Origin of the sequence: Desulfobacter curvatus DSM 3379, from assembly GCF_000373985.1 — a bacterium.
Taxonomy (GTDB): Bacteria; Desulfobacterota; Desulfobacteria; order Desulfobacterales; family Desulfobacteraceae; genus Desulfobacter; species Desulfobacter curvatus.
Genome location: NZ_KB893112.1, coordinates 1 through 57,671, shown reverse-complemented (window position 1 = coordinate 57,671; position 57,671 = coordinate 1). Strand labels below are relative to the sequence as shown.

50 protein-coding genes (1 of these 50 running past the window's edge) are annotated in these 57,671 nt (G+C 49.0%); 20 read left to right on the top strand and 30 right to left on the bottom strand.

Translation table 11 applies throughout. The features are described 5' to 3' along the window. The 3 genes from B147_RS0124315 to B147_RS0124300 form a co-directional block, all read left to right on the top strand. Positions 1-2,147 carry the 3' portion of an AAA family ATPase gene (locus B147_RS0124315; protein WP_020589810.1) on the top strand. 1,171 nt of this gene lie to the left of the window's left edge, so the window shows 2,147 of its 3,318 coding nt (coding positions 1,172-3,318); the start codon falls outside the window, past its left edge; the stop codon is at positions 2,145-2,147. 174 nt (positions 2,148-2,321) lie between these two features. Continuing rightward, entirely contained in the window at positions 2,322-2,732 is a 411-nt protein-coding gene (locus B147_RS0124310; RefSeq protein WP_020589809.1) for a MarR family winged helix-turn-helix transcriptional regulator, read from the top strand. 105 nt (positions 2,733-2,837) lie between these two features. Beyond that, on the top strand, positions 2,838-3,305 hold the full coding sequence (locus B147_RS0124300; RefSeq protein ID WP_157238019.1) for a molybdopterin dinucleotide binding domain-containing protein: 468 nt from the start codon (positions 2,838-2,840) through the stop codon (positions 3,303-3,305). Here the strand turns inward: B147_RS0124300 and B147_RS0124295 are convergent. From B147_RS0124295 to B147_RS0124285, 3 genes are read right to left on the bottom strand one after another with little or no spacing between them, the layout of a single operon-like run. Continuing rightward, a complete protein-coding gene (locus tag B147_RS0124295) occupies positions 3,300-4,727 on the bottom strand; it encodes an efflux transporter outer membrane subunit (RefSeq protein ID WP_020589806.1) in 1,428 nt (475 codons plus the stop codon). The two genes, B147_RS0124300 and B147_RS0124295, sit on opposite strands and share 6 nt — an antisense overlap. Before the next feature lies 1 nt (position 4,728). After that, positions 4,729-7,908, bottom strand: coding sequence for an efflux RND transporter permease subunit (locus B147_RS0124290; RefSeq protein WP_020589805.1), 3,180 nt, complete (start codon positions 7,906-7,908; stop codon positions 4,729-4,731). Further along, complete coding sequence (locus B147_RS0124285) at positions 7,908-9,251, bottom strand: efflux RND transporter periplasmic adaptor subunit (protein WP_020589804.1); 1,344 nt, start codon at positions 9,249-9,251, stop codon at positions 7,908-7,910. Before B147_RS0124285 ends, B147_RS0124290 begins: the two co-directional genes overlap by 1 nt. Before the next feature lie 311 nt (positions 9,252-9,562). Between B147_RS0124285 and B147_RS29415 the strand changes: the two genes are divergently transcribed. Together B147_RS29415 and B147_RS0124270 are read left to right on the top strand one after the other, a co-directional pair. After that, positions 9,563-10,228, top strand: coding sequence for a TetR/AcrR family transcriptional regulator (locus B147_RS29415; protein WP_020589802.1), 666 nt, complete (start codon positions 9,563-9,565; stop codon positions 10,226-10,228). A 137-nt stretch (positions 10,229-10,365) separates the two neighbouring features. Further along, positions 10,366-11,709 carry a M48 family metalloprotease gene (locus B147_RS0124270; protein WP_020589801.1) on the top strand — a complete coding sequence of 448 codons (1,344 nt, stop codon included), beginning with the start codon at positions 10,366-10,368 and terminating at the stop codon, positions 11,707-11,709. 14 nt (positions 11,710-11,723) lie between these two features. On the opposite strand, the gene gspE is transcribed toward B147_RS0124270, so the two are convergent. From gspE to gspG, 9 genes are all read right to left on the bottom strand, one after another. Next, positions 11,724-13,424, bottom strand: a complete 1,701-nt coding sequence (gene gspE, locus B147_RS0124265) for a type II secretion system ATPase GspE (protein WP_020589800.1) — start codon at positions 13,422-13,424, stop codon at positions 11,724-11,726. Position 13,425: 1 nt separating this feature from the next. Further along, complete coding sequence (gspD, locus tag B147_RS0124260) at positions 13,426-15,366, bottom strand: type II secretion system secretin GspD (RefSeq protein ID WP_020589799.1); 1,941 nt, start codon at positions 15,364-15,366, stop codon at positions 13,426-13,428. 64 nt (positions 15,367-15,430) lie between these two features. After that, positions 15,431-15,979, bottom strand: coding sequence for a type II secretion system protein M (locus B147_RS0124255; protein ID WP_020589798.1), 549 nt, complete (start codon positions 15,977-15,979; stop codon positions 15,431-15,433). A gap of 2 nt (positions 15,980-15,981) precedes the next feature. After that, positions 15,982-17,442 (bottom strand): PilN domain-containing protein, encoded by a 1,461-nt coding sequence (locus B147_RS0124250; protein ID WP_020589797.1) that lies wholly within the window; start codon positions 17,440-17,442, stop codon positions 15,982-15,984. A 3-nt stretch (positions 17,443-17,445) separates the two neighbouring features. After that, on the bottom strand, positions 17,446-18,558 hold the full coding sequence (locus B147_RS0124245) for a type II secretion system minor pseudopilin (protein ID WP_020589796.1): 1,113 nt from the start codon (positions 18,556-18,558) through the stop codon (positions 17,446-17,448). Continuing rightward, a complete protein-coding gene (locus tag B147_RS0124240; protein WP_026259801.1) occupies positions 18,551-19,261 on the bottom strand; it encodes a prepilin-type N-terminal cleavage/methylation domain-containing protein in 711 nt (236 codons plus the stop codon). Before B147_RS0124240 ends, B147_RS0124245 begins: the two co-directional genes overlap by 8 nt. Then, on the bottom strand, positions 19,227-19,649 hold the full coding sequence (locus B147_RS0124235) for a prepilin-type N-terminal cleavage/methylation domain-containing protein (protein WP_020589794.1): 423 nt from the start codon (positions 19,647-19,649) through the stop codon (positions 19,227-19,229). Before B147_RS0124235 ends, B147_RS0124240 begins: the two co-directional genes overlap by 35 nt. Continuing rightward, positions 19,633-20,214 carry a pilus assembly FimT family protein gene (locus B147_RS0124230; protein WP_020589793.1) on the bottom strand — a complete coding sequence of 194 codons (582 nt, stop codon included), beginning with the start codon at positions 20,212-20,214 and terminating at the stop codon, positions 19,633-19,635. Before B147_RS0124230 ends, B147_RS0124235 begins: the two co-directional genes overlap by 17 nt. Before the next feature lie 5 nt (positions 20,215-20,219). Continuing rightward, positions 20,220-20,708, bottom strand: a complete 489-nt coding sequence (gene gspG / locus B147_RS0124225) for a type II secretion system major pseudopilin GspG (protein ID WP_020589792.1) — start codon at positions 20,706-20,708, stop codon at positions 20,220-20,222. 225 nt (positions 20,709-20,933) lie between these two features. On the opposite strand from gspG, the gene dnaX reads away from it, so the two are divergent. The 4 genes from dnaX (at position 20,934) to B147_RS0124205 (ending at position 24,218) form a co-directional block, all read left to right on the top strand. After that, a complete protein-coding gene (gene dnaX / locus B147_RS0124220; RefSeq protein WP_020589791.1) occupies positions 20,934-22,703 on the top strand; it encodes a DNA polymerase III subunit gamma/tau in 1,770 nt (589 codons plus the stop codon). Between the two features lie 162 nt (positions 22,704-22,865). Next, positions 22,866-23,174, top strand: coding sequence for a YbaB/EbfC family nucleoid-associated protein (locus B147_RS0124215; protein WP_020589790.1), 309 nt, complete (start codon positions 22,866-22,868; stop codon positions 23,172-23,174). A 27-nt stretch (positions 23,175-23,201) separates the two neighbouring features. After that, positions 23,202-23,801 (top strand): recombination mediator RecR, encoded by a 600-nt coding sequence (gene recR / locus B147_RS0124210; protein ID WP_020589789.1) that lies wholly within the window; start codon positions 23,202-23,204, stop codon positions 23,799-23,801. A 3-nt stretch (positions 23,802-23,804) separates the two neighbouring features. After that, complete coding sequence (locus B147_RS0124205) at positions 23,805-24,218, top strand: YkgJ family cysteine cluster protein (protein WP_020589788.1); 414 nt, start codon at positions 23,805-23,807, stop codon at positions 24,216-24,218. Here the strand turns inward: B147_RS0124205 and B147_RS0124200 are convergent. Genes B147_RS0124200 through B147_RS0124185 form a run of 4 tightly spaced genes read right to left on the bottom strand, consistent with a single transcriptional unit; the run spans position 24,215 to position 27,772 of the window. Further along, complete coding sequence (locus B147_RS0124200; RefSeq protein ID WP_020589787.1) at positions 24,215-25,027, bottom strand: OmpA/MotB family protein; 813 nt, start codon at positions 25,025-25,027, stop codon at positions 24,215-24,217. The two genes, B147_RS0124205 and B147_RS0124200, sit on opposite strands and share 4 nt — an antisense overlap. A gap of 30 nt (positions 25,028-25,057) precedes the next feature. Next, positions 25,058-25,819, bottom strand: a complete 762-nt coding sequence (locus tag B147_RS0124195; protein WP_020589786.1) for a motility protein A — start codon at positions 25,817-25,819, stop codon at positions 25,058-25,060. Positions 25,820-25,824: 5 nt separating this feature from the next. After that, positions 25,825-27,195, bottom strand: coding sequence for an HD-GYP domain-containing protein (locus B147_RS0124190; RefSeq protein WP_020589785.1), 1,371 nt, complete (start codon positions 27,193-27,195; stop codon positions 25,825-25,827). 25 nt (positions 27,196-27,220) lie between these two features. Further along, a complete protein-coding gene (locus tag B147_RS0124185; RefSeq protein ID WP_020589784.1) occupies positions 27,221-27,772 on the bottom strand; it encodes an HD domain-containing protein in 552 nt (183 codons plus the stop codon). Positions 27,773-27,878: 106 nt separating this feature from the next. On the opposite strand from B147_RS0124185, the gene B147_RS0124180 reads away from it, so the two are divergent. Then, positions 27,879-28,883, top strand: coding sequence for a LysM peptidoglycan-binding domain-containing protein (locus B147_RS0124180; protein ID WP_020589783.1), 1,005 nt, complete (start codon positions 27,879-27,881; stop codon positions 28,881-28,883). 10 nt (positions 28,884-28,893) lie between these two features. Here B147_RS0124180 and B147_RS0124175 read toward each other — a convergent pair whose 3' ends face one another. The 4 genes from B147_RS0124175 to B147_RS0124160 form a co-directional block, all read right to left on the bottom strand. Beyond that, positions 28,894-30,711 (bottom strand): GspE/PulE family protein, encoded by a 1,818-nt coding sequence (locus B147_RS0124175; RefSeq protein ID WP_020589782.1) that lies wholly within the window; start codon positions 30,709-30,711, stop codon positions 28,894-28,896. A 168-nt stretch (positions 30,712-30,879) separates the two neighbouring features. After that, entirely contained in the window at positions 30,880-31,068 is a 189-nt protein-coding gene (locus B147_RS0124170) for a ferredoxin family protein (RefSeq protein ID WP_020589781.1), read from the bottom strand. 112 nt (positions 31,069-31,180) lie between these two features. Then, the gene (locus B147_RS0124165) at positions 31,181-32,137 is read right to left on the bottom strand and encodes a hypothetical protein (protein WP_020589780.1); all 957 of its coding nucleotides are present in this window, start codon (positions 32,135-32,137) and stop codon (positions 31,181-31,183) included. A 6-nt stretch (positions 32,138-32,143) separates the two neighbouring features. Next, a complete protein-coding gene (locus B147_RS0124160; protein WP_020589779.1) occupies positions 32,144-34,420 on the bottom strand; it encodes a cysteine synthase in 2,277 nt (758 codons plus the stop codon). A 169-nt stretch (positions 34,421-34,589) separates the two neighbouring features. Here B147_RS0124160 and B147_RS0124155 point away from each other — a divergent pair, with 169 nt between their 5' ends. The 8 genes from B147_RS0124155 (at position 34,590) to B147_RS0124120 (ending at position 46,716) form a co-directional block, all read left to right on the top strand. Next, positions 34,590-36,815 carry an LPS-assembly protein LptD gene (locus B147_RS0124155; protein ID WP_020589778.1) on the top strand — a complete coding sequence of 742 codons (2,226 nt, stop codon included), beginning with the start codon at positions 34,590-34,592 and terminating at the stop codon, positions 36,813-36,815. After that, positions 36,812-37,336 (top strand): UpxY family transcription antiterminator, encoded by a 525-nt coding sequence (locus tag B147_RS0124150; protein WP_020589777.1) that lies wholly within the window; start codon positions 36,812-36,814, stop codon positions 37,334-37,336. Before B147_RS0124155 ends, B147_RS0124150 begins: the two co-directional genes overlap by 4 nt. 75 nt (positions 37,337-37,411) lie before the next feature. Beyond that, entirely contained in the window at positions 37,412-37,687 is a 276-nt protein-coding gene (locus B147_RS0124145) for an HU family DNA-binding protein (RefSeq protein ID WP_020589776.1), read from the top strand. A 15-nt stretch (positions 37,688-37,702) separates the two neighbouring features. Further along, positions 37,703-38,728, top strand: coding sequence for a DNA polymerase III subunit delta' (gene holB, locus B147_RS0124140; RefSeq protein ID WP_020589775.1), 1,026 nt, complete (start codon positions 37,703-37,705; stop codon positions 38,726-38,728). A 14-nt stretch (positions 38,729-38,742) separates the two neighbouring features. After that, on the top strand, positions 38,743-39,540 hold the full coding sequence (locus tag B147_RS0124135; RefSeq protein WP_020589774.1) for a PSP1 domain-containing protein: 798 nt from the start codon (positions 38,743-38,745) through the stop codon (positions 39,538-39,540). 12 nt (positions 39,541-39,552) lie between these two features. Beyond that, positions 39,553-41,466 carry a methionine--tRNA ligase gene (gene metG / locus B147_RS0124130; RefSeq protein ID WP_020589773.1) on the top strand — a complete coding sequence of 638 codons (1,914 nt, stop codon included), beginning with the start codon at positions 39,553-39,555 and terminating at the stop codon, positions 41,464-41,466. A gap of 20 nt (positions 41,467-41,486) precedes the next feature. Continuing rightward, positions 41,487-42,878, top strand: a complete 1,392-nt coding sequence (locus tag B147_RS0124125) for a penicillin-binding transpeptidase domain-containing protein (protein ID WP_020589772.1) — start codon at positions 41,487-41,489, stop codon at positions 42,876-42,878. Positions 42,879-43,002: 124 nt separating this feature from the next. Then, positions 43,003-46,716, top strand: coding sequence for an SIS domain-containing protein (locus tag B147_RS0124120; protein WP_020589771.1), 3,714 nt, complete (start codon positions 43,003-43,005; stop codon positions 46,714-46,716). Between the two features lie 15 nt (positions 46,717-46,731). Here the strand turns inward: B147_RS0124120 and B147_RS0124115 are convergent, their stop codons facing one another. Genes B147_RS0124115 through B147_RS0124080 form a run of 8 tightly spaced genes read right to left on the bottom strand, consistent with a single transcriptional unit; the run spans position 46,732 to position 52,549 of the window. Next, positions 46,732-47,499 carry a ComFC family protein gene (locus B147_RS0124115; RefSeq protein WP_020589770.1) on the bottom strand — a complete coding sequence of 256 codons (768 nt, stop codon included), beginning with the start codon at positions 47,497-47,499 and terminating at the stop codon, positions 46,732-46,734. Next, complete coding sequence (rlmB, locus tag B147_RS0124110) at positions 47,499-48,326, bottom strand: 23S rRNA (guanosine(2251)-2'-O)-methyltransferase RlmB (protein WP_020589769.1); 828 nt, start codon at positions 48,324-48,326, stop codon at positions 47,499-47,501. The genes B147_RS0124115 and rlmB overlap by 1 nt, the downstream gene beginning before the upstream one ends. Continuing rightward, complete coding sequence (gmk, locus tag B147_RS0124105; RefSeq protein WP_020589768.1) at positions 48,326-48,886, bottom strand: guanylate kinase; 561 nt, start codon at positions 48,884-48,886, stop codon at positions 48,326-48,328. The genes rlmB and gmk overlap by 1 nt, the downstream gene beginning before the upstream one ends. Positions 48,887-48,889: 3 nt before the next feature. Further along, positions 48,890-49,162 (bottom strand): DUF370 domain-containing protein, encoded by a 273-nt coding sequence (locus B147_RS0124100; RefSeq protein WP_020589767.1) that lies wholly within the window; start codon positions 49,160-49,162, stop codon positions 48,890-48,892. An 18-nt stretch (positions 49,163-49,180) separates the two neighbouring features. Further along, the gene (locus tag B147_RS0124095; RefSeq protein WP_020589766.1) at positions 49,181-50,065 is read right to left on the bottom strand and encodes a YicC/YloC family endoribonuclease; all 885 of its coding nucleotides are present in this window, start codon (positions 50,063-50,065) and stop codon (positions 49,181-49,183) included. A 4-nt stretch (positions 50,066-50,069) separates the two neighbouring features. Beyond that, positions 50,070-50,603 (bottom strand): DUF4416 family protein, encoded by a 534-nt coding sequence (locus B147_RS0124090; protein ID WP_020589765.1) that lies wholly within the window; start codon positions 50,601-50,603, stop codon positions 50,070-50,072. Next, a complete protein-coding gene (locus B147_RS31410; RefSeq protein WP_020589764.1) occupies positions 50,600-50,773 on the bottom strand; it encodes a Trm112 family protein in 174 nt (57 codons plus the stop codon). Before B147_RS31410 ends, B147_RS0124090 begins: the two co-directional genes overlap by 4 nt. A 12-nt stretch (positions 50,774-50,785) precedes the next feature. Further along, positions 50,786-52,549, bottom strand: a complete 1,764-nt coding sequence (locus tag B147_RS0124080; RefSeq protein ID WP_020589763.1) for an ABC transporter ATP-binding protein — start codon at positions 52,547-52,549, stop codon at positions 50,786-50,788. Between the two features lie 66 nt (positions 52,550-52,615). Between B147_RS0124080 and B147_RS0124075 the strand changes: the two genes are divergently transcribed. Continuing rightward, positions 52,616-53,890, top strand: a complete 1,275-nt coding sequence (locus B147_RS0124075) for a 3-deoxy-D-manno-octulosonic acid transferase (RefSeq protein ID WP_033397915.1) — start codon at positions 52,616-52,618, stop codon at positions 53,888-53,890. After that, positions 53,887-56,370 (top strand): penicillin acylase family protein, encoded by a 2,484-nt coding sequence (locus B147_RS0124070; protein ID WP_020589761.1) that lies wholly within the window; start codon positions 53,887-53,889, stop codon positions 56,368-56,370. Before B147_RS0124075 ends, B147_RS0124070 begins: the two co-directional genes overlap by 4 nt. A gap of 65 nt (positions 56,371-56,435) precedes the next feature. Here the strand turns inward: B147_RS0124070 and B147_RS0124065 are convergent, their stop codons facing one another. Continuing rightward, positions 56,436-56,696 carry a Txe/YoeB family addiction module toxin gene (locus B147_RS0124065; protein ID WP_020589760.1) on the bottom strand — a complete coding sequence of 87 codons (261 nt, stop codon included), beginning with the start codon at positions 56,694-56,696 and terminating at the stop codon, positions 56,436-56,438. Beyond that, positions 56,689-56,943, bottom strand: a complete 255-nt coding sequence (locus tag B147_RS0124060; RefSeq protein ID WP_020589759.1) for a type II toxin-antitoxin system Phd/YefM family antitoxin — start codon at positions 56,941-56,943, stop codon at positions 56,689-56,691. Before B147_RS0124060 ends, B147_RS0124065 begins: the two co-directional genes overlap by 8 nt. Between the last annotated feature and the right edge of the window lie 728 nt (positions 56,944-57,671).

Here is a 57,671-nt window from a genome sequence, read left to right as displayed (position 1 = left end):
GCTACCAGATCCCCACCAAGTTTAAGCCGGACTCGAAACAACTGGATGCTGCCGCAGATAAAATCTATGCCATTTTCAAGGAGAGAAGCCTGAAAATCACCCCGGCCTACGTTAGAAAGCTCATTGAATCAATCACCTCCATACAGGGGGATTTTGTCCTGGAATTTTTAGATGATGCCGTCTTGATCCGAAAGGCCTTCCAGCTGGTGGCCAAAAATGTGTATGGGGAACTTTACGATAAGGTGGTTGACAAGATGGACCGGAATCTGAACTGGGAAAAGTATGTGGGCGATATCAAGGACAAATTCTCTGAGATGGCCAATAACTGTTTTCATTACGGGGTCAGCGAAGACAAGGGCGTGGTCCTGACAGGCCCGCCGGGATCGGGCAAAACCTATCTGGTCAGGACCTGGCTTTCCTCCAATCGCAAGGTCCATGATATTGCAACAAGCCCTTCAGCGCTCCAGGACCCGTCAAGCCCTGTGCACGGGGCCGTATCCAACCTTGAAAAAGTGTATGATATTGCAAAAATGATCGCCCCCACAGTGATATTTTTTGACGAGGGAGATGCGCTTGCTCCAAGACGAAGCGGTACCGGAGGTCATCCTTCGGACGCCCTGACCAACAAATTTTTAAATATCATTGACGGTGAAATTCCTTTGAATAAGGTATTTACCGTCTTAACCACCAACCGTCTGGACATCCTGGACCCTGCCCTGATCCGGTCCAAAAGATTGAAAACGCTTGATATATCAGGGCACATGCGGCAAAAGGATGTGTTTGAAATCATCAAAAAGCAGTTTGAAAACGTTCCCCACCCACGCCAATTCAAAGTGGAAAAAATCATAGAGACAGCCCAGGGGATTTGTAACACCCCGGCGGACTACACATCGTTTACGGAAAAGGCCATTGCCCTTTGCAGCACGGAGTTTAAAGTTTTGCTCAAACTTCGGGATCTCAAGTCCTCAACCCGGGATGAAAAATATAACTTTGTCAAACTTAATTTTAAAACCGTCCTGGGGATTCTTGATGCCCTTAAAGCCCCTCCCCTGATCAAATCCAAAATCAAAACCGACCTGAAAAATTTTGTGGAGCATTACGACAAGATCCTGGAAAATGTGGAGCATATCACCCGGGAACAGGATTATCCCATTGTTGTCGCCCACCTGGAATCCGCCAGAAGGGAGATTTCCCAAAGCCCGGTGCGCAAAGGAACCATCCAGCTCAACGAATTTTTAGAGACCGAGCTAAGCCAGGAACCCCAAGTCGGCTTCATTATTGGTGTGGGCGCCAATGACATGACCGGAATGCTGTTGCCCATTGCCACCAGCCTGACCGGCAGGGTAGAAAACACGCCAATCATCGTAACCGGCGCCGTGGCCACGCCTTCGGCCGAGACCGCCCAGATGGATATGGCCGTAAAAATGACCAATCAGTCGGCCCAGGAGGCCCTGACCATGGTGAAAAACTATATCCAGAGCCTGAGCCCGGATATCAGCATCCCCTGGTTGTTTGGGGATTTTCTCCAACGGTATTCCATCCACCACCAACTATTGTCCGCATCCTACAACGTCGGCGGCCCTTCCGCAGGGTATGCCCTGGCACTGAACACCCTGTCGGTCTTGCTTCAGATCCCCCTTTGCATTGACTTCGGCATCACCGGCGCTCCTTGGACCAAAGGGGTCAAAAAGGACCAGATCGGCGGTTCGGTGATCATCGGCGGGCACCGAAAAAAAACGGAAAAAGTGCTGCTCTATCTTCGGCGGATGTACATGCCGCTGCAGAACTACGAGGATCTTGAGCCTGAATTTCTTATCGGCTACTGGCAGCGAGACAAGGATATTATTGCCGTCACCCATTTTGCCGACCTTATGCCCGAGGTCCTGTTCCTGGATGAGGCCCATAATAAGATGCGCGAAGAGTTAATTGAAAAAAGGATAAAATACAAGACGGAACAATACTATGATGCTGAGCACACGGCTAATCTGGAAGAAGAGATTGCCCAGGTCAAAAAAAATATGAGAAAACGGGCCGAAGACGAAATTCTCAAACGGGTCAACGCCATCAGGTCCTATCTCCAGGATCCTGACCGGGAAAAATATATTTCCCATGAAAAAATATTTCAAACCTATATACAGACAAATTAACCGGAAAAAATCACAGGCTATTCAGGAACCAAGAGAAAAGATGCGACGATATCGACCTCATTTTTTCATAAAAAAATCTGTGTAACCTATACAAATCATTTGACATAAAACAAATAGTTGTGTATACAACCAAATATGGTATTTTCATATGATCATAAAATATCTTTAGGATATTTGACCGGGCTGGCCAACAGACAGTTAAGCCACACGCTTGCCGCACGCTTCAAGGCAGCGGGTATCAATATGACGGCGGAACAATGGGGCGCCATTCTCCTGCTGCTCAATGGTGATGCCCAAACCCAGGGGCAGATTGGCGCGCAGTTGTTCCTTGAGAAATCCAGTGCGAGCCGACTGTTGAACGGGCTTGAACGCCGGGGCTGGATTAACCGGACCCGGGACCCCAAAGACAGCCGGCAGAAACTGGTGACTCCCACCCCCAGGGTCCTGGAAACGGCAGAACGCTGCGCGGTCATTGCCCGGGAGGTCATAGCAGACGCCCAGCGCGGCATGACCCGGGAAGAGCAATCTGCCTGCCGGTCACTCCTTTCACGGATCATTGAAAACCTGAATGGCATGGGCAGATAGACAAAAAAAGGATTTTATAGTTGTATACACAACAAAAGGACGTTACAATGGATTTACAATCAATTATCAAAGAGACAGACGTTTTCCTGAACCATCTGGGTTTGGATGAAGAGCCGTTTGGTGTTTATTACGCCGATACGAAACCTGAAAAAGCCTTTGGCCCCAAAATACCCGTTAAACCTGATTACAGGCAGCCGGTTCATGCCCATGTATCACACGGAACACCGGCAGATCGAAAAGGCCCGCAAAAGACACCCGGATCCCCTGGTAACCATCCATCCGTCAACCGCATCTGGTTTAGGTCTTGCAGAAGGTGACTGGGCGGTCATATCCAGCCCTTTGGGGAAAATACGCCAGCGGGTCCATATTTCGGATACCATCCGGGAAGACATGGCGGACGTGGAGCACGGGTGGTGGTTTCCAGAGAGCGAAGAAAAACTGCCTAACCTTTTTAAGGTGTTTGAATCCAGTGCCAATGTGCTGTGCCCGGACGCCCCCGAGGTCTGCAGCCCGGAAACCGGAAGCTGGCCCCACTCGGCATTGTTGTGCCGTATTGAGAAGGAGGCATTATAACTTGGTGGACTGAAAGGGTCTGCCACCTCCGCCCAATACCGCATAAAGCGTTATCTGGTTTGCCGTCTTTGCCAATTGGAGGGATATCAGGGTCTGCTGCTGTGCGTAGAGCGACCGATGCGCATCCAGCACGCTGAGATAACCGTCTATCCCCAGATTGTATCGTTCATTTGAGAGGCTGTACGTCTCTGTTGTCGCGTCAACAATGGATTCCTGTGCCGCAACCTGCCGGTCTATGGTTCCCTGAACGGCAAGCGCGTCGGCTGTCTCTCTGAAGGCTGTCTGGATGGTTTTCTCATATTCGGCCAGGATGATTTTCCGGTCTGCCTTACTGACCCGCAGCGCTGCCCAGATACGGGGGTCGAAAATCGGCATGGCGATCCGGGGTGCAAAGTTCCAGGTACCAGATCCGGCACCAAACAGCCCGGATAGCTCATCACTTGCCGTTCCCATGGAAGCGGTCAGGGAGATACGGGGGAAAAAGGCTGCCCGTGCGGCACCGATAAACGCATATGCCCCTTTAAGCCGGTGTTCGGCGGCAACAATATCCGGCCGGTTCAAAAGCACCCGGGAGGATAGGCCGGCACTGATCTCACTAACGGGGGGAACACTGCCCAGGTCAACCGGCAACATCGCGTCTGGGACTTGTGTTCCGGCCAAAAGGTTTAATGCATTCCGGTCCTGGGCCGCAAGTTGTATGTAGCGCTGCACATCCCTTTGTGCGACATCTGCCTGGGTCTGCGCACGGCGCAGGTCAATCCTGGTCGCCAGCCCTATCTGATAGTTTCCCAGAATGAGATTATAAGAATCCTGCTGACTCTTAAACGTAAACCGGGCCAGATTAAGACTCTCCTTGTCTGCCGCAAGTGTCAGATAGGCCCTGGCAACCTCGGATATCAGTGCAATCTGTGCACTGCGGCAGGCCTGCTCTGTGGCCATATATTCTTCCAGTGCCTGATCTTTAAGGCTCCGGATCCGTCCGAAAAAATCGATCTCCCAGGAGGCAATTCCCAGATCAGCACTATACTGCTCCACGGTCCTGGATTCCTCAGGATCAATAAGGTCTTTTGACCGGCGCTGCTTGGTCCATGCGCCGGAGGCATCAACCGCAGGAAACAGCTCAGCCCGTCGGACACCATACTGCGCACGCGCCTTTTCCACGTTTAAAACGGCGATTCTCAGATCACGGTTATTGTCCAAAGCCGTTTCAATAATTTTTTTGAGCTTCTGGTCGGTAAAAAAGTCTTGCCAGTTCAACTCCTGGGCTGTCGGTATTCCGGATACGGCTTGGGTGTTCTCGTAAGCTTCGCCCTGGGGCCAGGTCTCTGAAATGGGTATCCCGGGTTGTTGGTATTTGGGTGCCAGGGAACAACCACCTAAGCAAACAAAGACACCCATAATTACCAGTATGTTTCTTATCATCTCAACGAACCTCCTCGGACGCGGTAGTATCCATATTCCGTTCGGAAACGGGTTCTTTTTCTTTTCTCTTGAACAATCGTGATACCAAGACAAAAAAGATGGGAATGAAAATGAGATCAATGAACGTCGCAGAGAGCATGCCGCCGCAAACGGCCGTGCCAATGGCATTCATTGCCCCGGCACCGGCACCGGTGCTGATGGCCAGCGGCAGAACGCCGAAGAAAAATGCCAGAGAGGTCATCATAACCGGTCGAAACCGTGTTTTGGCGGCGCCAAGCGTTGCATCAATGAGGCTTTCTTTGTGTGCCATACGCTCCTTGATAAACTGAATAATCAAAATGGCGTTTTTTGTCGAAAGGCCAAGTGTGGTTAAAAACCCGATCTGGAAGTAAACATCATTGTGCAGTCCGCGCATTGATGTCGCCAGTATCGCACCGAATACACCCAAAGGCAGCATCAACAGGTTAACAAAAGGAATTGACCAGCTTTCATACAGGGCTGCCACGCAAAGAAAAATTACAAAAATAGAAAAAGCATAAAGGATAGGCCCCTGTGCTGTTGCTATTCGTTCCTGATAGGACAGGCCGGTCCAGTCAAAGCCGATTCCCTGGGGCAACTTGGCAGCCAGTTCTTCCATGATCGACATGGCCTCACCGGAACTGCCCCCCGGCGCAGGGTCCCCCCAGATGTTGATGGATGGAAAAGCATTGTAACGTTCCAGCTTTGGCGATCCAAATGTCCACCGGCCCGAGGCAAATGATGAGAAGGGGACCATCTTGCCCTGGTTGTTACGCACATAAAGTTTCTCCAAGTCCTTAGGCAGCATGCGATAAGGCGCGTCTGCCTGCACAAAGACGCGTTTGACCCGCCCGGCCTGGATAAAATCATTGACATAGGCGCTGCCGAAGGCCGATGAAATCGTGTTGTGGATGGAAGTTATGGGAACCCCCATGGCTCCGGCTTTATTCCAGTCCACATCAATCCGGTACTCGGGGACATCTTCCATTCCATTGGGCCGGACCCTGGTCAACCGCTCATCCTGTGCCGCCATGCCGAGGAGCTGGTTGCGTGCCGCCATCAATTTTTCGTGGCCTAGACCGCCGCGGTCCTGCAGTTGAAAATCGAATCCGCTGGCATTTCCCAGTTCCACCACAGCGGGCGGGGAAAAGACGAATATCCGGGCTTCAATTATTTGTGACAAAGCCCCCATGGCCCTGCCGATAATCGCCTTAACCTTCAAGTCCGGCCGGTCGCGCAGTTCCCAGTCTTTGAGTTTGACGAATCCCAGGCCCACGTTCTGGGCCTGGCCGGAAAAGCTGATGCCGGCCACCGACATAAAGGACGCTGCACTCTCTTTTTCATGTGTCAAAAAATAATCCTCAATTTTTTCCATTACCCTCCGGGTCTGCTCCACGGTTGAAGCCGACGGAAGTGTGACTTGAACCAACAGAACCCCCTGATCTTCATCCGGGAGATAAGAACTGGTCATCCGTTGAAACAGAAACCCCACAGTTGCGACAATCAAAACGTAGATCACCAGATAGCGCAGTGTTCTTGTAAATGACCGGCTGACAATGCCTACATAAAAGCGCCTGACCCTGATGAAACTATTGTCGAACCACCTGAAAAAAGGACGCAGGAAGAAGACCGCATTGTCTGAAGCATGATGGCCGTGGGGTATCGGTTTAAGAAACGAAGCACAAAGTACCGGAGTCAGGATCAGGGCCACAACCACCGAAAGCAGCATGGATGCGATAATGGTAACGGAAAACTGACGATAAAGAACACCGGTGGACCCCTGGAAAAAGGCCATGGGACCAAAAACCGCCGAAAGCACCAGACCAATGCCGATCAACGCACTGGTGATCTCGTCCATGGACTTGGCCGTGGCCTCCCTTGGTGGAAGTCCCTCCTCGGCCATGATCCGTTCCACATTTTCCACGACCACAATGGCATCGTCCACCAGCAGACCAATGGATAGCACCATGGCGAACATGGTCATCATGTTGATGGAAAATCCAAAAAATCCCAGAACCGCAAAGGTTCCCAGCAACACCACCGGCACCGCAATGGTTGGGATGAGGGTAGCCCGGATATTACCCATGAAAAGATACATAATGATAAAGACCAGAAAGATGGCCTCGAACAGGGTTTTGACCACCTCGTCAATGGCCACCACGGTAAAAGGCGTGGTGTCGTAAGGATAGATCACCTTCATGCCGTGGGGAAAATACCGGCCCATCTCCTTGAGTGTCTCTTTAACGGCATTGGCGGTTTCCAGGGCATTGGCGCCGGCCTCCTGGCGGATGGCCATGGCAGCAGACGCTTTTCCATTGTATCTGGCCACAACGTCGTAGCGTTCGGTTCCCAGTTCCGTGCGGCCGATATCCTTGATGCGGACCACCGACCCATCGGTGTTGGTACGGATGGGGATGGCGGCGAACTCATCCGGGGTTTTAAGCAGATGCTGAACGACAATGGAGATATTCATTCGTTGCCCTTCCCGGGCCGGGGCTCCGCCGAACTGACCGGCGGAAACCTCTACATTGTAGTCCTGAAGTGCCAGGATAACATCTTCCATGGTCAATTGATAATTGGTCAGCTTGTCGGGATCGACCCAGACCCGAATGGCATATTGGGTGCCGAAATTCTCAACTTCGCCCACCCCCCGCACCCGGGACAAGACCTTTTCCAGATTGGACTGGGCGTAGTCCCGCAGGTCCAAGCCGTCCATGCTGCCGTCCTCGGAGATCAGCCCCACGATCATCAAGTAGTTACGGGTTGACTTGCTGACCTTGACCCCCTGCCGCTGGACCACATCGGGCAGGCTTGCCATGGCCAACTGCAGCTTGTTTTGCACCTTGGACCAGGCAAGATCCGGATCGGTCCCCGGAGTGAAGGTCAGCTCAATGCGGGATGCACCGGAAGACGAACTGGTGCCGGAAAAATAGATCATATCGCCCAAGCCGGTCATTTTCTGCTCAATGATCTGGGTCACCGTATTTTCAACGGTCTCGGCCGAGGCGCCGGGATAATATGAATCAATAGCGATGGACGGCGGGGCGATGGACGGGTTCTGGGATATGGGCAGGTTGTAAATCGCCAGCAGTCCGACGGTCATAATGATGATGGCGATAACCCAGGCAAAGACAGGCCGAGCCAAAAAAAATCGAGATAACATCAATCACCCCCATCTTTATGTGGTGCAGCCGGTATGCCGGATTCGGCCCCAGGCCCGGATACGGTTTTTGATTCACTAAAAGGGACTGTATTGACCATTGTCCCGGGGCGTAGCATCAGCATACCCTCGACAATCACCCGGTCCCCGGGAGCAAGGCCTGCCGAGACCAGCCATTTATCGTCTATGGCACGGTCAAGGGTAACCATACGCAGTACGACCTTGCCTTCGACATCGACAATCAACACAAAAGGGTTTCCTCTGTGATCTCGGGATACACATTGCTGAGGGATAAGGATGGCTTGCGGGTTAACGCCTTCGTTAATCACCGCACGGACGAACATGCCCGGCAGAAGGATACTGTCAGGATTGGGAAACACCATCCTCAAAATAACGGAGCCGGTTGTCGGATCAACAGTCACGTCACTGAATTGCAGACTGCCGTCTTGGGGATACTTTGTGTCGTCTTCCAGAATGAGTTTGACTACTTGCCGGTCTGCTCCATCCTGGTGGAGCCGACCCTCTTTCATCCGTTGCTTCAGGCGCAGTAATTCAGTGGTGGATTGCGGCACATCCACATAAATACGGTCAAGCTGTTGAATGGTGGTCATGGCTGCGGGTTGATAGGCGGTCACGATGGCGCCTTCCGTTACACTGGACCTGCCGATACGGCCGGAAATGGGTGCGGTGACTTTCGTATATCCCAGATTAATGCGGGCTGTCTTTAACGCGGCCCTGGCCTGGGCAATGCTTGCCTGGGCGACGGCCACAGCTTCACGCTGGCTTTCCACCTGAGCCTCAGCAGCCTTTAGTGTGGATTCGGCTGCCTTGGCCTCCGTCACTGCCTGGTCACGCTGGATTGTTGAAACAGCTTCTTTCTCATGCGCAGTTTCATACCGGCCTCGATTCGTTTTGGCAAGTTCCAAAGTGACCCTAAGCCGGGCCACATCGGCAACGCTTGCTTTCAACGCAGCGCGTGCCTGGTCAGCGCTTTTCAACATGGCCGAAAGATTTGCGGCGGCATTGTCGACGTCCGCCAGAAACGGTGCGGGATCAATTTGGTAAAGGACTTGGCCGGCATTGACATCGCTGCCTTCCGTAAACAGCCGTTTCTGCAGCAACCCGTTGACCTGGGGCCGAATTTCCGCAATGCGGTAAGCGGACGTACGGCCGGGCAATTCAGTTGAAAGACTGATTTTTCCGGGTTGCACGGTTATAACGGATACTCTGGGCATTGAGGAGCCGGATGGGGCTTGCTGCCGGGAATCGCAGCCCGCCGTCAGAAAGATTAGCAGCAAGGCCGGTATAATTGCAGTTATAAAAGCCTTTTGATGGATGGATTGCATGCACATTATTTCCTCTTACATAAATTGGGTTGATTATCTTAAAAAGATTTTTAAGATAATAGACTAACAACTATTAAAGATTAATCGAAATGATGTCAATGGTTGATTAAAAAAGAGAAACCCGACATCGTTTGAGCTGTTCGGACGGATACCCGGTTTTAAAAACTGAAATATCCGTTGGAGGAGTTCTGTTTCGGACTTTAAATTTGATTTTGTATATCGGTGAAGGTAGTATTGGTTCCGGCAATTTTTTTGTCCGGTTTGTTTTTTTATCAAATATGCTTTTAATTTAGTAGACCAGAGAAACACCTATGATCAAAAGAAAAGACGGCAAAAAAACCAGATTAAGCCTATTGAATGCAGCCTGTGAGGTATTTTCCCAAAAAGGATTCCGTGATGCAAGGGTATCAGAGATATGTAAACGGGCCGGGAGTAATCTTTCTTCAGTCAATTATTACTTTGGGGATAAAAAAAATTTGTATGGTGAGGCCTGGCAGCATGCGTTTGAAAAAATGGGGGCGCCGGCTTTTTGTGATCCGGTTACTGCCTCGGCCCAGGATCGTTTACGGGCCTATATCCATGCACTTATTCAAAATTTTTCCGGGGAAGGAGATGTTTCTCTGTTCAACCGGCTATATCTGATGGAATTGGTCAATCCCACCGGGCTGGTCCAAAACTCATGGCACAAAGCAATTGAGCCCACAAGGCGAATACTGCACGGCATTCTTCGGGATATTATAGGCCCCGGGGTCTCGGATCTGGACATAAGGTTTTGTGAGTTAAGTATTATCAACCAATGCCGCATTTTTGTGAACATTAAAGGCAGTGACCTTGAATATCTGCTGGGACAAACCATCAGTCCTGAACTGAGCCGGAAACTGGCCAGACATATTGCTGATTTTTCTTTAGCGGGGATACAAACGGGAGTGGCAACCAAACGTAAATCAACGGAGGAAAAGAGCCGCCCTGCGGATTAAAAAAGCCATGATATCCGGTCTTGACGAACAACGTTCCACGTAGCTATAGTATCGGCGTAACAATAAAGGCATATCAAATTTCATTATGCATATCCGGCCACAGCACGTACCGGAACTAAAAAAGACCCAGGAGGATTATGGAACAGATAAAAAACACCGGAATGACCCGGCGGGACTTTTTGAAAAGCTGTACCGCAACGGCTGTAACCCTGTCAGGGGCGGGGCTTTTCCAGGGATGCGCCATTGATCCGGTCACCGGCCAAAAACAGTTGATGTTCATGAGCCGAAATCAGGAAATTGCCATAGATCGACAACAGTCGCCCTTTCAATTTTCTTCGGACTACGGCGTAACCCAGGATAACGAATTGAACCGGTATGTTTCCGGCGTAGGCAGATCCATGTTGCCCCAGGTGCATCGGCCCGACATGCCCTATAATTTCCAGGTGGTCAATGCCACCTATATAAACGCCTATGCCTTCCCCGGCGGCTCCATCGCCGTGACCCGTGGAATTTTGCTGGAGCTTGACAATGAGGCCGAACTGGCCTCACTTCTGGGGCACGAACTGGGGCATGTCAACGCACGGCATACGGCTGAACAGCAATCCAAAGGACAGATCTCGTCCATCCTGGTGGCAGGCCTTTCAGCGGCAGTAGAGACCCAGGGTGCCGGATTAGGTGATTGGACCCAAAAGCTTGGAAGCCTGGGACAGGGGTTGTTCCTTTCCAAATACTCCCGGGATAACGAGCGTGAGGCCGATGCTTTAGGGCACCAGTACATGGCCCGATCCGGCTACAACGCCAAAGGTTTCACTGGCCTGATGGAAATGCTCAACCAAATGAACAGCACAAAACCCAGTTCAACCCAGATCCTGTTTGCCACCCATCCCATGAGCCGGGAACGGCTGGACGCCGCCAGAAACAGGGACAACGGAATATACCGGGACACCCATTCCCGAAGCCTGTACCGTGACCGGTATATGGACCACACATCGAATCTAAGGTCTCAGAAAGCCATGATCGTCAAACTCCAGGAGGCAGATAACTTTCTGGCCAAAGAGCAATATAGTCAGGCCGAAGATGCGTTGATGTCAGCACTCAAATTAAAAGACAATGATTATACGGCCCAGGTAATGACAGCTAAGTGCATGCTGATCCGGGGAAAAAATAAGAACGCCGCATACCATGCCGGCCTTGCCAAACAGATTTACCCCGGGGAAAACCAGGGACATTATATTTCAGGGCTTGCCAATCTGGCTTTAAAAAAGCCTATGCAGGCCCATGAGGATTTTACGGCATGCAGCAGGCTGTTGCCGGGAAATCCCCAGACAACTTTTTTTCAGGGTTACGCCCTGGACATGGCCGGAAAAAAACAGCCAGCAGCCCAAGCATATGCGGCTTATCTCAAAGAAATCGATTATGCGTCAAATAAGTACAGCCAGTATGCCTATAAGCGGCTTAAAGCATGGAACTATATCAAATAAAAGGGGAATAAAGCCTATTCCTGGGTGACGCGCAGCACCTCTCGAAGGGAAGTGATGCCCTGGGCCACTTTGGTCAACCCGTCGGTTCTTAGGGTTTTCATCCCTTTTTTGATTGCAGCCTCCTTGATCAGGTTGGCATCCGAGGTTTCCAGGATAAGTGATTTCAATTCCTCATCCAGGGGCAGAATCTCCATAATGGCCTGGCGTCCAAAATATCCTGTGTTAAAACATTTTGGGCAGCCTTTGGGCTTAAACACCGCCTGCCCGGGGGCAAGACCGTTTGTGCTTTGAAAACTGCTCAGATCTGCATGGGAAAGGGTAAATTGCTCCCGGCAATGAGGGCAGAGCACCCGGACAAGACGCTGGGCAATGACATGATTCACCGATGAGGTGATCAGGTAGGGTTCCACGCCTAGGTCCACCAGGCGAGTCACCGCACCGGGGGCATCATTGGTGTGAAGGGTGGAAAACACAAGATGCCCGGTCAACGCCGACTGAATGGCAATTTCAGCCGTTTCAATGTCACGGATCTCACCAATGAGAATGACGTCCGGGTCCTGGCGGACAATGGATCGAAGCCCCCGGGCAAATGTCAGGCCGGTTTTCTGGTTGACCTGGATCTGGCCCACGCCCTTCAGGTTGTACTCCACCGGGTCCTCAACCGTGATGATAGACCGGTCCGGGGTGTTGATCTCAGACAATCCTGCATACAAGGTGGTGGTTTTTCCACTGCCCGTGGGACCTGTAACCAAGACAATGCCGTGATTCTGCCGGAAAATATCATGCAGGTGCCGTTCATTGTCAGGGGACAGGCCGAATTCTAAAATCTGCATAAAATATCCGGACTTGTTCAACAACCGGATCACCAGGCGCTCGCCATAATTGGTGGGCACCGTTGAGATACGCATGTCAATTTCCTGGTTTCCCAGCCGCACCTGGGCCCGGCCGTCCTGGGGAACCCGCTTTTCGGCAATATTCATCTTGGCCATGACTTTAACCCTGGAAATCAGGCTGGACTGAAACATTTTGGGCGGGGTCATCATGGGATACAAAATACCGTCAATACGGTACCGGACAACAAGTTCATCCTGGAACGGTTCGATGTGAATATCGCTGGCACCTGCCTTAACCGACTGGGAAATCATCTGGTTGACCAGGCGGATGACCGGGGCATCACTGGTGTCATCCAAAAGATCTGCGGTCTGCTCAATGTCTTCAATGTGGAAAAATTCTTCATCTTCCATATCGTCCATAAGTTTCTGAACACTGTGCCCGTCCTGGTCAAAAATCATGTTGATGGCACTCAGAATCTGGGCTCTTGTGGCCAAGGCCAGGGTATAGTCCCCAAAGCCTGCATGCATGGCCACCTCATCCACATAGCTTAGATCCGATGGATCATTCAGCGCAATAACCGGAACTTTATTTTCAGGCTTAAGCGGAACAATAAGATTTTTTTTCAAAAACTTGCGGGTAATCTTTTCGGAAACGGCCAGATCCGGATTTAAAAAAGCGATATCTTCCAGAAATTCAATGCCATAGATCGCCCCTAATGCTTTCAGGGATTGGGATTCGGACACAAGTTTGGTGTCACAGGCCATTTCCGTCATCCGGGCCGGGTCCTTGGCACAGCCAGCCTTGATTTTTCCCCTTTGGTCATGGTCCAGGATGACAAATGTTGTAAGCCGGTCAATAAACTGCTGGATTAATTTTTCCATATCAATTCAAAAGCATGCTTTTTATGGGCGAATCTTCATCATACAATTTAATTTCTTGTTTATGAAGTTCATCCATCTCTTCCTTTTTCTCATGATAAATCTTTTTTGTCTCCAAGGTATTTTTAACGACCCTGGGGGTCAGGAAAATAAAAAGATTTGTTCTGTCGCTACCAGAGGACTGGTTTTTAAAGGCGTTTCCCAGAAGAGGTATGTCACCGAGACACGGGACCTTGCCTACTTCTTTACTCAAACTTTCGTCAATCAGCCCGCCAAGCACTACGGTATTGCCATCTTCAACGATAATGGTGGTCTCAAGCTCCCGTTTCAAGGTGGTGGGCCTGTCCGTAACGGTTGTGTTGGTTGCGGTGTCCAGTTTGGTAACCGTCTGATAGAAATCCAGCCTTACCAGCCGGTCCTGGCTGATAGACGGGGTAATTTTCAGTGTAATGCCCACGTCCTTATATTCGTATGAATTATAAGCGGTGGAGTCGGTATCGCTAGTGCCGACACCTCCCCGGGTCTGGTAGGGCACATTTTTGCCAATGGTGATGGTGGCTTCCTCGTTTTCCGTGGTCAATAGTTGGGGCGTGGACAAAATTTTCACATCTGAATCTTTCTTGTATGCCTGGATAATGGCCTCAAGGGTTCCACCGAAGACACCCATGGAAAAACCGCTGGACAGCGTCCTGTCCGCCAGAGAACCCAAATCTGCAGAATCAGAATTAGATGTGCTGAATCTGCCAAACCCGGTATTGTCGCTATGAATCGTCCCTTTAGCCTGCCATTCCATGCCAAAATCAAGGGAGCGTTCCGCATTCATCTCCATGAGCAGGCACTCAATGTAGACCATGGATCTTGGCACATCCAGTTTTTTTATGACCTCTTCCAATACCGGATAATCATCTTTATCCGCAATAATAATCAGGGAATTGGTTGCCTTGTCCGCTGTGATTTTTATATCATCAGACAAGAGCGGTGCTTTTTTCTGACCAGCCTTTTTTGAATCATTGCTGCTCTTTTCAGGAATCTCCTGGAGCACGGCAGCCAGGTCCTCTGCAGTGGCATGCTCAAGATAATAGACCCGGATCTTTTCTTCTCCTTTGGGGACCTCTTTATCTAAAGCATCCACAAGTGTGGTAATCTGAGCGCTTTCCTGTTCACTGGCCAAAAGGATAATGGAATTGGTCCGTTCATCAGCTACCATTTCCACAGAAAGATCCTCGCTATTTTTTTTCCGGCTTCTTTGATTTTTTTTTGTTTTTGCCGAATAGATCTTGGTCAAATTGGTAACCATTTTTTCGGCATCCGCATATTTGATGGGCAAAATGGTAATTTTGCGGCCCACTCCTTCCACATCAATGGTATTAATCAGCTTGAGCAGCCGGTCGATGCTGGCAAGGGTTGCAGTAGCTATGAGCATATTTGAGTCGGCATGGGATAAAAGGAGACTGCCCTTTGCAAGCATTGGGGATAAAAGGGATTTAAGCTCATCGGAACTTGCGTAAGTCAGGGGGATCAACCGGGTTACCAGCTTATCCGATGCCTGCTCGACATCCCTTGCCAGACGGGTATCCACATTGTCGCCCCTGGCATCCGCAGCAGGAATGATCTTGACGACACTTCCGGTTTCAACAGTGGCAAACCCGTAAATATCCAGAACCGATTCAAATACTTTGTACGCATCATTCACAGATATTTTTTCAGGAGAGATAATGGTAACCTTTCCCTTGACCTTGGTGTCCACCACAAAATTTTTATTCGTCAACTTGCTGATAAATTTAATGAATACACCGATATCAACATCATTGAAATCCATGGACACAAATTCTGAAGTATCCTGGTTCTGTGCCGCCTGCACCGGACAAAGCCCAACCAGGGCCAACACCACAAGGATCAGGCAGATGTGTTTCACATTCAATGAGTTGCGACGGTCCTGCAACATATTTATTCTCCTTTGGTTGTTCATCAGCATCTCTCTTTATTGCCGGTAAGGCAAACAAAAAGTCTTAAGATCCATTTCCCTTTTCTTCCTTTAACGCCAGAGTCTGGGTTTCAATTACGGCATCCAGAAACTGCCCCTTGTCACCGGACTTTGTCAGGGACAGTGAAGTAACGGACACGCCCTGGGGTGATGTTTCAATTCTGAAAAGAAAATCCACCAGCCCTTTCAAGTACACTTGCTGAAGCTTGACCGTTACCCGGGAAAGTATATAATTACTGTTGTCCATATCCTGGGAAAACGGTTTCATATAGGCAACATTTTTTTTCACAAGACTTTTGGATGACAGAGACTCCAGAAAAGAAAACAGCGTAAACTTAGGCCCCCTTTTTTCAAGGGCATCTTTTTCCAGATCAAAACTTTTTGCGTATTGTTGATATGTCATTTCAAGGGCCTGCATCCGTTTAAGATCCATGGCTTTTGAAACTACTTTTGTTTCAAGCATTGCCCGCTTGTCCACGGCCGGGAGGTAAACAAACCAGACAAGACTGAACAGCACAAGAAATACAGTGCCGGCGACTATAAATTTTTTATCCCGTTTTGACAGTTCAAACATAATCAGATCTCAATAATAAATTTAAAGTCCACCCGCTTGCCGCCCTTTCCTGCCACTGCACTGCCGATATTGACCTTTTTGAAGAACGGCGACTTTTCAATGAACCCCTTTACCTGATCAATGGTATTATAATTATCAGCAGACCCGGACAGGATCATCCGCGTTTTATCCAGCATCAGCCGGCTCACCTGAACATCTACGGTTTTCGGAACACAAAGGGATAGCTCAAGCAGGATACTGCCGGCCCGAACACGGTCTAAATTTTCAGCATCGGCATTTGCAGAGCCGCCCCGGGTCTGTTCCCCGACACTTGCCTGCATGAGCAGCAAAGGATCAATGTTTCCGATGCTTTTATTTGGAAAGGTCTTTTTATAAATGGCAGTCATGGCCTGGTTTTGCAGATCAACCTGTTTTTCAAGCCGTGAGATATCCATATGGATATTGACAATGAAAAGAATAAAAGACAACAGAGCCATGGCACAGCAACTTGCGATATATCCTGCGTAGGTCCGGACAAATGAATCGGAGTTGTATTCCCCCTGGCACATGTTCAGCATCCCGAGGTCCGGGGACATTAAAGCAATGCGCTCGGATACATCCACAAAGGCCGGTCCAGTCATGGATTCCGATAATTCCTTTTCGCTAACACCCTGGCCGGTAAAATCGGACTGAAACTTGAAAATATCTGCAAGGGTCTTTTGCATCCCCTTTTGGACGGATGTGTCAAGATCCCCACAAATATAAACATGAAAGGGATCGGTTATACCAAAACGCTGCCAGAACCCTAACAACATCTGCCTGATGGCCTGCTCCGGCAGTGAAGAAGCTGGGTTTTCGGCAAGGGTGCGGACCTGCACAATTTCTCCCTGGACCACCAGGATCAAAGCCATCTGACATCCGTCCATGTCCAGGAAAACAAAATTTTTCTTTTCTTTATTCTGTTTTAGAAACGAGGCTGCCATGGCCAGGGCTCCCGGCACAATGGCCACAGGTTTAAGGCCGGCAGCCATAAGGCTTGCATGGTAAGACTTAAGTATCTCTTCCTCAATGGACCCGGAGAACACCAAAGGAGCCGACTGTTGTGTGTGCAGTTCATACCTGAAAAAATCAGTCACCACAGGGCCCAGTTCCTTTGGAAACCGGGCGTTAAGTTCCAGGGGCAGAACCTGCCGAATTTTTGACCGGGATGTAAAGGGCAAACTGATACTTCGAAAATAAAATTGGCCGGCCGGCAAAAGCAGCATGACCTGAACAGTGTTGTCCTTTTGAATGGCCGGGTCAATGGCCTGGACAACGGCGGCCAGTCCCGCATCAAACAGGCTCTGATCTTCACCAACCGTTTCCAGATCTTCATAAACCACACGGGCCAAATCCTGAACAGATTGGGATTTGCCGTGCCTATCCACCATCCAGGCATCAATCCCCATGCAATTTTCACGGATGATCAAAATGGGGTCTGCCATGGTTTATCCTCTTTCCATTTGAAGAATCCGGCAAACCCACTTGCCTGTCAAATCTTGTTTTTCCCGTTTAATCACAGCGTGCAAGGTCACCTGAGAGCCATTTTTTTTGGCAGTACAATCTGCCGTGAACACATTGCTCGAATAGGTAATCATCTTTTCAAATGCTTTTTTTTCATCATCACCTAGTGCAATAACGTCCTCAAACCAGCCGGATTCAAGGGTATGGGTATATTCCTGGCCCAGGTTTGCCTTGTCAGACCGGTAATCGGCAAGGTCCTGGGCATTTACATCGCGCCCTTCCGGCAGCAGTGCTGCAAGCACCGCCACAGGAGCGGTATTGATATTTACCTTGCCTGAAAATGAAAACCGGTTCTCTTCGGAATCCTGGTCATCTAAAAGGCCGTATACGGTAAACATATCCTTTGTATCCACCTGGGTAGACTCATCCATCCCCTGACTGATATATGACGGGGATAAAATTGCGTCAACAACCCCTTTGACAAGAAACAATTCGCTAACATGCATAAAGGGACCATTGGCACAGGTATACGGCATATCCAGGGACTCATAATAGTTCGCCTCGGCACCTGTCAACCCTGTTATGGCATCATCGTCCTTTGAATCAAGCCAATCCTTGAGCGCATTGATAATTTCAACAGCGCTGCCGGCGTCTTCGGGCTTGTCTTCCGGAGCTGCCAGGGTTAAGAACCGTTCCAGGACCATCATCTGGGCATCATTGGGCTCGTTGCCGGGAAATTGTTTGAGTAATGCATTTAACTGTAATTTCCCCATTTCATCGGAAATTTTTAAGGATAAATCTGCCGGGTTCAGTCCCATGGCGGCCACAGCCAAGGCAATTTGTTCAGGATCCGCCCATGTTTCCTGGATGGAATCGATCTCGTTGTCAGCTGCATCAACGGCCAGCATCATCATGGACAAATGGATGCCGGACATGGCCATTTCCCGGGCCGCAAACATATCATTCTCGGTAATTGTCCCCGAAGCCGCCTGCTTTGCAAGGCGCCCGGCTTCCAACGCCACTACGCAGAGAATAGCAACCACAGCAATGGTGGCAATCAGTGCCGCACCCTTTTGATTTCTGTAAATACTAACCATCAGACTGCCTTTGTACCGGTAAAACCACGGCAGTTTCAAATGCTTTTTCTTTGTTTTCACTTTTCAGGGTCAACCCTATATTCAATGCACAAGGAACAGATGCCCCGTCACTGTCCGTATCCGCATCCCACTCCTGGTGTTCATTACGCTTTGCATCAACAAAATCAATGGTAAATCCGGTAATATTTTCCACAAGGACCGGATCTGAGCACGGCTCCGTCTCCCTGTCGCTGCCAATAGGCCGCTCAGCCCGGCAAAGATCAAACAATTCCCGGTTATTTTTTCGAACGTAATAGGTTACTCGAACGACACCGGATGGTCTGCTGCGGCCTATTTGCAGCCCTGAAAGGCTGGCAAATTCAAGGGTGGAAAATGTCTGTCCGCCTATGCTGCTCTCACTGCCGGTCATCTGAAACGTATCCACATCCTGACCATTGATGCTGTTTTGAACACTGGTTATCCTGGATTCCGGCACGTATATCTCGGTCAGATCATCCAGAATTCTTCTAAATGCATCCCTGGCCCGTTCATTATAGTCAACACCGTGTGCAATGGACTTTCCTGTGGAGATAAACGCATCGAAAGATGAAAACAGCATAACCATAACAAATGAAAAAATAACAAGGGCCACCATCAATTCCATCAAGGTGAACCCTCCGTCTGTTCGGTTAGCTTGCAGGGGCAAACCGGAATGTTTCAACATGGTAGGACCGATCCCCCTGCTTACGTGTTATTGTTAGATCAATTTTTTTCAATGTACCTGCCTCTTCGGCCAAATCCGGCATGATGTCAGAAAGGTTCGCGGCTACATCCGTCACCTCACACTGCCAGGTATATCCTTTAAACGCCTGGTCAAACTCGCCTTTCAACTCCGGGTCATTTATGGAAAGCTCAATTTGGGCAAGGGCCTTGGCGGCAAGATACCGGGCTGCTGTCTGGAAATCATCGGCCCCGGCAAGATTGATGGTCCCGGACTGCATACGAAACAATGCCGTCATAACCGTTGCAATAATGGCCATGGCCACAATCACCTCAATCAAGGTAAAGCCGGCCTGCAGCCCCTGCCGGCCGCCATCATATGCAGTCGTCATAGGACACATATCGCTCGATCAGGTGAACCGTCTTCTGAAACATGCATATTTGAATGGTCATTTCCCGGCTCTCTTCCCGAACATGAATCAGGACCCGATCTGAATACCCTTTGCTGAAAAAACAGATGCTTTTGTCATCACCAGCCCTGGTGCCGTCATCCGGGAATTCCAAATTGAGCAATTGCAGATCACCGTTCAATGATACGCCGTTATTCAAGGCAACCTGCCGGGCATCCTCATCCATGGTATCATCCGTCACATAAATTTTCTCGGAACCCGAATCCATATACAGGGTAAATTTTTTATTTTCCACCACGGCCCGAAGCTTTAAATCCTCCAGGAGAAAAATCAAACCGGACACATGATCCGAGGCATTTGAGGTCAAATGAATCTGACGAAACAATGGGATTGAAAACATAAGAACAATGGTGAAAATGCCCACCACCACCATGAGTTCAATAAAGGTAAAACCGGAATGATTTATACGAAAGCCCCAACACCCCTTTAAATTATTTTTATATTTTTGTGGCTTGAGTATAGGTATTGATGAACCGGTTCCGCCCAAGGCCGTTATTCCTGCACGTCCCAGTTGGTGATGTCCGCATTGATTCCCTCTCCTCCGGATTCTGCGTCCGCACCATATGAAATCAGGTCAAACGTACCATGGACACCGGGGCACAGGTAGACATACTCGGTTCCCCAAGGATCCTTGGGCACCCTTTTCTTTTCAAAATATCCGTTTTCGTTCCAACTGCGGGGGACGGGATCTGTGGTCGGCTTTTCGATCAAGGCCAAAAGGCCCTGTTCCGTTGTGGGGTAAAACCCATTGTCCAGTTTGTACATCTTCAGGCTGGTTTCAATGGCAGCAATGTCCACCTGGGCTTTGACAATTTTTGCCTTGTCCGCCTTATCCATATATCTTGGCACAATGGCGCCGGCCAGAATCCCCAGGATGATGACAACCACCATCAGCTCAATAAAAGAAAAACCTGCCTGGTTTCCAATCTGTCTGCCGTACTGCCTGAATATTTTTTTGCACACCTGTTTATCCATTTTCATTTATGACCGCCTTTAGTTGCTGCCTTTCAGCCAGTTTAGATACGAATTTTTAAATCACTAATTTGAATGAATTATTAAAAAAATAAAAACAAATGACAAGAAAAAACATTCTGCTAGTTTTTTGTTTCAAAACAAATTACCACTCGACATTGACCCGTAACACCCCCTCTGGTATAAAGCCTTGTACTTTTTAGCAAGAAACATCAAAGGTCTTTGGATACAACCATGTCTTATCAGGTTCTGGCATTAAAATACCGACCCCAGACATTTTCAGAAGTTGTTGGACAGGATCATGTCACCACCACCCTGACCAACGCCATTTCCGGAAACAGGGTCCCCCATGCGCTTCTGCTGGCAGGCCCCAGGGGCACCGGCAAAACCACTATTGCCCGCATCATGGCCAAAGCCATGACATGCCGGACCGGTCCGACCCCGTCGCCGTGCAACGAATGCAGAATCTGCAAAGATATTATCAACGGGCATTGTGCAGATGTTTTTGAAATTGACGGTGCCTCCAACAACAGCGTGGAGCAAATCCGTGAATTGAGGGACAATGTGGCCTACATGCCCTCTGCCGCCAGATACAAAATCTATATTATTGATGAAGTCCACATGCTTTCTGTGGCTGCCTTCAATGCCCTGCTCAAGACCCTTGAAGAGCCCCCGGACCATGTTCTTTTCATCTTTGCCACCACGGAAGTCCACAAAATTCCGGCCACTATCCTGTCCCGGTGCCAGCGCCATGACCTGTCGCGGATCGCCTTGGATAAAATCAGCAGCCACCTTGAAAATCTGTGCCGAAAAGAAGGCTATACGGTTGAAACGGAGGGGCTGGAGTTGATTGCTTTAGAGGCGGACGGTTCCATCAGGGACGGTTTAAGCCTTCTGGACAGAATTCTTTCAGCCGGACCTGAAAAAGAAATTGACCGGCAAATGATCACCCAAAGGCTTCGGGGCACGGACCGAAGAATTCTTTTTGCCATCTCTTCGGCCGTACTGGAAAGAAACGGGGCGCAACTCATCGACCTTGTCGGCAAAATCAATGACTCCGGCATGGACTTAAAAGAATTTTATTCCGGTATCATTGCCCAGTTCAGGAACCTGAACATCATCCGGCTGTGCGGAAAAGAGAGCCCTGTGCTCAATATGATTGAAACGGAAAAACTTGAGCTTGACCGGATGTGCAAAAATTTTCCGCCTGCCTATCTTGGGATGCTGCTGGATCTTCTTTTAAAAGAGGAAAGCATTGTGCGTTTTGCATCCCACACTCAGACCGCCGTGGAGATAGTATTGCTCAAAATGATTCAAATTGAGCCTGAGACCCGGCTTGATGAAATCATTACCAAGGTGGATTTATTGGCACGTCAATTAGAAAGCCGCCTTGATCAAACCGGTGTTGAGCCACATTCAACGCAAGATGATACGCCGACGCCGACATCGGCGCCGCCTAAAGAACAGAGCTCCGGTGCCGGCCCCAACGAACCACCGCCTTCAGCCCCCCCTCGGCCAACGCCGACACCGCAGCCCCCGCCCTATGAATCGAAACGGGAGCCGCCACCGTCAAATATCCCGGACTATCCGCCTGAGTCATCCAACTCACCGGAACCCGCTCCCCCCACGTTGCTGAAGGCGCAAGAAGACCCGGGACCTGCAACCTGGCCGCAGTTCATGGATGTACTTCAACGAGAGCAACCCTTTATTTTCGGTTTATTTTCCAAGGGCCAGGCAGACGCATCGGCCACGGACAAAGTGATTGTAACCCTTGCATCCTGCTCAGGATTTGAAAAATCCAGACTCGACACCAAAACCAAAGCGCTGGCGGAACTGGGCCAAAAACATTTAGGTAAATCCATTGAAATAAGCATAGAAAATAACAGCGGGCCGAAGGATGATACTATCCGGCAGCAACATTCCCTGCAAAAGGTGGAACAAGCCGCGGCAGGCCACCCCATGGTCCAGCATGCGGTACGTTTATTTGACGCGGACATCATATAACAGCCACGGGCTGACCTGACATATCAATTGATAGGCATAGCCTACAACAAAGCTTGAAAGATATGAGTAACTTACCCAGACTTTCTTATAAACGGCCAAGGCCGGCCCACAACAAGACATAAAAATAACTTACTGTGATATTGACCCAAAAGGAGATAGCCCATGAAAAATATGAACAGCATGATGAAACAGGCCCAGAAACTGCAAAAAAAAATGCTGCAGGCCCAGCAGGATCTGGCAACCAAAACCGTTGAAGCCAGTTCAGGTGGCGGCATGGTAAAAGTGGTGGCCAATGGTGTCCAAACAATTGAATCCATTGTCCTTGAAAAAGAGGTGGTTGATCCCGAAGATGTTGAAATGCTGCAGGACCTTGTACTTGCCGCAGTGAATGACGCCTTGAAAAAATCCCAGGAGATGGTCTCCGCTGAAATGGGAAAACTGACCGGCGGCATGAATATTCCTGGTCTGTAATATTTTTTAAATTAACCAGGACCCATTGTGAACCATTATCCTGAAGCCATTGTCAAGCTGATCCATTCGCTTTCCACCCTGCCGGGCATAGGAAAGAAAACAGCTGAGCGCCTGGCCCTTCATATTCTTCATGCCCCGGACCATGAGGCTGCGTCTCTGGCCGCAGATATCATTGAACTGAAAAAAACCGTCAAGTTATGCGCATCCTGTTTTGCACTCACGGACCGGGAAACCTGCCGGATCTGTTCAGACCCCGGCCGGGACCATAGCGTGATCTGTGTGGTGGAAAACCCCGCCGACATGGCGGCCATTGAAAAATCAGGGGGATTTTCAGGCGTATACCACATCCTTGGCGGTGCCCTGTCCCCCATTGACGGCATCGGCCCCAAAGACATCCGCCTGGCCGAACTGTTCAGGCGGACCCGAGGCAATAAAGTCAGGGAACTGATCCTTGCCACCCGGACCAATGTGGAAGGTGAAGCAACGGCTGCCTACATCCGGGGCAAACTGACTACAACAAAAATTAAAATCACCCGAATTGCATCGGGTATACCCATGGGTGGGGATCTCCAGTATGTGGATCCCCTGACTATGCAAAAAGCCATGGAAAAACGTTACGGGATCTAAAAAATGCTGACACCGGAAGATATTTTTGACTGTACATTATGTGGACAGTGCTGCAAAGGCTTTGGCGGCACCTATGTGGATGAAGAGGATATCAGGAAAATCTGTAATTATATCCAAGCAGATCCTGACACCTTTGTGGAAAAATATTGTGACATGTCCGGATCAAGGCCGGTGCTGACACTGGGAAAAGACGGAAGCTGTATTTTCTTTGATCCCCAAAAACAGTGCACCATCCATCCGGTCAAACCATATATGTGCCGGGCCTGGCCTTTCATAAAAGCCCTGATTCACCATCCGGAAAATTGGGATATCATGGCAAACTCCTGCCCAGGCATGAAAAAAGGTGCCCCACCCAAAGATATTTCACGCATAGCTGCCATGGAAAAAGAAAAGCTTGATCGAACTTTTAATCGTTAGCGTCCACTCTTATACATGCCTTCGAACTGGCGGGCAATACTGTCACGCTCATAAACAATTTCCACCCGCCGGTTCCTGGCCCGGCCCTGGGGCGTATCATTGGTGGCCACGGGATGATACTGGGCATAGCCTTCAGCAGAAATATAAAAAGGCGGCACCCCGTTTGCGACCAGCAGGCGTGCCACAGTAGATGCTCTGGCCGAAGACAGTTCCCAATTGGAGGGATAAATGGGTGACTTAATGGGCTCGGAATCGGTATGCCCCCGGACTTTTACATGGTATGCAAGCCGCGACAACACCGTTGCCACTTTTTCAAGGATCTCCAACCCCTTGGGCGATAACTTGGTGCCGCCTGCTGAAAAAAGCAGCAAGTCGGACATGGTAATGACCACACCAGCCTCGGTTTTAGTAACACTGACCTCCCCGCCCAGTTTATTGAAAAGGACCAGTTCCCTGACTTCAGAAACAATATCATCCATCTCCTTTTCGATCATGCCGCCGAGTTCATCAATGGACGGGCTGTCTTCTGTTTTTTCCGAAGGCACCGGATGCATGGTCAATCCTTCCCGGGTACCGGATTCAGGCACAGCCTGGGCACCCAGGGCACTTCTCAGGGATTTGACCAGTTCTTTGTAAGTCTCCTGCTGGGTGGTACTCATGGCAAACAAAAGAACAAAAAAGCACATCAAAAGCGTTACCAGATCCGCAAAGGTTGCCATCCAAGCAGGCGCACCTTCGGTGACATTGATAATCTCTTCTTTGACGACCTTTTGTTTTCCGCTACCGGATTCTTCGTCGTTTTCAGCCATGTCTTTATCCTTACAATCTGAAACCGGGAATTATTTCTTCTCTTCCTTGGCACCATCCCCCAAGTAGACTTTAAGCTTGTCTTCCATAAGTTTTGGGTGTTCGCCTTCCCGGATGGATAAAATACCCTCGTAAACAATATTCATATTGGTAATTTCTTCTTCGGTACGCCCTTTGAGTTTATCACTCATGGGAATGAAAAAAAGGTTGGCCATGATGGCCCCGTAAAATGTGGTAATCATGGCAACGGCCATTTTCGGACCAATGGTGGAAGGATCATCCAGATTGGCCAGCATCTGCACAAGGCCGATCAGCGTGCCGATCATGCCAAATGCCGGTGCATAGGCCGCCATGCTGGCGAAAATGGCCGAACCGGTATCCAGATCCTTTTTGGTCAATTCCATCTTCTTTTCCATAATCTGCCCGATATCTTCGGTCTTAACTCCATCCACGGTCATTTGCAGGGCCTGGGCCAGATAAGGATCCGAAGTACTCTGAATATCACCTTCTATGGACAGCAACCCCCCCTTTCGGGCCTTATTTGATATTTCCGTAAGATTGGCAATGATATCCTCGGCTTTTTCGATCTTGAACATGAATACCTTAATGGCGGTTTTAGCTATGCCAATAATATCACCCAGTGGGAAACCGATCATGGTTGCGGCAATGGTACCGCCGACAACAATAAGAATAGAAGGAATATTGATAAACATACCGATGGGACCGCCCATGAGAATGGTGCCCAGAATGAACCCGACACCGGAGACGCAGCCGATTATTGAAGAAATATCCATTCGTTTCAGACCTTTATATAAACAGTTTCGTCTACAGGATATGCCCTGTGATATTGTATGATCTTATCAATGGCCTGTTGGGTCAGCGTCTGCCCGGCAGGCAGCAGTTTCGTGCCGGTCCGGGTGAACAGCGTTGCGCTGAGAATCATTCCCGGTTTCAGCTGTTCCACGCCGACACCCCGGACATTGAGCGTATCTCCGCCCAAATGCAGCACCGCATACTTTTCAAGCCATCCGGCGACCTGGGGATCAAGTCGGCGGCCGATTATAGGCTCAAGCCCTGAAAGCAAATCCTGGATGCCAAAGGCCCCGTTGTTCTCCCGAAGGGTCTCCAGTTCATCCGCAGCAGCAAGAATCCGTGACGCCAAAGGAATATGGCGGCGCTTCAAGCCATCAGGATATCCTGTGCCGTCCACATTCTCGTTTAAACAGCGAATAATCGCCGCTGCCTTTTCAAATCCCCGGCAATGGCTGAGCAGTTCAGCCCCTTTAACAGGAAACTGCACCATCATAGCTTCATCATATACGCTGGAACTGATGTCTGGATCTTGATCTGCCCCTCCCAAACCGGGCATTTTTTCGCAACTATACTCCTTTGAAAGGAAAAGAAGTCCGATTTCATGAAGCATAGCAGCTTTTGCAAGATCCTCCAACTGTTTTTGAGACAAACCCATCTTCGTTGCGATAAAACAGGCAATTTTCCCCACACGCTCGCCATGGCCGCGATTAAGCTCCACCCGCTGACGGATCAAAGCATAAAGAATGTGGCCGAATCCTTCCATATCCGCAGCCATCTGTGTCTTAATCTCCAAAAGGATTTGCTTTAAGCGCCTGCGCTCCTGGGACATTTGATGAATCTGTTTTAAAGCGGTGTTCAGATTGCTTTTATCCTCAAGCAATTCATCTTTGACCGTTTTTAATTCGCGTTTAAACCGATCCAGATACCCAAAGGTTTTTTCAAGGGAAGCGGTTTTGGAAAACAGTGTCTGTTCAAGATGAAGTTTATCTATTACGCCTTTGGCCTTAACATCAATCTCCCGTGTATCCAAAGGCCAGTCCACCACCTGGTCGGCACCCGATGCCATAACACTTAATCGGACACCTTTCTTGGTTTCTTCAGGTACGATGACAAAAATTGCCGGAGAAAATTTGAAATTATGATCGCGAGACGACTCAAACCATGACCGGAACTTTTCCGGGTCAACATTGGCGTCATGGACAAAGGGATCCATCAACACAATATCCGGTCGCTGTTTCAGGAATTTTATCTCATCAGGCGTATTGACACAGGTAATGATGAAAAGATGCGGCTCTGCAGACGCAAGATCCTGGGGGCACCGGGGCCCCACATATAAAATTGTAAGGCGCAAAGCCATAAATCAAATGACACCTGTATCTTGTCTATTCCGAATATCCACGGGTCCACCATTCATCCCAGCGTGTACCAAGAATCTCCCGGGCAAGCTGTTTACCCGTATCTGTCTTTAGGCGGTCGATCACAAAGGGCAACCAGGATTCAGGGGAGGTGGCGCCAAGGTCTTTTAATTTTTTAAGCTCAAGAATAAAGGAAAGCTGATCCGCATCATTGGCCAACCGGGCTTCAATGGTTTCCCCCTGGTTGAATTCATCAATGAGTTCGGGAATATCTTTTGCCCAGTCAAGACTTTGGATCATATCTGACACCGCATGGGGTTCATCCACTGTATTATAATGTTTGTTCACGTAATTCAAATCCCCTGTCCGGGCCTCGGCTGTATCGTGCACCAGGGCCATGGAAATGAGCTTTTCAGCATCGACATCCGGTTCAAGACGGGCCATGACAAAACACAAAAAAGCTGTGGTAAAGCAGTGTTCAGCAATGCTTTCCTGCCCTGCACCTAGAAAAGCATACCCAGCTCGGTTCAGGTCTTTGAGCATCCGCACTTCAAACAAAAGATCGGCAATCCGTGTCATTTCGCATCCATTTCATGTGACTTAGGCAACAAATATTGACATTTTATAGAACATTAGCTTAAATAAAGTCAAGATTTACACGGATCCACACATCATTGGAGGCCCCATGCCGGTTCACGATAAAATGTTTTCATCCCTGGTGTTCTTGACCGTTGCTTGCACTTTTGCCTGCCTTTCCCCGCTTAGCGCCCGGGAAGAAGTGAAAAAGTTTGACACAAATCAGGATACAGGCTTTTACTACACCATTAAAGAAGGCGACACACTCTGGGATTTGTCCCAAAAATTTTATAATTCCCAATGGGACTGGCCAGGCCTGTGGGAGATAAACAAAGAAATTAAAAATCCCCACTGGATTTATCCGGGCAACACCATCAGGGTATATCTCAAACCTGAATTAAAAAAGCAGGCCCCTGAAGAATCCAACCGGATGGCGGTTGAAACCCGGTTTAATTATCCAGCCATTCACAGAACCGGATTTATAAAAAAAGAACAGGTACCGGCCCTTGGTACGGTGTTACGGGAAAAAAAGGGCAATATCATGATGGCTACCAATGACATTGTTTACATCAGGCCCTCGGGGCAAACCCCTTTTGTTACCGGGCACAGGTACCAGATTTATTCCACCTCCCGGGTGAATCAAACCATCGGCACAAGACGCTACAAAGGCATCAAGCACTTGGTCAAGGCTGACCTTGAGATAATCGAAGTCAATACACAATATGCGGCCGGCAAAATTAAAAAAGCCTACAGGGATGTTGAGTCAGGAGATCTGGTCATGGATTTTTATCCAAGACAGCCCACATTTGAGGTGGATGAACACCCTGATCCCGTGGATGCGGTTTTGCTCGGTTCCGAGGATGACAATATTCTGGTTAACGATTACCGCATCGCATTTATAAACAAAGGCGCCGAAGATAATATCCAGCCGGGCAACATTTACACCATCAAGCGCGGTAAAGAAACCGAATCGGTTTACGATGTCAAAACAGGATTGGATATCGCACCTGTAGCATCCGGCAGGCTCATTGTTCTACACACGGAACCGGCAAGTGCGACGGTCATGGTACTCTCGTCCATCCAGGATATACACCCCGGCGATATCGTGAATTAGGGACCCGGCGTTACGCCTGCTCCCAGGTCACCCTCAGGATTTCCTGGTAGGTTGTCTGTCCGTCAAGCATTTTTTTTATCCCGTTTTCCCTTAAAGGAACCAAACCTTGTTCACGGGCTGTCCGGCGCATGTCACCAAGATTTGCGTTTCGGGTTGTCAACTGCTTTAGCCCCCGGGTATAGGCAAGGATTTCATAAATCCCGGTCCGGCCGCTGTAGCCGGTATTTCTGCATTTCATACATCCCTTGCCATGCTTCAGCGTCAAGGGGCCGGCACCCGGCACCAAAAGTCCTAAATCCGATAGCTCCCGACGGTCCATTTCAAAGGGTTGGGCGCAATAGGGACAAATTTTGCGCACCAGGCGCTGGGCAACCACTCCGGTAAGGGCGGAATGAATCAAATAGGGCGGGATACCTAAATCCAAAAGCCTGAAAACCGTGGATACGGCATCATTGGTATGCAGGGTGGACAACACCAAGTGCCCTGTCAGGGCAGCCTGTACGGCAGCCTGGGCCGTTTCAAGATCGCGGATCTCTCCCACCATAATGATATCCGGATCCTGGCGCATGATATTACGGAGAACCGATCCAAACGTCACATCAATGGCCGTCTGAACCCCAATCTGGTTAAACTCCTCATGGATCATTTCAATGGGATCTTCAATGGTGGTGATATTGACTTCAGGTGATGACAGCATGCGCAATGAAGAATATAACGTGGTGGATTTCCCGGATCCTGTTGGGCCTGTGACCAGTACAATCCCAAAGGGCATGGTGATCAGTTTCTTATATTTCTTCAGATCTGCCGGTGTTAATCCTAAGCTTTCCAGATCCTGGAAAAGGATTTCAGGGTCCATGATCCGCATCACCACCTTTTCGCCAAATGCCACAGGGATCGTAGATACCCGAAGTTCCACTTCCTGTTCCTTTTTGAGCATTTTAATCCGCCCGTCCTGGGGCCGTCTTTTCTCGGCCATATCAAGGGCAGACAAATTCTTAATACGGCTGACTACAGCGTTGTGAAGTTTTTTTGGCAATTTGTACACAGTGTGCAATGCCCCGTCAATGCGCATGCGTACAAGGCAGATATCTCTTTTGGGTTCAATATGAACGTCACTGGCCTTCTGGTCAAAGGCGTAGGAAAACAGATGGTTCACGGCATTGACAATATGCTGATCCGTAGACGGCGGTTCATCCATGTTACCGAGTTTCACAAACCGTTCAAGATTGCCTAAATCCACCCCGGTGCGGGAAAATAAATTTTCCGCCGCACTAATGGAATGGTGAAACCCGAAAAATTCCTTGATGAGCTTTGCCACATCCGTTTTTGAACTGACAATGGGGGATACCTTCAGATTGGTCACCCGCTGCACATCATCAATAGCCTCATGGTTAAAGGGATTAGGGGTGGCCACCACCAGTTTGCCATCGCTCATCTTCAAAGGCAACAGCAGATGCCTTAGGGCAAAGGAGCGGGAAATGGTGCCGGTGACAAGATTAAGTTCGAGCTTTAAAGGATCAATTTTTTTATACGGAAGATGCCAGGAATCGGCCAGGGTTTTAAAAATCAGATCTTCATCAATCACTTTGTCGGGTTTGTCCAGCCGGTTCAAATTCAAATAGACCAGCACATCAATAAAAGAAAGGCGGGAAAGCGCATGTTGTCTGTCCACAGGTGCATTTCCGCCGGTTTGCCGGACAAGTTTATCTTTGATCTCCTGCTCCCGGGAAAGTAAGTCCTTGGCCTGGTCCGCAGAGATCAAGCCTCCTGAAATCAGTGCCCGGCAAATGGCCTTACTGCTGAAATATCTGTCAGAATTTAAATGCATAACGACCATATTGGAAGTAGTAAACAGCCTGATTGAAATTTTTGCCCAACGAAGTAATCGGCAAAATTTACGGCTTTCGGTCGGGCACTATGTAAACTGATAAAACAAAAATGCCGGGCTCCCTCAGAGGAAAAACCCGGCATTCATTGGATATAAGACAACGCTTGTTTAGTCTTCTTCTATGGTGATGGCGTCTTCTTCACAAACTTCTACGCAGCTTTCGCAGCCCATGCATTCTTCTGCATTAACGGGATCGGATTTGCCGTCTACCATTTCAAATACTTCTGCGGGGCATACATCAACGCATTCTTCGCAACCTACACATTTTGCCTGATCAACGATCGGGGTAAAAGCCATTTTAAACCTCCTTAAAAATTAATAATACAGTTCTATAAACTCATCTTTTCAAAAGATAATAACCTGATTCAGCACCCGCTTTTACAACAATGCTTTTGCTAAAACAAGCTTTTTATGAGTTTAGTTCCACCAGACATACGCCGATTTGTCCGCCTGGATTTTTTTTAGTTAAATTCAAATCTCCAAGTCCCGAAAAAAACCGAATTTGAATCCGCCCGGTCACGGGATCTTGGTCAGCACTGCCAAAATAGTCTTTTTCAGGATCGGGTGTCAGGCCCTGGGCCATCTGCTCCATGATTGCCTCTATTTTAAAATGCTGTTGCTCTGTGAACTCACGATCTTTTTCATGCACTTTTATGGAATCAATGTCAAGGGCATTTATCTCCTGGCCCGCACCGGTCAAAAATTCATCCATGACAGCCCTGCTGGTGGTGATCAGAACCGGCGTACCGTCTTGGTCAAAGCATTCTGCATCAACAGCCGCCTTAAGCCAGGCTTTAATTCTTTTTTCAGTCATGGCCTGACCCGGCTCAGGGGATTGGGCAGGGGTTACTGACAGGGACATGTCTCCTTCCCCTTTCAGTTCGGCAAAAAGCGCTGCGTTTTCCTGATCCAGCGTATCCAGAGCGCTCTTGATATCCTGGGATTGCCTGTCATGAATATCAGCAAGTTTAAGGAAAACAAGTGAATCGTTGCTGTCCGGAGCGGTTGCTGCATCCGGGTCATGGGAAACGGCTCCTTTACGAATACCGGCACGGATGGCAGCCACACCTGAATCATCTTTAAAAAAAATATTCTCACGAATCAAATTCCGAAAATTTCTTTCATCACCCTGATGAATGGCGGCCCAGTCCAGGTAGGCGCGGACCTTTTGTTCGGCCAGAGCAAGTTTGTCTTCATCAAGGCGAACCCGTGTTAACGTGCCTTTGGCCGCAAGATCCGCCATGGGCTCCGGCAGCACAGCGCCGTCGTGAATATCCAACACATTCAGATTGTTAAAGAAACAAAATAAAACCCTTGCCTGACGGACATCCATAAAAGTAAATGGAAAAAAATAAAGATTTATCATAGAATTTTACACCTTTTGATCATGAACCAGGACCCCCATTTCATCCAGTTGTTTTCGGATCCTGTCTGCTGTCTTAAAATCTTTTTGCTGCCGGGCCGCGTCCCGTTCAGCCATGAGTGCTGCCACCTCTGATGAATACGGTTCCTTTTTGCTGAAATCAAAAATATTGAGCACTGTATCTATATCTTTGAAACAGTTCAGCAGGCGCTCTGCACCTGCTGGCCCAACCTGACCACCAACAACCATACGGTTGATCCGCTTCACACCGGACAAAAGATCGGATATCAGGACAGGGACCTTAAGATCGTCTGCCATGGCATTCATCATGCCCTGGCGCAGATCATAGGTGATATGCTGGATCTCCTCTTCATTGGACTGACCCGACACGTGACCAAGGGAGTCAATGCACCGATTGATTCGAGAAAGAACGGTTTTGGCATCATCCAGACTTTTTCTGGATAACAGCAGCGATTTTCTGTAATGGGCGGACAGCAGCCAGAAGCGAATGGTCTTCTCGTCCCATCCCATGTCAACCAGCCGATCCAGGGTCAGTGAACTGGCATCATCGGTATTCAGCGACCCGTCATACTGCACCGGATGGCAATGCATCCACACCCTGGCAAAAGAACCGCCGGCAGCCCTTGCAATGGCAATCTCATTTTCATGGTGGGGAAACATAAGCTCCCTTGAGCCCGTGTGGATATCAAATTCTGCGCCAAGAAAGGTTGACGCAAGAGCAGCACACTGCAGATGAAGCGAGGGACGGACATTGCCCCATTCGGTTTTAACGCCCAACCCCTGTTTAAGTTCCGACAGCGTTACCCGCTTGAGCAGGGTAAAGTCCCTGGGATTGTTCTTTTCATATTCATCCAGGTCCACAGTGGCCCCCACCCGGATCTTGTTGAGATCCACCCGGGAAAGGCGGCCGTAATCCCCAACGCTTGCCAGGTCAAAGTATACGGAATGAAGCTTTTCATAGGCATGGTTGTTGACAAGCAGTTTCCGGGTCAAATCCGTCATTTCATTAAAGTGCTCGGATACTCTGGGGTAGCCTTGTGCCGGCCGCATGCCAAGCCGTGACAAATCAGCCAGAAAGGCGTCAATAAAAGGCTGGGTAAATTCCCGGGGGGTGATTTTTGCCTGCCTTGCCCCGTCAATGGTTTTATCGTCATAATCGGTGATATTAACGATATGTTTGACTTTCACATTCTGGTATTCAAGGTAGCGGACAACCAGATCCGTAAACGCGTGACGCCTGAAATGGCTGATATCCAAACGGCGGTGTACCGTGGGACCGCAGGTATAAATACCGACTTCTTTGTCCCCTTGGGGGTTTAAGGACTCTTTTTTCCCCCCCAGGGAATTGTAAACGGTAAGGTCAATATTCTTTTTTACGCTGAAAAGCTCGGTGGAAAGATAGCGTTCCCCCGAATCCGGAAAAATCACAACAATGACCCCGTTTTGAAGACGCTTGGCTTGCTCAAGGGCCACGGCCATGGCCGCACCTGAACTCATGCCCACAAAAAGTCCCTCTTTTGCGGCCAGTTGCCGGGCAGTCTCAAAAGCCGCCTCATCATCAATGTGGACGATTTCATCCAGTATGCTTTTATCAAAAATCTCAGGGGTATACGACTCTTTCATATTTTTAAGACCCTGGATGCCGTGTCCCAAATAGGGCTCGGCACAGATCACCCGGGCACGATGGTCCTGATCCCTAAAATACCGGGACAGTCCCATGAGCGTTCCCGAGGTGCCCACAGTTGCCACCACGGCATCCACCTGGCCCTTGGTCTGGGCCATGATCTCAGGGCCTGTGGTATGGTAATGGGCTTTCCAGTTGGCTTCATTATTATATTGGTCCGTGAGAAAATATTTATCCGGATATTCCCTGGCCAGGCGATAGGCCTCTTCAATGGCCCCGTCCGATCCCAGGTGCCGGGGGGTAAGAATAATCCGGGCCCCCCGGGCCTTAAGTATTTTTTTACGCTCCTCACTGGCGCTTTCGGACATGGCCAGGGCCAGTTTGTAGCCCTTGACCGCACAAATCATGGCAAGGCCGATGCCCGTATTTCCCGAAGTGGCTTCAATGACGGTCTTGTCTGGCGTCAGATCACCGTCTGCCTCAGCTTGGCTGATCATATACAAAGCAGCCCTGTCCTTAATGGACCCACCCGGGTTCATGTATTCAAGCTTGGCCAGGATGGTGACCCCCGGCACGGAATTAAGTGTCTGAATTTTTACAAGGGGGGTGTTTCCGATTGAATCAATAATGCTGGCATACATGGGTATCCTCTCTTTGCCGGGGGAAGCCGGCCACGGTTCTTCCTGACAAAAGCCAAGATTATCGGCCTAAAGCCGATTTGCCCAGCGGTCTTGACTTTTCAAGTATAAAATGGCTTTATACAGTAATTTTATTTGATTCGCAATTTATTAAACAGGCCCATTTTCACCTATGGTTTCATGTAAAAGAGTGCTGTGCCAGATATGTATTGTCCCGGCCGTCATTATATTCCTTTCAGGCCGGGCCTTTTGTTTTTCAGCTTCCATGCCCACCGAGAAGGTGTCCTGGCACATCCAGGCCCGGCAGGTGAGTTACGAAGATAAACGCAAGCTCTACATTGCGGAAAATGACGTGGTGATTACCGGGGGAAAAACACGCCTGGAAGCGGACTATGTCGAATTCTCAGATGTAACCAAAGACGCCTTTGCCAAAGGCAATGTCCTGTTTATTTCAGGGAATGACACCATTACCTGCAAATCCATGAATGTCAACCTAAGCTCGGAAACAGGTACGATCAACGAAGGCACCATATTCCTCCAGGAGGGTAACTATTATATTTCAGGGGAAAAACTTCGAAAAACCGGAGAGTTCAGCTATGATGCCCAAAAAGGATCAATCACCACCTGTGAAGGAGATACGCCGGCCTGGAAAATCACAGGAAAAGACATTGAGGTGACCGTAGACGGATACGGCCACGCCAGCCATGCCGTCCTCTGGGCCAAAAAAATGCCCACCCTCTATACACCCTATTTTGTATTCCCGGCCAAAAAAACACGCCAGACAGGGCTTTTGATACCCATGGCAGGATATTCGGACGAAATGGGGTTTGAATACCAGCAACCGTTGTTTTTAGCGCTTTCTGACAGTACCGACGCCACCTTATACCCCCATTATATGTCGGATAGGGGCCTAATGCTCTCCGGCGAATACAGGTATGTAATGTCCCCGGACTCCAAAGGGATGATCATGATGAGTTATCTTGATGATGACACCATTGGAGACAACGCGGATGAAAACGAAATGTACAATATTTCCAGTACACCCGACCGTACCAACCATGACAGGTACTGGTTTCGAATGAAGAATGATCAGGAGCTGTGGTATGGCTTTAATGCCAAACTTGATATTGATTATGTCTCTGACATGGATTATCTGCGGACGTTTGGAGACGGCTATGCAGGATTTGACAGCACGGATCATGCATTTGAAAAAATGTTTGGCCGTGATCTGGATTCAGAGACCGATTACACCCGGGAAAACAGCCTGCTCATATCAAAGAACTGGTTCTCATACGGCCTGAACATAGAAACTTTGTGGTATGACAATATTGAGGCCCGGCAGACAGACATAGATGACACCACCCTGCAGACCCTTCCCTCGGTTGAATTTTTTGCTGCCCGCCAGAAAATTGCAGAGGGGTTCGGCTTGTATTATAAAATGGACACGGAATTTAAGTCGTTTTACCGCCAGGACACCACGGACACAGAAGTTACGGGCAGACGGGCAGACCTTCACCCGGTATTTTATTATCCCATAAAATGGGGCAAAGCATTTTTTATAGAACCCTATGCCGGTGTCAGGGGGACCTTATGGGATGCAGATGACTTCACCGACAGCGACGGAGATGATTCTGATGTCAGAGCCCGGGGGCTCTATGAAATGGGTATGGATATGTCAACCACTCTTAGCCGTGTGTTCACATTAAACACGGATTTTGCCGACAAAATCCAACACAAGATCATGCCCAGACTGGAGTATGATTATATCCCCTCTGTAGATCAGGAGGACCTACCCTACTTTGATTCCATAGACGATATTTTAGAAAAAAATATTATTACCTGGTCTTTGACCAACACGTTCACCTCCAGGAAGACAATAACGGACGAAAACGGGGAAGAATCCAGGATATACAAAGAACTTTTCTGGTTCAAGCTCTCCCAAGGCTATGACATCCGGTATGAACAGGATGGGGATGACGCCGAAGACGACCCCTGGCAGGATCTGACATTAAAATACGAATTAAATCCCATGGCATACCTGGCGTCAAACGGAACCATCGCCCTGGACCCCAATAACGGTCATTTCACCAAGATACAGGTTGGAGGCACGGTATCGGATAATAGAGGGGACAGCATTAATCTGTCCTACCGGTATTCAAAAAGTAATTCACATACCTGGAAAACACGAGTCGCGGCCAATCTGGTGCCGGACCTCCTGAACGCCTATTATTCACTTGAAACCGATCTTGAAGCAAAAAGAACCGTTGAAACCAATATTGGTATTTCCATCAATCAACCATGCTGGGGATTAAACCTGGCGTTTAAAGATGAATCTGCAGAAAAATCATTTGCCTTCATGGTAATCTTGAAGGGTATCGGAGGATTCGGCACACAATGAAAGACAATGCTCTTTGGTTCGCCCTGCTGACCCGAAGCAATTTCGAGCAAACAGTATACTCCCGCATAAGCAAAAAAAAAATAGAGACGTTCCTGCCCAGGACAAGAAAGCCCAGCAAAAGAAAAGACCGCAAGCTTATGATAGAAACCCCGTTGTTTCCAGGGTACGTGTTTGTTAAATCCACCATGGCACCGGTGGACCAGTTACCCATTTTAAAAACCGTGGGTGCCGTCAGACTTTTAGGGAACTCTGCCGGTCCCGTACCCGTGCCCGAGCACCAGATTGAATCGCTCAAGCTGTTAACATCCGTGGCCCAGGATTTGGTTACAGGCAGCATTATCGAGTTGAAAAAAGGCGACCCGGTAATGATCCTCGAAGGCCCCATGGCCGGGCTGAAAGGAGATTTTTTTGAGCATAAGGGCAAGGGGCGGGTCATTATCAAAGTGGACCTGTTAGGCAGATATGCAGGCGTTGAAGTGGATTTTGACAATGTTGAAAAAATTCCGGCCCTATTATCATAAGCCCTTGACTTTTTGATGCATATTCATTAAAACCCCTGGAAAAACTTTTTAGCTGTTTAACATATTTGAGGTTCCATGAATAAACTTGAATTGATCTCCACATTAAAGGACCGGGCGAATCTGACCAAATCAGAAGCAGCCGATGTAATAAGAATATTTTTTGACTCCCTGTCAGATGCCTTTGTCAAGGGAGAACGGGTCGAAATAAGAGGACTGTGCAGCTTTCATATCAAAGAATATAAAAGCTATGTGGGAAGAAACCCCAAAACCGGACAGAAAGTGGATATCCCGCCCAAACGCCTGCCGTTTTTCAAATGCGGAAAAGAACTCAAAGAGCGGGTTGATTATTAGTCCGATGTTTCTGATATGCCTCCTGCACTTTCCGAAACAAACCGGGGAGTTCTTCCCTCGTCTCTGCCATTATCTGAATTAACTTATATTGTTCAGACCGGTCGGATCCCCAATGCCCTGCTTTTTCACGGGCCCCGGGGAACCGGCAAACGACAGGCTGCACTTTTTTTTGCACAGGCCTGCAACTGCCGTGCAGACAACAATCGGCCGTGCGATATCTGCGTTTCATGCAAAAAGATCTCTGCGGGCATGCATCCGGACATGATCTTTCTGGGTCCGGCTGAAAACAAAAAAATGATCACCATTTCCCAAATTCGGGACATGGGCGGCATCATCGCATCCCGCGCCAATGAAGCAGCATTCAGAATGGTTTGCATCCTCCATGCGGACCGGATGAATCCCCAGGCCCAGAATGCCCTTCTCAAGGTGCTTGAAGAGCCGCCGGAACATACATTTTTCATCCTTGCCGTAGAGCAGACCGCGCCCCTTTTACCTACCATTTTATCCAGGTGCCGACGTATTGACTTCCAGGCACTTTCAGACCATGAAATCAAAAAAATTTTATGCACACAATACGGACTTGATCCTGAAACCGCACACATTATCAGTGGAACGGCCGGAAGCGACCTGGACCAGGCCCTGCGCCTTTCGGGACTGAACAAAGGGGATGCACCGGACTGGAAAATGCTGCGACCGTGGTTAATTAAAGAGATATGCCGGTTTTTAACTCTACCACAGCATCAAAGTGCCTTTAAAAGCCTTGATTTATCCAGGCTTCTGTCGGCCCATCCGGAATATCTTCATGATGCCATGGCAGTGCTTCGGACCGTATTCAGAGATTTTTGCATATTAAAATACATGCCGGATAAAATAGTTAACCTTGATTTTTTAAGTGTATTTAAAGATACTAGTAGGATGCATTCATATTTCCGGATGTTAACATGGATGACACTATTTCACGAGACGGAAAAAAGACTGGAATCCAACAGCGGCAATAGACTGACCCTTGACCGTTTTTTCCTTTCTTTGTCTTTATTTTAAAAAAGGCCAATTCTATGGTAAATGTTGCGGGCGTTAAATTTAAAACCGCAGGTAAAATATACGATTTCAACAGCAACGCCTTGGTTGTAAATTTAGGAGACCGGGTGATTGTTGAAACGGAACAGGGGCTGGGATTCGGCATCGTTGCCGTGCCGTCCCAGGAAAAGGATAAGGACGAAAAGTCCTTAAAAAATATTGTCAGAGTGGCCACCCAGGAAGATTTCAGTAGACGCACGGAACTTGAATCACTGGAACGGCGCGCCTATGAATACTGCATTAAGTGCATAAAAGACCTGTCCCTCTTAATGAACCTGTTTAGTGTAGAGAGCACCTTTGACAGAAACAAGCTGACATTTTTTTATACGGCGGACGGCAGGATTGATTTCAGGGAACTGATTAAATTCCTGGTCAAGGAATTTTCCATCCGCATTGAAATGCGTCAGGTCGGTATCCGAAATCTGTCCAAGCATGTGGGCGGTGTAGGGAAATGCGGCAGGGAACTGTGCTGTTCCTCTTTTATGCATACCTTTGATCCGGTGTCCATCAAAATGGCAAAGGAGCAGGGGCTAAGCCTGAACCCCACTAAAATTTCAGGGGTATGCGGCCGGTTGATGTGCTGTCTGACCTTTGAAGATAAGACCTACCGCCACTATAAAAAAAAGATGCCGAAACTGGGCAAAATCATTACGGTTGAAGATGTCCAAGGCAAAGTCGTTCGCCAGAATGTGCTCAGGCAAAGCGTCACCGTCAGGCTTGAAGACCGCACGGAAAAAGAAATATTTCTGTCACAACTGAAAAAAGAAAACACTTAGGAACCCATCTCAATGACTTGTCAATACTACACCACGCCCATTTATTATGTGAATGCCAAACCCCATCTCGGCCATGCCTATACCTCAATTGCAGCAGATGTCGCAACCCGTTTTAAAAAGATGGAAGGGGCTGATACCTTTTTTTTAACAGGAACGGATGAACACGGGGATAAAATCGTTCAGGCCGCGGAAAAGGAAAACACTACGCCTAAGGCTTACGCAGATAAAATCAGCAAACTATTTCAGGATGTTCTACCCCTGCTCAACATAGAAAACGACCAGTTTATCCGTACAACCGATCCTAAGCATATTGAGGTGGTAAAATCTGTTCTGTCCACAATTTATGACAAAGGGGACATCTATTTTTCAAGTTATGAAGGCATTTATTGCTTTGGGTGTGAAAGATTCTACCAGGAACGCGAGCTTGTGGACGGGAAATGCCCGGACCACGGCACGGTGCCGGAAACCATCAAGGAATCAAACTATTTCTTTAAAATGAGCAAGTACCAGGACTGGCTCATTGAGCACATCGAAACCCACCCGGATTTTATCCGGCCCGAACAGTACAGAAAGGAACTTCTCTCATTTCTTAAGGAGCCTTTGGAAGACCTGTGCATCTCCCGGCCCAAAACCCGGCTGACCTGGGGTATCACCCTGCCCTTTGATGAAGATTATGTCACCTATGTATGGTTTGACGCCCTGGTTAACTACATTACGGCCCTTGAATACCCTGACGGAGATAAGTTTAAAAAATTCTGGCCCACCACCCGGCATTTTGTGGCCAAGGACATTATCAAACCCCATGGAATTTACTGGCCCATCATGCTTAAAGCCGCCGGCATTAAGACATACAATGGGTTAAATGTCCATGGATTCTGGAATGTCCAGGGCTCTAAAATGTCAAAAAGCATCGGCAATGTCACCGACCCCGTCGAGGTAACCGGAAGGTTTGGTGTGGATGCATTCAGATATTTTCTTATGCGGGAGATGGTATTTGGCCTGGACGCCAATTTCACAGAAGATGTTATTATCTCACGGATCAACTCAGACCTTGCCAACGACTTGGGCAACCTGTTCTCCCGTGTGCTGTCCATGAACCACAAATATTTTAAAGGTACCATCCAGGGCCCGGCTGCGGATCCGGACAACGGCTTATTAAGCCTTGAACCTGAGGCGGCAGCAGCTTTTGAAGCGTACACAACGGCCATGGCGGAGTGTCAGTTTCACAAGGCCCTTGCAAGTGTCTGGGAACTGGTGTCAGCCATGAATAAATACATTGTTGCCAACGAACCCTGGACCCTGGCCAAAGATCCGGCACGCGCAGACGAACTTGGTACGGTGTTGTACGAACTGCTGGAGGGGATTCGCCTTGTGGCGGGTCTGATCTGGCCGGTCATGCCGGAAACCAGCGGTAAAATCATTGCCGCCCTCGGCCTTGAACTGCCTGAAAAAGGGTTTTTCACCCTTGATGCCGTCCGGCCCTGGGGCCAGATGCCACAGGGCATTACCCTGGCAAAGCCCCAGATCCTTTTTCCCCGGGTGGACGTTGGAAAAAAAGCGGATGCCCCCCCTGCCCCCCAACCCCTCAAACCGGCATTAAAAGACGAAATCACCATTGAGGATTTTTCCAAAATCGATCTGAGAGCCGGCAAAATCCTGTCTGCCGAACGAATTGAAAAATCGGACAAACTGCTCAAACTTCAAGTGAACATAGGCGCCCAGACCCGGCAGATCGTGGCTGGTATCGGCAAATCCTATACCCCCGAAGAAGTGGTGGGCAAAGAGGTTATTATCGTGGCCAACCTGAAACCCGTGAAACTTATGGGCGAGTTGTCCGAGGGCATGGTGCTTGCAGGAAGTGTGAAGAAAAACCTTGTTCTTTCCGGATTTAACGGCAGTCCTAAATCCGGTTGCCCCATTAAATAGCATTTATTTGAGATACACCCTTGGATTCTATTAAAACAGAACAGTCCTGGCGAGAATTTCAGGCAAGCTATACCCAGCAAAAAAAGAAACGGTCCATGGCCCTGTGCATACGCAAAATTGCGGTTTTGCTCTGTCTTGGTGCGGTGGCCTGTGCACTGATCTGGTTTGGCGTATACACGGTATCCAAAATCGGCAAATGGCTATTTTCCCCAAAACCTGATAAGACTGCAAGTGAAACGGCCCCGCCCAAGCGCCTTGATAAATTCCAGGTCCAAACCCTGGTCCAAAATATTGATATTCTCAATGCCACAACAGACCGGTTCTTTGCGGACGGGCCGTCCTGGACATATACCATCCACACCCATCTGGACACACGCCTCCAGGAGGAACTGATCAAAACGCTGGACTATCTGAAGACCCTGGACAGGGGAAAACCCGAACTCATCGCCATGGTGGCCATGGACGGCAGCACCGGATTCATAAAAGCCATGGCCGGATTTGATACGGGCAAGCCGGGCAACAACCCCTGCACATCGGCCGGTTATCCCGCTGCCAGTATTTTCAAAATCGTCACCGCATCTGCCGCCGTGGAAAAATTAAACTACACAGCCACCACCCCCCTTTATTTCAACGGCAGAAAATACACCCTGTACAAACAACAATTAACAAACCAGAAAACAAAATACACCAGCCGGGTTACGTTGGAAACAGCCTTTGCCGAATCCATAAACCCTGTATTCGGCAAGCTTGGACAGCTCACCCTGGGCGAAGCGACACTTAACAAGTTTGCCGAAAAATTTGGATTCAACCAAAGTCCGGATACGGATTTTAATTTTTCGGTCTCCTATTTTTCAACAACCGGAGGAGATTACCATTTGGCGGAACTTGGATGCGGATTTAATCGAGACACGCTGATTTCACCTGTATTTGCAATGACCTTGATTTCAGCTGTGGCGAACAACGGACAAAGCCTTGTCCCCCGTCTTGTGGACCGGATAGCCAATTCGGATGAAGAGGAGATTTACAAAAGTACCAAAGAGATATATAAAACACCGATCAGCGCCAAGACAGCCGCCACCATGAAAAGACTCATGAAAAAAACCGTATCAAGCGGTACCGCCGGAAAATCATTCCGGGGATATTCGCGGGATAAAGTATTATCAAATCTTTTGATCGGTGGGAAAACCGGCTCCCTGTCGAACCGGGAGCATACGGTCAAATACGACTGGTTCACAGGATTTGGTCAAAGAAAAACAACAAAAGATACTTTAATTGTCACAGTGTTAGTGGGTCACGGCAAATATATCGGGACCCGGGCATGCATTCACGCAAAAAACATGCTGAAAACCTATTTCAGCGCCCCCGAAACCCAAAAAAGTTCGCTAACTGCAACTTCAGCTGTTCCGGAATAACAGGCGCTGACCAACCTGGCCGCCCAACATCCAGGTTAACCCCACAACACAGCATGAAAGCAACTCAATACAGAACGATGACTTTCATATACAAAAATTCCGGAACGTATAACGGAGGAGACATATGAGACGGCAAGACAATTTTTCAACACATTTTTTTGATTATCTTAAACGCATTGCAAAAATAAATGTGGATATGGGAAAACCGTTGTCTTCGGTGGAGGAGAACACTGTACTCTTTTTCCCCGACACCGGCTGTACCCTAAACTGTGGGATTTGTGCCCTTGTGGCCTTTAAAGGGCCTGCCTGTGAAGATGATCTTAAATCCCTGTCCAAAGGTGTTGAAACCCTTTCAAAAAATCGTCTTGGCCCGTTTTCCAAAGATAGAAGCCCAATGGTTTCACAAGATTACCTGGGCGGCAAAGAATTTTTATCCACCTTATTTGACCATGCCCAGAACCTTAAACAGGAAACGATTTTTGCGTCCCTGTTTTATAACCGAGAAAAAACCCGAAAACTGTCGGACGTCGCCCGGAATATTGAAAAAATTCTTACGGATGAAGTCCGGGATTTTAAATCTGCCACCGCCAACTTATCCACACCCGAGGTAGAGATAGCCGCAAATTATATTGACCAGCTCAAGGATCTCTACTGGTGTCTGAAAAAAGAAATTATTGACAATATCGAATCCGTTGAGCACCTGGCCCCGGGTATAAGGAAAGAAAATAACCCTTCAGGGATAGCGCTTTTCAAACGGATCAATGCCGTACTCAACAGCCTTGATCGCCTGGAGGTCAGAGGGCGGGATTCGGCAGGTATTTCAGTGCTGTGCACCCTGGATGAAGAAGAGTTCTCAAAGTATAAAAGCGTTCTGGGAAAAAAGGGGCTCGCCGAAGGGTTAGAAAACAGATGCAACCGACAAATCCTGTCAAACAACACTATCTCGATCAATGAAATCAGCACACCAGATTCCCTGAACCGCATTACCATCTGTTTCGTATACAAATTTGCAGCAGAAATAGGTGCCCTTGGCGACAACATCGCCTTTATCAGGAACCAGATTAAAGATGACCATCTACTCCAGGTGCTTGCAGGGTTTTCCCTATCCGCATCATCGGTCTCGGCCCATACAAGGTGGGCATCAATAGGTGATATCACCGAGGCCAACTGCCATCCTTTGGACAATACCTCCACAGATACCAAGGTATCCCAAAGCGGCATCATCCATGTTTGCCTTAACGGGGATATTGACAACTACCTGGAACTGAAAACCGAATACGAAGCCCGGTACGATAAAATTCATCCCCAGATCACCACGGACACCAAATTGATCCCGTTGCAGATTGAACACCACCTGAAAATGGGCGCACCCATTGAAGAGGCATTTCGCCTGGCGGTCAATGAATTTGAGGGATCCCATGCCATTTCCATGCACACGGACCTTGCCCCGGGCAAATTGTTTCTGGCCCAGAAAGGCAGTGGGCAGGCCATTTTTGTGGGAGTCGCCCCGGACCATTATATTGCGGCATCTGAATTATACGGGGTGGTGGAGGAGACCCGCCACTACATTAAACTGAACGGCGAAGAAAATGGACAAATCGTGATCCTGGACCAGGAGAGTGCCGGCGGCATTGAAGGGGTGCGCTCCTTTTACTATGACCGCCAGCCCATTACCCTGACTCAGGAGGATTTACTCACCAGTCAAATCACCTCCAGGGACATTGACCGCCAGGGGTACAACCACTATTTTCTCAAGGAAATATCCGAAGCCCCGCTCTCCGTTGAAAAAACACTGGAAAACAAATTCAAACAGAATCCGGGTTCAGGACTTTTCAATGTCAATCTGAGCAGGACAATCATTCCGCCGGACCTGGAAGAAGATTTACGATCCGGAAAAATAAAAAATATATATTTCATCGGCCAAGGGACAGCCGGTATTGCCGCCCAGGGATGTGCGGATCTTCTCACCCATTACCTGGGGAGTAAAGCCATGAACATTCGCGCCCAGAAAGCGTCAGAACTTTCCGGGTTCAGCATCGGCTGCAAAGGAGACAATGCCAGAGCCATGGAAAACACGCTGGTCGTGGCCATCAGCCAGTCCGGCACCACCACGGATACCAACCGGACAGTGGACATGGTCCGGGCTCACGGAGCAAGAAGCCTTGCCATTGTAAACCGCAGGGATTCGGATCTGACCTTCAAAGTGGACGGGGTATTGTATACCAGTTCCGGCAGGGACATAGAGATGTCCGTGGCCTCCACCAAGGCCTTTTATTCCCAGATCACCGCCGGGGCCGTGCTCGGGCTGCACCTGGCTGCGCTGCTCAATGCCAGAAGTGAAAAATATATCAGCGATCAAATCCATGCACTGATGGCACTGCCGGCAAAAATGAAAACGGTGCTTGACATGCGTGAAGAAATTAAGGCATGTGCGGACAACCTGGCCATATCCAAAACATACTGGGCCACGGTAGGTTCCGGTGCCAACAAAACATCTGCCGACGAAATCAGAATTAAACTGTCGGAACTGTGCTACAAAACCATCTCTTCGGATTTTGTTGAAGACAAAAAACATATTGACCTGTCAAGCGAACCATTGATCATTGTCTGTGCTGCGGGAACCAGAGAAAGTGTGCTTGGGGACATCATCAAGGATACAGCCATTTTCCATGCCCACAAAGCCTGTCCCATTGTGATCACCACCCAGGGCGAAAACCGGTTTGATCTATATGCCAAGGCCGTTTTCAAGATACCTGAAATCCAGGAACATTTTGCCCCGGTTCTCAATACCCTGGTGGGCCATATCTGGGGATACTACGCAGCCCTTGCCATCAATGACAAATCAAAATTTCTCTACGAGGCAAGACTGAAAATAGAAAATATCATCGAAGAATTCAGGCGCATGGGCCATGATGATTACGAGGTGCTTTTAGAGAACAAATTCACCGAAACCGTAGCGGAATTCTATAATCAATTTTCCTTGAAAAGGCGCCAGGGAGAATTTCCCAGTGCCATCGGCCTGAATACGGTTTCAAACATCACCTTGCTGCTCAAATATCTGTCCGGCAGGCTGCCGGTATCGGATTTTGAAATGGACTTTGGTGTTAAAGGCACCCCGCCAAATATGCTGTCCACCTTTTTTACCACCATGAACCAGGCCATTAATATCATGGCCCGGCCCGTGGATGCTATCAAGCACCAGGCTAAAACAGTTACCGTGGGTACCAGCCGGATCAGTGAAAAATTTGAAGGTATCATATTTGATATCCTGGCCGAGCACGACATCCAGATTCCTTTGATTACCAACACCAATGTGCTGGTCCTTAAAAACCTGCAGGAAATTATATCCGAAATTAAAGGTGCGGTACTCTACCGCATCTCCGGCTTAAGCCTTTTGGGAAAGGTTACACCCGACACCCGCATTGATGTGGTATCAAAAACCGGCATTCTGACCCATGAGTCCTCAAGGGTGGAAACAGATCACCGTCTTCAGGGCACCAAAAACATCATTGTCAGGGAGGGCAACGTATATATCGGCAAGGGCCGGAAAGACAACAGAAGCATTCTGGTGATTCCGATACTTTCATCGTCGCCGACATCTCCCAACATCATTGAATTAATTTTGTCTTTAAACATCGCCTTTAAATCCACAGAAGAGGTTACCCTGCTGAAAAAAATCAAGGCCTTGGGCGGGAAATATACCCGGCTTAAAGACTGGATTCTTGAAAGTAAAAATGTGGCATGGGATGATAAATACCTGAACCTTGTGGACATTGAGACCCTGTTCGGGGCTACGGCTGAGCAGGCTGTGGAGGCGATTGTTGAAAAATTAGATTAAGTGCCCGGCCCGGTGTCAGGCCCTGGCCAAAACCAGGGCAGACACACCGGCAGCCCCTGCCGCCAAAAGGGTCTGGGCCGCAGCATCGCAGGTGGCCCCAGTGGTAAACACATCATCCACCAAAAGGATGTGTTTACCTTTGATACGGGCAGGATTTGGGCAGGCAAAGGCCTGGGTCAGATTCTTTTTTCGTGCCTTATGGTCTAAGCCGGTCTGGCTGATCGTTGCCCGGACCCGGGCAAGGCCACTGATGTCAATGCGCCATGGCGGCGGCCGATCATAGGCATCCTTGTACAGTCGGGGAAAATTTCGGACAAGAAAATAGGACTGGTTGAATCCGCGCTTTTTAGCCTTTGAGCCATGGAGGGGGATGGGCATGATCAGATGAAAATGATCCATGTCAAAATGGGTGGCAAAGGCCTGAAACAGATGGCGTTCAAAGGGCCGGGCCAGACTGAGCTTTGATTGGTATTTGAACAACCCCAAGGCCCTTTGTATCATACCCTTATACACAAAGGCCGCCCTGACGCTCTGCATTGCCATGGGTGTCTCAAGACAGGCGCCACACAGATGGTCAGGGCCGGATTCAAAACAACGGCCGCAGGCAGGGCAAAACGGGTGATCAAATACCGGCATCCCCTGTCCCAGGCAGGTGAGGCAAAAGCAGACGCTTAACGGGTTCTCCGTGGGCTTTTTAATGTATTTTCCGCATCCCAGGCATTTATCCGGGAAGATCAGTGCGCCCATCCCGGCCACGGCCGCTTTGGCCAATTTTCTTATCATCAGGCGTTGAGGCCCAGGCGCTGACGGCGGGCCTCGAACATGGCAATACCGCCTGCCACGGATGCATTCAAAGACGTAATATGGGTTTCCATGGGAATGGACAAAATAAAATCACAGGCTTTTCTTACCCCGGGCCGCAGTCCGGTATGCTCGCCCCCCACCACAAGGGCCAGGTTGCCGGTAAGGTCTGCCTCAAAAAGGCCTTTATCGCCACCGGCATCCAGGCCGGACACCCAGGTGCCATATTTTTTAAGGTCACGAATCAAAGCCGAAAGATTAGTGGCTAAAAAGATGGGGGCATGCTCCATGGCCCCGGCCGAACTGCGGGACACCCCGGCAGACGGCAGGGCACAACGGTCTTTTGGCATCACAATATAATCCACATCGGCACACAGAGCGGTGCGGATCAACGCACCGGTATTTTGTGGATCTTCAATGCTTTCAAGAATAAGAATAAAAAACGGGTCCGTCCGAATTTCAATCTGCTTGATCAACGCAGAGACGGATTGGACCGGAAAGGGAGACACCCTGGCGGCGATGCCCTGGTGGCGGCCAAAGCCGGCCAGCCGATCCAGTTCCTCACCGGTAAGGGTTTGCACCGGCACTTGTTTCTTGCCCGCCAAATCAGCCACGGCCTGAACACGTTTATCAGACCGGTTTTCATACACCATGATGGATTCAAATTTACGCTGGCCGGCTTTCAAGGCTTCAAATACAGAGTGATATCCGTAGAGGATCTCTTTATCCCCGGGATTTCTATTTTCGCTGTTTCGCTTCTGACCCCGGGCTTTGTGCCTCCGACCCGGGGGTCCTGATTTGCCGGCCATCAGTTCGCCGTCTCCTGTTCAACAATGGCAACAAGTTCGGTAACCGCATCCTCCAGCACATCATTGACCACCACATGGGTATAAAAGGATTTCTGGGCAATTTCCCCTTTTGCATTCTCCAAACGCGTGCGGATCACCTCTTCGGTATCGGTTCCCCTGCCCCGCAGCCGCTGTTCAAGCACCGCTAAAGACGGTGCCATGATGAATATGGAAACACAATCCAGACCAAAATCCATAATCTGTCTCCCCCCCTGGACATCAATATCCAATAAAACGCTTCGGCCTGAGGCAAGCCGTTCCTGGACAAAAGGGGCGGATGTGCCGTAACAATTGCCGTGGACTTGCGCCCACTCCAGCATCTGGCCGGATTCCACCATTTCCATGAACTGTGCTTTATCCGTGAAAAAATAGTCCTTTCCGTGAACCTCCCCTTGTCGGGGGGGACGGGTGGTATGGGAAATGGAATATACCAGATCGTCAGCCCGCTTCAACAATTTTTTGACAAGGGTTGTCTTGCCGGCACCTGAGGGTGCTGACACAATAAAAAGTTTTGCCGCCATGCCCTATTCCTCCTGGAGTTCCCCGGGGTTTTGGATCAGGGATTCAAAGCGGGCGGAAACGGTTTCCGCCTGAATCGCAGACAGAATCACATGGTTTGAGTCCGTCACAATGATGGCCCGGGTTTTTCTGCCATGGGTCACATCGATGAGGCGCCGGTCCTCCCGGGCTTCATCCTTGACCCGCTTCATGGGCGACGAGTTCGGGGATAAAATCGCCACCACCCGGTCGGCCACCACAGTATTACCAAACCCAATGCCCAAAAGTGGCTGTTCCATAATTTTCCTTTTAAAATTTTATTCGATATTCTGCACCTGCTCCCGAATCTTTTCCAGTTCGGATTTCAGGTCGACCACGGCATGGGACAGGGTCGCATTACCGGCTTTGGAACCAATGGTGTTAAATTCCCGGTTAAACTCCTGGATCAAAAAATTGAGTTTTCTGCCCTGGGACTCATTTTCATCCATGACTTCCCGGAACATTTTAATGTGGCTGCGCACCCGGACAATCTCCTCGGAGACATCACTTTTATCCGCAAGAAGTGCGGTTTCCTGGGCCAGACGGACCGGATCAAGACAATCCCCGTCCTCGGCAGTGAGCACGGCCAGACGCTCCTTAAGCCGGGCCTTGTAAACTTCCGGTATGGTTTTGGCCTGTTCTTCAACACTTGCCATGCGCTGTTCAATGTCTGAAATACGAGCGTGTAAATCCTGGAACAGGTTTTCGCCCTCACACTTTCGCATGTGGTCAAGGGCCTGGGCCGCGTTACGGGCCGTGTCACACAAAGCGGAACGGAGAAGCTCCAGATTGACTTCCGGTTTTGCGGCCACAATGACCTGCTTGGCCCCGAGTACGGTTTCCAGGGCAATATCACCGGAAAGAGAAAGGGTGTCCCGGACCGTTTTCAATGCGCTATAATAGGCTTTAGCCTTAATAATGTCCACCTCAAACAGATCCTGGTCCAGGGACTGGTCTTCCAGAGTTGCCCGGATCTCTATTCTGCCCCGGGTATGGAACTGCCCCATGATTCTTTTAATTTCCTCTTCAAAGGGCTGACAGGTTTCGGGCAGATAAATGGAAAAATCAAGAAAACGGGAATTATAGGCGCGAACAGTCATGTCCACGGTCAGGGCTTCCAGGGTGTGGGACACCTTGGCAAAAGCGGTCATGCTTTTTATCATACAATTATCCTTTTATGGCCTTAAGATCCGCAAGATACTTCTGCCTCACCTGTCCTAAAAATTTGAGCACAGCAGGGGAGGCATAATCCGGATAAGTCCATTCCAGGGTTTTAAAGCCTTTTTTGGTGTACATTAATGTCAGGTCAGCATAAATTTTCTGTCCGATGTAAATCCTGTGGGAATACTCCTTTCCCGTGGCCAGGATAAACCGGGAAGACAGAAGATACCCCGGATCAATGTTGATGGTTCTGTTATTCTGGTCCAGGCAGTCGGATTCGATCCTGTTTGTGTCAAGTTTGATCGAAGACAGGGCATCTTGTTCCATGAGCGGCTTAAATGCAATAAGCCTGCGAAACAACGGCTCCCCCATTTCCCTGTAATAATAATCGGTGAAATCAAAATCCAGCCAGGGGGAAATCATGTCCACGGGGCCGCCCACAGCTTCAAGGCGGTCAAAGACCGATGCCAGAACCGACTTCTCTTTCATAAAAACCGACATCACAAGCTTTGCCGGTACAGGTTTTTTAGGTGTACTCATTGTTTAACGGGAATGGCCTCGTCAATGAGCATAATGGGAATATCATCCCGGATTTCGTATTTAAGGGCACAGGCGTTGCAGACCAGGCCGTCTTCTGCCTCGGTCAGTTCCACCGGACCTTTACATTTTGGACATACAAGAATATCAAGCAGTTCCTTTGATACAGCCATGTTAGTATCTCCTTAAATTGTGTTAATGTTTTTAGTTTGCATGGACTGCAGTTTATAATAAAAGCCCTTTGCAGCCATCAGATCATCGTGGACACCTTGCTCAACAATGGTTCCGTTTTTAAGCACAATAATCCGGGAGGCATAATCTATGGTGGACAGCCTGTGGGCAATGACAAAAGAGGTACGGCCCTTCATCAGATTTTCCAAAGCCTTTTGCACAACTTTCTCTGCTTGGGAATCCAGGGCCGAGGTTGCCTCGTCTAAAATCAGAACCGGCGCATTTTTCAAAAGCGCCCTTGCAATGCAGATCCGCTGTTTTTCTCCGCCGGACAACCGGGAACCAAGCTCTCCGATTACAGTATCATAGCCCTTGGGAAAACCACAGATAAAATCATGGGCAAAGGCGGCTTGTGCCGCAGCTTTAACAGCGGTATCATCTGCATCCATTTTTCCATACCGGATATTGTCCCGCACCGTCTCATTGAATAAAATGGGCTCCTGGGTCACAATGGAAATATGGTCCCGAAGGGAAGCAATGGTCAAGTCACGGACATCGTGTCCGCCAACAAAAACACCGCCTTCGGTTACATCATAAAGTCTTGGGATCAGGTTCACCAGGCTGGTTTTTCCACCGCCGCTCATGCCCACCAATGCCAAGGTCTCTCCGGGGGCGGCTTTTAGATTAATATTCTTTAGGGCTAAAGATTCTTCAGGCCCGTAGGCAAAGGAAACGTTTTCAAAAACCACCTCACAGGATGACGCCTGAAGGGGCCGGGCATCGGGTTTGTCCACCACATCATTTTCGGTTTCCAGCACATCAAAAACCCTGGATGCCGCAGCCATCCCCTCCTGGATGGTATTGTTCAGGGAGGATAATTTTTTCACCGGGGCATAAAGCATCATCACGGCAGTCAAAAAAGAAAAAAACACACCAGGTGTGGACGTACCGTTGACCACCCGCATTCCGCCAAACCAGATAACAAAAGCAACGCCTAACCCGCCTAAAAATTCCATAACCGGGGAGGACAAAGCCCGGGTCATCACTTTTTTCATTTCCAGCCGGAACAATTCTCTGGTCTTATCCTTAAACCTGGCCGTTTCAAAGGACTGAAGATTGAATATTTTAATAATTTTTGTCCCGGAAAAGGTTTCATGCAAAAAGGCGTTAAGATCTGCCATGGTTTCCTGGGTTCCTATGGAAAACCGACGGATTCTTTTACCAAATATGACGATGGGGTAAAAGGCAATGGGCAGAATAATAAAGGCGCCTAACGCAAGTTTCCAGTCCCTGTAAAAAATAACAAACAAAAACGCGATAACAGAAAAGAAATCCCGAAACAGGCTGATAACGGCCGTGGACACCATGCCTTTGACAATATTGACATCATTGGTGATCCGGGACATAAGCACCCCGGTTTTCTCCTCGTGGATATATGCAATGGGCAGACTCATAATTTTGTCATAAAGGCTGTCCCTGAAATTACGGATAATACGCTGCCCCACATAATTCATCAGGAATTCCGACCCGTATGACCCGGCACCTTTTAGAAAAAATACAAGGACGGCAAGGCCGGGGATGAGCAATAACTTGGTACTGTCCTTGGCAATGAAAATATCATCAAGAACAGGTTTCACCAGCAGGGCCATACTGCCGTTGGCACCTGCTACCACCAGCATACATAACGCGGCCAAAACAATTTTTTTCCAGTGGACAAGCACCATCCGGATAATCTTTTGTCTGCGTTCATTAGACAAGTTGTTTTTTTTTGATTTCATGGGCGGGAGTAATTGCTTTACGGATTCTATTGTCAAGTGTCAAAAAACATGAGAGCATATCCTCCCATGACAAAGTGTGCCTTTATACCCAATTTTTTTAAATTTTACAATATCCTGTGGAAAGGGGCCCTGCCTTTTTTAAAGCGGCACCCAAGAATAACTCCCACCTTTGAGAAGCGTATCAATCCGGTTCACCTCCAACCGGCAGATATCTGGATACAGGCGGCATCGGCCGGAGAGGCGTACCTTGCCGTATCCATTATAAAGGCCCTTCACCCGGACAGGCCGGTCACCATGCTGTTGACCACAACCACGGATCAAGGCATGGAAATTCTGACACAAGCCCTGTCGCCAAAACAGTTTTCATCCCATATCAGCCTGAGTGTTGACATTTTCCCCTTTGACAGCCCAAAGGCCATGAACAAAGCGGTGCAACAGGTTAATCCGGCTGTCATGGTTTTGCTGGAAACCGAACTGTGGCCGGCCCTCCTTTATGCGTTAAAAAGAAATCAAACCGCCGTATTGCTCATCAACGGCAGGTTGTCCCCCAAAAGCGGCCGGAATTATAGGCTCACTAAAGCGCTCTGGCGATCTTTTTCCCCAGAACGTATCCTGGCCATCTCTGACAAAGATGCCGAAAGATTTTCCCAGGTGTTTTCCCACACCCGTATTGATACCATGAACAATATCAAATTTGACCGCATGAAGGTTCAGAACACCACTGGTAAAACTTCGGCCTTAGCGGCAATTGTCCCCCGGGAACTGCCCCTGTCTATTTTTGCCTCCTTCCGCCGCCAGGAAGAAACGCAGATAATTGATATGATAAAAGCCTTATTAGCAAGGGTCCCGAATCAGGTTATCGCCTTGTTCCCCAGACATATGCACCGAATCGCCCCATTTTTTAAAAAATTAAATAAAAAAGGTCTTAAGGTCTACAGAGGCTCGCAGATATCATCCATTCTACCCGGTCCGGCCATTATCCTCTGGGATAAATTTGGAGATCTGCACCAGGCTTACAGCCATGCCGACGTGGTGTTTGTCGGTGGAAGTCTTGTGCCCTTAGGGGGCCAAAATTTCATGGAACCCGCAGGATTAGGCATTCCAACGGTAATCGGCCCCCACTGGCAGGATTTTGCCTGGGTGGGAAAAGAAATTTTCAATACGGGTGTCGTAACCCGTTGTAGAAACAGACAGCATGCGGTTCAAACCATGTGCAAGCACCTGTTGGAATCCGGAAACAGACAAGCCCGCATTGATGCGGTGAATCATTATATTTTACAAAAACAGGGCGGGTCACAAACCGCTGCAGATACCATTTGGGCGTCAAGGAGCAAAAAATGATTGGAAAATATTTGGCCCGTTTTGTCATGGTTCTCTTATTTTTTCTTCCGGCGTTCCCTGCCATGGGCGGAACACCAGGAAAGAATATTGCAAAACCTTGGGCACAGAAAAAAATGGATGTACACGAGCACCTCAACTGCTTCAACACCAAAACTGTGGAAACAAACCGGGATGACAAAGGCGTCTGGTTTATCACAGGCTCAAATAAGGCAAGTCTTTACACGGTTTTCGAGGCCATGGGATATGCCGTGGCAACAGACCGGCTATGGCAGATGGAGCTTTACCGTCGCCAGGCGTTAGGAAGGCTGGCTGAAATTTTCGGCCCAGAGCAGTTGAGCACAGATATTTATCTCCGGACCATCGGCTATTCACAAGAAGAGCTGCATCAGGCAGTTGATGCCTTGAAAAAAGAAACCCGAAACGTCATGCAGGGTTATGCCGCCGGAATCAACAGAAGGATTGAAGAAATTGGGAATGATCCGTCCCTTTTGCCCGCTGAATTCCAATTCCTCACAGGTGCTGCGCCGGAAAAATGGACCTGCCGGGACATCCTTGCCTGGACGGCCATGATGCAGCGCAACTTTGACGCCGAGGCCCTGAATACCACCCAGATCGAAAATGCGACCCTGCTTCAGAGCCTTATCCGGACCTACGGTCCCGAGCAGGGCTTCGGTATGTTCAATGACTTGAGATGGACCAATGATCCTGCCGCCCAAACCTATATAACGGACAGGCCTGCAGAGCATCCGGGAAAGCACAGAGGCCCCGTTTTCAAACACGGGAAAGGCCCTGCTGTCATATCCGATATAGTTATAGACAAGGCACCCGACAGCATCAAAGAACGCCGGGAAAATACGGTCAAAAAGCTAAAAAAAATCAACGCATTTATTAAAATGGGAAGCTATGCCTGGGCGGTCTCCGGCAGATTGACCGATACCGGGAATCCCATGATTTATTCCGGCCCCCAGATGGGATTTTCCGTTCCCAGCATCGTGACCGAGGGCTCCATCCGGGCCGGCGGACTGAATGTCTCCGGCATGACGGTTCCGGGCATCCCGGGTATAATCATCGGCAGAACGCCCCACCATGCCTGGTCCATGCAGGTGGGGCACGCACACACAACGGATTACTATATTGAATCCCCTGACAAGGTCTTTCTCCATCGCCTGGAAACCATCAAGGTTGCCGGTGCCGACGATGTGATGCTCCCGGTATACCGGACCGCCCACGGCCCGGTGATTCAGCCCATGCCCTATAATCCCACGGATCAGGAAAGCACGATTATCTCTTGGAAATACGCCCACTGGGAATATGAATTCAACAGTATAGAGGCGTTTCTGGACCTGGCCCGGGCTCGGAATATGAACGAGTTTGGCAGGGGAATTGAAAAGCTGGGCGTGTGCCAGCATTTCTGCTACGCAGACAGGCAGGGTAACATCGCCTATTGGATGTCCGGCCGGAACCCGGCGAGGCCTGCCGGGGAATGGCGACTGCCCCAAGGGGCGGTAGACGCGCCTCTGGAATGGGACAGCAAAGTGCTCACTGCCCGGTCCACGGACCGGAATCCGGCCAGAGGATATTACGCAGGATGGAACAACAAGACCAATCCTGAGTATGACAACTGTTACAACAGCACCATCGATATATTCGGTTCCTTTCAAAGGTCCCATGTAATCTATGACTATTTTGACCGGGCCATTGCCGAAAACAGACGGCTCTCCTTTGAAGATATCCGGGACCTGGCCTTGAATATCGCCGCCACGGATTCCCTTGGTAACGGTGGCAATCCGTGGAAATTTGTGTCAAATTCTTTCACCTCAGCAGTTCTTGGCGCAAATGAAGACACCCCTGTTGAGGGCCGGCTCCAGGCCCTGGAACTCCTCGAAAACTGGGATGGACACTTTGTAGCGGGGGGAGAAGATATGTGGGCTGCCGGAACGAACCTGCAAGACGCATGGATACTCATGGATGCTTGGATCAATGAGGTAATGGCCCTGACCTTTGAAGACGAGCTGGGTGCCGGACAGCTTGAAGGGATTTTATTCAACGTGCTCCTCCACGGACTTGCCGGAGAAGATGCATCGGTTATCAATACCTATGACTGGTTCCAAAATGAAGACAAAACCGCCCCCCAGACACCGGGAGATATCATTGTGACAGCCCTGGATACGGTATTGGAGCGCCTGGGCGAACAGCCTTGGGGAACGAACCTCAGAGAGGATATCGTCTACACCCACTCAATCCTAGGGGAAGTCCACAGGCATCCCTTTGCATCCCGGTCCACCTATGCCCATTGCCTGGAGTACGGTTCCCGCGGTCCGGTGAAGATCCAAAGCATGTTCCCCTTGGGTGAGTCTGGAAATATCCTTCTGGACTCGTCCGGAAACCTTGTTTTTGACGATAATTTCTGGAGCATGATCCCGGTTTTTGATGAATTTGTATACAGGGATATTCCCCTTTTCAAAAAAAGAAAGCATTGATATCGACTATCTCATAATCGTCAACACAAGCCTGGTCCCTCGAGCCTTTTGTTCGATTCTATGTTTTAATAATGGTATCTACATGAAATGATTGTGAGATAATCATCATCGACAGCGTAAACCAAGCGATTTGTATCATCAATTCTTCGGGACCAAAACCCAGATAGAGTTTCTCTCAGTGCTTCAGGTTTCCCTATGCCCTCAAATGGCTGCCTCATTGTGTCGTTAATGAGTTTGTTGATTCTTTTCAGTGTCTTTTTGTCTTGTGTTTGCCAGTAGAGATAGTCCTTCCATGCTTCTCCGGTCCAGGCTAATTTTCTATCCATCTATTAAATCTCTTTTCTGGACGTCCCCTTTTTTAAATTGTTGAATAGATGTTGTTAAATGTGAAGCATTGGCAGGAGATCTGAGAAGGTAAAAAGTCTCCATAAAACTATTGAACGTTTCCAATGACATGATAACAGCGTCCTCTGAATCACGACGTGTAATGATTGTATAATCAGCATCGTCTGTCACTTGATTCAAAACTCTCTTTAAATTATTTCGTGCTTCGCTAAAATTGACAATTCTCATAATGCCCTCCAAACTTGTTCTTTTTATAGCACAAGTATAATAATTAATTTTATACTTGTCCACTATTCCGTACAAGTATGGTTGTTTTTTTGAAATCGAATTTCCCACCTTACCACCCAGGCTCCCTGCCTGGATGTCGGTATTATGATCCACTAAGACTGCAAGGAGGTTGATCCACTTTTTTTATTATCGACGATCATTTTTTAGGCACAACGCCTCACATCACCGGAAGGAAAAAGCAGATCGGCGAGGAACGAGGAACTGCACTTTTTTCTGTCTGCGTGCATGTGATTGTGTGTGCCGGGCACGGCACATGTTCTTAAAAGTGAGTCAACTGTATAGAATTCCAATACATTTGGCAAGTCTTAGACCCAGCCTGATGGAGGCGAAGGGTGTAGTGGTATGGCAACGGGGTACCGGTGACGGTACTTCGAAAGGAAGCCGTCCTGCTAAGGCAGGGCACCACAAAAGTACGGGGTGACGAACAGAAATCGGGTGTGAGGCGCACATACCGGGACGAGCCTGCACAACAAGGTAAAGTCCTCTATCCATTACAGGGTATGTCCGTAAACTCGGCATTCACGTACTGAAAGACATGTGTTTACCCCGGGAGATCTCCCATGTGCCCAAAATGGCTGAGGGCCGGGTAACCGGTCCTGACCGCATGGGAGAAGTCAGCAGAAGGCATAGTAGCCGGTGGAAACGAGCCCCGCAAAGGTGGGGAGGTC

Coding starts and splice junctions, on each gene's coding strand:
- B147_RS31410 (WP_020589764.1), bottom strand. CDS start 50,773: ATGGCTGTATCAAAGGAACTGCTTGATATTCTTGTATGTCCAAAATGT.
- B147_RS0124255 (WP_020589798.1), bottom strand. CDS start 15,979: ATGTTTGAACTGTCAAAACGGGATAAAAAATTTATAGTCGCCGGCACT.
- B147_RS0124250 (WP_020589797.1), bottom strand. CDS start 17,442: ATGGCAGACCCCATTTTGATCATCCGTGAAAATTGCATGGGGATTGAT.
- rlmB (WP_020589769.1), bottom strand. CDS start 48,326: ATGGCCGGCAAATCAGGACCCCCGGGTCGGAGGCACAAAGCCCGGGGT.
- B147_RS0124160 (WP_020589779.1), bottom strand. CDS start 34,420: ATGTATGCCAGCATTATTGATTCAATCGGAAACACCCCCCTTGTAAAA.
- B147_RS0124135 (WP_020589774.1), top strand. CDS start 38,743: ATGGTAAATGTTGCGGGCGTTAAATTTAAAACCGCAGGTAAAATATAC.
- gspD (WP_020589799.1), bottom strand. CDS start 15,366: ATGTTGCAGGACCGTCGCAACTCATTGAATGTGAAACACATCTGCCTG.
- B147_RS0124185 (WP_020589784.1), bottom strand. CDS start 27,772: ATGACACGGATTGCCGATCTTTTGTTTGAAGTGCGGATGCTCAAAGAC.
- B147_RS0124180 (WP_020589783.1), top strand. CDS start 27,879: ATGCCGGTTCACGATAAAATGTTTTCATCCCTGGTGTTCTTGACCGTT.
- B147_RS0124090 (WP_020589765.1), bottom strand. CDS start 50,603: ATGAGTACACCTAAAAAACCTGTACCGGCAAAGCTTGTGATGTCGGTT.
- gspE (WP_020589800.1), bottom strand. CDS start 13,424: ATGGAAAAATTAATCCAGCAGTTTATTGACCGGCTTACAACATTTGTC.
- B147_RS0124200 (WP_020589787.1), bottom strand. CDS start 25,027: ATGGCTGAAAACGACGAAGAATCCGGTAGCGGAAAACAAAAGGTCGTC.
- B147_RS0124270 (WP_020589801.1), top strand. CDS start 10,366: ATGGAACAGATAAAAAACACCGGAATGACCCGGCGGGACTTTTTGAAA.
- B147_RS0124170 (WP_020589781.1), bottom strand. CDS start 31,068: ATGGCTTTTACCCCGATCGTTGATCAGGCAAAATGTGTAGGTTGCGAA.
- B147_RS0124285 (WP_020589804.1), bottom strand. CDS start 9,251: ATGCAATCCATCCATCAAAAGGCTTTTATAACTGCAATTATACCGGCC.
- gspG (WP_020589792.1), bottom strand. CDS start 20,708: ATGAAAATGGATAAACAGGTGTGCAAAAAAATATTCAGGCAGTACGGC.
- B147_RS0124080 (WP_020589763.1), bottom strand. CDS start 52,549: ATGAAATCAAAAAAAAACAACTTGTCTAATGAACGCAGACAAAAGATT.
- B147_RS0124175 (WP_020589782.1), bottom strand. CDS start 30,711: ATGCATTTAAATTCTGACAGATATTTCAGCAGTAAGGCCATTTGCCGG.
- holB (WP_020589775.1), top strand. CDS start 37,703: ATGCCTCCTGCACTTTCCGAAACAAACCGGGGAGTTCTTCCCTCGTCT.
- B147_RS0124290 (WP_020589805.1), bottom strand. CDS start 7,908: ATGTTATCTCGATTTTTTTTGGCTCGGCCTGTCTTTGCCTGGGTTATC.
- B147_RS0124120 (WP_020589771.1), top strand. CDS start 43,003: ATGAGACGGCAAGACAATTTTTCAACACATTTTTTTGATTATCTTAAA.
- gmk (WP_020589768.1), bottom strand. CDS start 48,886: ATGGCGGCAAAACTTTTTATTGTGTCAGCACCCTCAGGTGCCGGCAAG.
- dnaX (WP_020589791.1), top strand. CDS start 20,934: ATGTCTTATCAGGTTCTGGCATTAAAATACCGACCCCAGACATTTTCA.
- B147_RS0124145 (WP_020589776.1), top strand. CDS start 37,412: ATGAATAAACTTGAATTGATCTCCACATTAAAGGACCGGGCGAATCTG.
- metG (WP_020589773.1), top strand. CDS start 39,553: ATGACTTGTCAATACTACACCACGCCCATTTATTATGTGAATGCCAAA.
- B147_RS29415 (WP_020589802.1), top strand. CDS start 9,563: ATGATCAAAAGAAAAGACGGCAAAAAAACCAGATTAAGCCTATTGAAT.
- B147_RS0124190 (WP_020589785.1), bottom strand. CDS start 27,195: ATGGCTTTGCGCCTTACAATTTTATATGTGGGGCCCCGGTGCCCCCAG.
- B147_RS0124100 (WP_020589767.1), bottom strand. CDS start 49,162: ATGGAACAGCCACTTTTGGGCATTGGGTTTGGTAATACTGTGGTGGCC.
- B147_RS0124065 (WP_020589760.1), bottom strand. CDS start 56,696: ATGGATAGAAAATTAGCCTGGACCGGAGAAGCATGGAAGGACTATCTC.
- B147_RS0124205 (WP_020589788.1), top strand. CDS start 23,805: ATGCTGACACCGGAAGATATTTTTGACTGTACATTATGTGGACAGTGC.
- B147_RS0124195 (WP_020589786.1), bottom strand. CDS start 25,819: ATGGATATTTCTTCAATAATCGGCTGCGTCTCCGGTGTCGGGTTCATT.
- B147_RS0124115 (WP_020589770.1), bottom strand. CDS start 47,499: ATGATAAGAAAATTGGCCAAAGCGGCCGTGGCCGGGATGGGCGCACTG.
- B147_RS0124245 (WP_020589796.1), bottom strand. CDS start 18,558: ATGGTTAGTATTTACAGAAATCAAAAGGGTGCGGCACTGATTGCCACC.
- B147_RS0124070 (WP_020589761.1), top strand. CDS start 53,887: ATGATTGGAAAATATTTGGCCCGTTTTGTCATGGTTCTCTTATTTTTT.
- B147_RS0124240 (WP_026259801.1), bottom strand. CDS start 19,261: ATGTTGAAACATTCCGGTTTGCCCCTGCAAGCTAACCGAACAGACGGA.
- B147_RS0124235 (WP_020589794.1), bottom strand. CDS start 19,649: ATGACGACTGCATATGATGGCGGCCGGCAGGGGCTGCAGGCCGGCTTT.
- B147_RS0124165 (WP_020589780.1), bottom strand. CDS start 32,137: ATGATAAATCTTTATTTTTTTCCATTTACTTTTATGGATGTCCGTCAG.
- B147_RS0124295 (WP_020589806.1), bottom strand. CDS start 4,727: ATGATAAGAAACATACTGGTAATTATGGGTGTCTTTGTTTGCTTAGGT.
- B147_RS0124300 (WP_157238019.1), top strand. CDS start 2,838: ATGAAGAGCCGTTTGGTGTTTATTACGCCGATACGAAACCTGAAAAAG.
- B147_RS0124075 (WP_033397915.1), top strand. CDS start 52,616: ATGACAAAGTGTGCCTTTATACCCAATTTTTTTAAATTTTACAATATC.
- B147_RS0124215 (WP_020589790.1), top strand. CDS start 22,866: ATGAAAAATATGAACAGCATGATGAAACAGGCCCAGAAACTGCAAAAA.
- B147_RS0124155 (WP_020589778.1), top strand. CDS start 34,590: ATGGTTTCATGTAAAAGAGTGCTGTGCCAGATATGTATTGTCCCGGCC.
- B147_RS0124060 (WP_020589759.1), bottom strand. CDS start 56,943: ATGAGAATTGTCAATTTTAGCGAAGCACGAAATAATTTAAAGAGAGTT.
- B147_RS0124150 (WP_020589777.1), top strand. CDS start 36,812: ATGAAAGACAATGCTCTTTGGTTCGCCCTGCTGACCCGAAGCAATTTC.
- B147_RS0124095 (WP_020589766.1), bottom strand. CDS start 50,065: ATGATAAAAAGCATGACCGCTTTTGCCAAGGTGTCCCACACCCTGGAA.